55 protein-coding genes and 1 pseudogene (1 of these 56 cut by a window edge) are annotated in these 57671 nt (G+C 44.0%); 34 read left to right on the top strand and 22 right to left on the bottom strand.

The genetic code is table 11. The features are described 5' to 3' along the window. The first annotated feature begins 59 nt into the window (after nt 1-59). From abc-f to R50345_RS05315, 5 genes are all read left to right on the top strand, one after another. On the top strand, nt 60-1910 hold the full coding sequence (gene abc-f / locus R50345_RS05295; RefSeq protein ID WP_042124694.1) for a ribosomal protection-like ABC-F family protein: 1851 nt from the start codon (nt 60-62) through the stop codon (nt 1908-1910). Nucleotides 1911-2064: 154 nt separating this feature from the next. After that, the gene (locus R50345_RS05300; RefSeq protein ID WP_052414473.1) at nt 2065-2373 is read left to right on the top strand and encodes a hypothetical protein; all 309 of its coding nucleotides are present in this window, start codon (nt 2065-2067) and stop codon (nt 2371-2373) included. Nucleotides 2374-2433: 60 nt separating this feature from the next. Further along, nucleotides 2434-3009, top strand: coding sequence for an RDD family protein (locus R50345_RS05305; RefSeq protein WP_042124696.1), 576 nt, complete (start codon nt 2434-2436; stop codon nt 3007-3009). 129 nt (nt 3010-3138) lie between these two features. Continuing rightward, the gene (locus R50345_RS05310) at nt 3139-3573 is read left to right on the top strand and encodes a MarR family winged helix-turn-helix transcriptional regulator (RefSeq protein WP_042124698.1); all 435 of its coding nucleotides are present in this window, start codon (nt 3139-3141) and stop codon (nt 3571-3573) included. Between the two features lie 46 nt (nt 3574-3619). Beyond that, on the top strand, nt 3620-4441 hold the full coding sequence (locus R50345_RS05315; RefSeq protein WP_042124700.1) for an SDR family NAD(P)-dependent oxidoreductase: 822 nt from the start codon (nt 3620-3622) through the stop codon (nt 4439-4441). A 63-nt stretch (nt 4442-4504) separates the two neighbouring features. Here R50345_RS05315 and R50345_RS05320 read toward each other — a convergent pair whose 3' ends face one another. From R50345_RS05320 to R50345_RS05330, 3 genes are read right to left on the bottom strand one after another with little or no spacing between them, the layout of a single operon-like run. After that, on the bottom strand, nt 4505-6763 hold the full coding sequence (locus tag R50345_RS05320) for a carboxypeptidase-like regulatory domain-containing protein (RefSeq protein WP_042124701.1): 2259 nt from the start codon (nt 6761-6763) through the stop codon (nt 4505-4507). Beyond that, nucleotides 6753-7100, bottom strand: a complete 348-nt coding sequence (locus R50345_RS05325; RefSeq protein WP_042124703.1) for a hypothetical protein — start codon at nt 7098-7100, stop codon at nt 6753-6755. Before R50345_RS05325 ends, R50345_RS05320 begins: the two co-directional genes overlap by 11 nt. Continuing rightward, the gene (locus R50345_RS05330; RefSeq protein ID WP_231574055.1) at nt 7100-7786 is read right to left on the bottom strand and encodes an RNA polymerase sigma factor; all 687 of its coding nucleotides are present in this window, start codon (nt 7784-7786) and stop codon (nt 7100-7102) included. Before R50345_RS05330 ends, R50345_RS05325 begins: the two co-directional genes overlap by 1 nt. Before the next feature lie 307 nt (nt 7787-8093). On the opposite strand from R50345_RS05330, the gene R50345_RS05335 reads away from it, so the two are divergent. The 4 genes from R50345_RS05335 to R50345_RS05350 all read left to right on the top strand — a co-directional run bounded on the left by R50345_RS05335 (nt 8094) and on the right by R50345_RS05350 (nt 12358). After that, complete coding sequence (locus tag R50345_RS05335; protein WP_081954000.1) at nt 8094-8870, top strand: YjgB family protein; 777 nt, start codon at nt 8094-8096, stop codon at nt 8868-8870. A gap of 46 nt (nt 8871-8916) precedes the next feature. Beyond that, complete coding sequence (locus R50345_RS05340; RefSeq protein ID WP_052414474.1) at nt 8917-10068, top strand: winged helix-turn-helix domain-containing protein; 1152 nt, start codon at nt 8917-8919, stop codon at nt 10066-10068. Nucleotides 10069-10143: 75 nt separating this feature from the next. Then, nucleotides 10144-11439 carry an MFS transporter gene (locus R50345_RS05345; protein WP_042124708.1) on the top strand — a complete coding sequence of 432 codons (1296 nt, stop codon included), beginning with the start codon at nt 10144-10146 and terminating at the stop codon, nt 11437-11439. Between the two features lie 352 nt (nt 11440-11791). Continuing rightward, complete coding sequence (locus tag R50345_RS05350; RefSeq protein ID WP_042124710.1) at nt 11792-12358, top strand: histidine phosphatase family protein; 567 nt, start codon at nt 11792-11794, stop codon at nt 12356-12358. A gap of 83 nt (nt 12359-12441) precedes the next feature. Here R50345_RS05350 and R50345_RS05355 read toward each other — a convergent pair whose 3' ends face one another. The 4 genes from R50345_RS05355 to R50345_RS05370 form a co-directional block, all read right to left on the bottom strand. After that, nucleotides 12442-13224, bottom strand: a complete 783-nt coding sequence (locus R50345_RS05355) for a TatD family hydrolase (RefSeq protein ID WP_042124713.1) — start codon at nt 13222-13224, stop codon at nt 12442-12444. Then, entirely contained in the window at nt 13221-14354 is a 1134-nt protein-coding gene (locus R50345_RS05360) for a copper amine oxidase N-terminal domain-containing protein (protein WP_042124715.1), read from the bottom strand. The genes R50345_RS05355 and R50345_RS05360 overlap by 4 nt, the downstream gene beginning before the upstream one ends. 103 nt (nt 14355-14457) lie before the next feature. Next, nucleotides 14458-15105, bottom strand: coding sequence for a hypothetical protein (locus R50345_RS30130; RefSeq protein WP_052414475.1), 648 nt, complete (start codon nt 15103-15105; stop codon nt 14458-14460). A gap of 138 nt (nt 15106-15243) precedes the next feature. Beyond that, nucleotides 15244-15663: a MarR family winged helix-turn-helix transcriptional regulator gene (locus R50345_RS05370; RefSeq protein ID WP_042124717.1), complete on the bottom strand. Its 420-nt coding sequence runs from the start codon at nt 15661-15663 to the stop codon at nt 15244-15246. Between the two features lie 154 nt (nt 15664-15817). Between R50345_RS05370 and R50345_RS05375 the strand changes: the two genes are divergently transcribed. The 11 genes from R50345_RS05375 (at nt 15818) to R50345_RS05425 (ending at nt 27127) form a co-directional block, all read left to right on the top strand. After that, entirely contained in the window at nt 15818-16405 is a 588-nt protein-coding gene (locus R50345_RS05375; protein ID WP_042124719.1) for a sigma-70 family RNA polymerase sigma factor, read from the top strand. Then, complete coding sequence (locus R50345_RS05380; RefSeq protein ID WP_042124721.1) at nt 16392-17150, top strand: DUF3600 domain-containing protein; 759 nt, start codon at nt 16392-16394, stop codon at nt 17148-17150. The genes R50345_RS05375 and R50345_RS05380 overlap by 14 nt, the downstream gene beginning before the upstream one ends. A 257-nt stretch (nt 17151-17407) precedes the next feature. Then, the gene (locus R50345_RS05385; protein WP_419885900.1) at nt 17408-18805 is read left to right on the top strand and encodes a transcriptional regulator; all 1398 of its coding nucleotides are present in this window, start codon (nt 17408-17410) and stop codon (nt 18803-18805) included. 87 nt (nt 18806-18892) lie between these two features. Next, complete coding sequence (locus R50345_RS05390) at nt 18893-19066, top strand: aspartyl-phosphate phosphatase Spo0E family protein (RefSeq protein ID WP_197069747.1); 174 nt, start codon at nt 18893-18895, stop codon at nt 19064-19066. Nucleotides 19067-19300: 234 nt separating this feature from the next. After that, nucleotides 19301-20386 (top strand): LolA family protein, encoded by a 1086-nt coding sequence (locus R50345_RS05395; RefSeq protein WP_042124723.1) that lies wholly within the window; start codon nt 19301-19303, stop codon nt 20384-20386. 221 nt (nt 20387-20607) lie between these two features. Next, a complete protein-coding gene (alr, locus tag R50345_RS05400; RefSeq protein WP_042124725.1) occupies nt 20608-21789 on the top strand; it encodes an alanine racemase in 1182 nt (393 codons plus the stop codon). Nucleotides 21790-22003: 214 nt separating this feature from the next. Further along, nucleotides 22004-22285 (top strand): CopG family ribbon-helix-helix protein, encoded by a 282-nt coding sequence (locus R50345_RS05405; RefSeq protein WP_025698676.1) that lies wholly within the window; start codon nt 22004-22006, stop codon nt 22283-22285. Between the two features lie 3 nt (nt 22286-22288). Continuing rightward, entirely contained in the window at nt 22289-22639 is a 351-nt protein-coding gene (locus tag R50345_RS05410; protein WP_042124727.1) for a type II toxin-antitoxin system PemK/MazF family toxin, read from the top strand. 156 nt (nt 22640-22795) lie between these two features. Next, the gene (locus R50345_RS05415) at nt 22796-23404 is read left to right on the top strand and encodes a TetR/AcrR family transcriptional regulator (protein ID WP_052414476.1); all 609 of its coding nucleotides are present in this window, start codon (nt 22796-22798) and stop codon (nt 23402-23404) included. 176 nt (nt 23405-23580) lie between these two features. Then, the gene (locus R50345_RS05420; RefSeq protein WP_042124729.1) at nt 23581-24780 is read left to right on the top strand and encodes an MFS transporter; all 1200 of its coding nucleotides are present in this window, start codon (nt 23581-23583) and stop codon (nt 24778-24780) included. Nucleotides 24781-24898: 118 nt separating this feature from the next. Further along, the gene (locus R50345_RS05425) at nt 24899-27127 is read left to right on the top strand and encodes a Tex family protein (protein ID WP_042124732.1); all 2229 of its coding nucleotides are present in this window, start codon (nt 24899-24901) and stop codon (nt 27125-27127) included. Between the two features lie 171 nt (nt 27128-27298). Here R50345_RS05425 and R50345_RS05430 read toward each other — a convergent pair whose 3' ends face one another. Both R50345_RS05430 and R50345_RS05435 read right to left on the bottom strand, forming a co-directional pair. Then, nucleotides 27299-28642 carry a methyl-accepting chemotaxis protein gene (locus tag R50345_RS05430; RefSeq protein WP_197069748.1) on the bottom strand — a complete coding sequence of 448 codons (1344 nt, stop codon included), beginning with the start codon at nt 28640-28642 and terminating at the stop codon, nt 27299-27301. Nucleotides 28643-29183: 541 nt separating this feature from the next. Further along, a complete protein-coding gene (locus tag R50345_RS05435) occupies nt 29184-29957 on the bottom strand; it encodes a DeoR/GlpR family DNA-binding transcription regulator (RefSeq protein ID WP_331281353.1) in 774 nt (257 codons plus the stop codon). 197 nt (nt 29958-30154) lie between these two features. Here R50345_RS05435 and R50345_RS05440 point away from each other — a divergent pair, with 197 nt between their 5' ends. Genes R50345_RS05440 through pbfA form a run of 6 tightly spaced genes read left to right on the top strand, consistent with a single transcriptional unit; the run spans nt 30155 to nt 36841 of the window. After that, nucleotides 30155-30907 (top strand): ABC transporter ATP-binding protein, encoded by a 753-nt coding sequence (locus tag R50345_RS05440; RefSeq protein WP_042124736.1) that lies wholly within the window; start codon nt 30155-30157, stop codon nt 30905-30907. Beyond that, entirely contained in the window at nt 30900-32519 is a 1620-nt protein-coding gene (locus R50345_RS05445) for an ABC transporter permease subunit (protein ID WP_042124738.1), read from the top strand. The genes R50345_RS05440 and R50345_RS05445 overlap by 8 nt, the downstream gene beginning before the upstream one ends. Nucleotides 32520-32566: 47 nt before the next feature. Beyond that, nucleotides 32567-33568, top strand: coding sequence for an extracellular solute-binding protein (locus tag R50345_RS05450; protein WP_042124740.1), 1002 nt, complete (start codon nt 32567-32569; stop codon nt 33566-33568). A 21-nt stretch (nt 33569-33589) separates the two neighbouring features. After that, nucleotides 33590-34684 (top strand): 2-aminoethylphosphonate--pyruvate transaminase, encoded by a 1095-nt coding sequence (phnW, locus tag R50345_RS05455; RefSeq protein WP_042124742.1) that lies wholly within the window; start codon nt 33590-33592, stop codon nt 34682-34684. Then, nucleotides 34681-35496 carry a phosphonoacetaldehyde hydrolase gene (phnX, locus tag R50345_RS05460; protein WP_042124744.1) on the top strand — a complete coding sequence of 272 codons (816 nt, stop codon included), beginning with the start codon at nt 34681-34683 and terminating at the stop codon, nt 35494-35496. Before phnW ends, phnX begins: the two co-directional genes overlap by 4 nt. Further along, a complete protein-coding gene (gene pbfA / locus R50345_RS05465) occupies nt 35486-36841 on the top strand; it encodes a (R)-1-hydroxy-2-aminoethylphosphonate ammonia-lyase (RefSeq protein WP_042124746.1) in 1356 nt (451 codons plus the stop codon). The genes phnX and pbfA overlap by 11 nt, the downstream gene beginning before the upstream one ends. A 319-nt stretch (nt 36842-37160) precedes the next feature. Here pbfA and R50345_RS05470 read toward each other — a convergent pair whose 3' ends face one another. Both R50345_RS05470 and R50345_RS31815 read right to left on the bottom strand, forming a co-directional pair. Then, nucleotides 37161-37997: a UvrB/UvrC motif-containing protein gene (locus R50345_RS05470; RefSeq protein ID WP_231574238.1), complete on the bottom strand. Its 837-nt coding sequence runs from the start codon at nt 37995-37997 to the stop codon at nt 37161-37163. Nucleotides 37998-38015: 18 nt separating this feature from the next. Next, nucleotides 38016-38219, bottom strand: a pseudogene (locus R50345_RS31815) (GIY-YIG nuclease family protein); the annotation flags it as partial. 166 nt (nt 38220-38385) lie between these two features. Between R50345_RS31815 and R50345_RS05475 the strand changes: the two are divergent. Further along, complete coding sequence (locus tag R50345_RS05475; RefSeq protein WP_042124748.1) at nt 38386-39114, top strand: hypothetical protein; 729 nt, start codon at nt 38386-38388, stop codon at nt 39112-39114. A 133-nt stretch (nt 39115-39247) separates the two neighbouring features. Here the strand turns inward: R50345_RS05475 and R50345_RS05480 are convergent, their stop codons facing one another. Continuing rightward, nucleotides 39248-40213, bottom strand: coding sequence for an S-layer homology domain-containing protein (locus R50345_RS05480; protein WP_052414477.1), 966 nt, complete (start codon nt 40211-40213; stop codon nt 39248-39250). An 88-nt stretch (nt 40214-40301) separates the two neighbouring features. Beyond that, entirely contained in the window at nt 40302-41093 is a 792-nt protein-coding gene (locus tag R50345_RS05485) for an SDR family oxidoreductase (protein ID WP_042124752.1), read from the bottom strand. Nucleotides 41094-41269: 176 nt separating this feature from the next. On the opposite strand from R50345_RS05485, the gene R50345_RS05490 reads away from it, so the two are divergent. Both R50345_RS05490 and R50345_RS05495 read left to right on the top strand, forming a co-directional pair. Next, a complete protein-coding gene (locus R50345_RS05490) occupies nt 41270-43249 on the top strand; it encodes a GTP-binding protein (protein ID WP_042124754.1) in 1980 nt (659 codons plus the stop codon). 6 nt (nt 43250-43255) lie between these two features. Then, nucleotides 43256-43777 carry a GNAT family N-acetyltransferase gene (locus R50345_RS05495; protein WP_042124756.1) on the top strand — a complete coding sequence of 174 codons (522 nt, stop codon included), beginning with the start codon at nt 43256-43258 and terminating at the stop codon, nt 43775-43777. 69 nt (nt 43778-43846) lie between these two features. On the opposite strand, the gene R50345_RS05500 is transcribed toward R50345_RS05495, so the two are convergent. The 5 genes from R50345_RS05500 to R50345_RS05520 all read right to left on the bottom strand — a co-directional run bounded on the left by R50345_RS05500 (nt 43847) and on the right by R50345_RS05520 (nt 49142). Beyond that, on the bottom strand, nt 43847-44725 hold the full coding sequence (locus R50345_RS05500) for an anti-sigma-V factor RsiV (RefSeq protein WP_042124758.1): 879 nt from the start codon (nt 44723-44725) through the stop codon (nt 43847-43849). A gap of 1 nt (nt 44726) precedes the next feature. Next, a complete protein-coding gene (locus tag R50345_RS05505) occupies nt 44727-45233 on the bottom strand; it encodes an RNA polymerase sigma factor SigV (RefSeq protein WP_042124760.1) in 507 nt (168 codons plus the stop codon). Nucleotides 45234-45291: 58 nt separating this feature from the next. Next, the gene (locus R50345_RS05510; protein WP_156114725.1) at nt 45292-47166 is read right to left on the bottom strand and encodes an acyltransferase family protein; all 1875 of its coding nucleotides are present in this window, start codon (nt 47164-47166) and stop codon (nt 45292-45294) included. A gap of 188 nt (nt 47167-47354) precedes the next feature. Beyond that, the gene (locus R50345_RS05515; RefSeq protein WP_052414478.1) at nt 47355-48440 is read right to left on the bottom strand and encodes a stalk domain-containing protein; all 1086 of its coding nucleotides are present in this window, start codon (nt 48438-48440) and stop codon (nt 47355-47357) included. 138 nt (nt 48441-48578) lie between these two features. Beyond that, the gene (locus R50345_RS05520) at nt 48579-49142 is read right to left on the bottom strand and encodes a CGNR zinc finger domain-containing protein (protein WP_042124762.1); all 564 of its coding nucleotides are present in this window, start codon (nt 49140-49142) and stop codon (nt 48579-48581) included. Nucleotides 49143-49310: 168 nt separating this feature from the next. Here R50345_RS05520 and R50345_RS05525 point away from each other — a divergent pair, with 168 nt between their 5' ends. Beyond that, nucleotides 49311-49805: a DinB family protein gene (locus R50345_RS05525; protein ID WP_042124764.1), complete on the top strand. Its 495-nt coding sequence runs from the start codon at nt 49311-49313 to the stop codon at nt 49803-49805. Between the two features lie 76 nt (nt 49806-49881). Here R50345_RS05525 and R50345_RS05530 read toward each other — a convergent pair whose 3' ends face one another. Further along, nucleotides 49882-50775 carry an AraC family transcriptional regulator gene (locus R50345_RS05530; RefSeq protein ID WP_052414479.1) on the bottom strand — a complete coding sequence of 298 codons (894 nt, stop codon included), beginning with the start codon at nt 50773-50775 and terminating at the stop codon, nt 49882-49884. Nucleotides 50776-50950: 175 nt separating this feature from the next. On the opposite strand from R50345_RS05530, the gene R50345_RS05535 reads away from it, so the two are divergent. Together R50345_RS05535 and R50345_RS31580 are read left to right on the top strand one after the other, a co-directional pair. Next, complete coding sequence (locus tag R50345_RS05535; protein WP_042131896.1) at nt 50951-54313, top strand: tetratricopeptide repeat protein; 3363 nt, start codon at nt 50951-50953, stop codon at nt 54311-54313. 123 nt (nt 54314-54436) lie between these two features. Further along, nucleotides 54437-54604, top strand: a complete 168-nt coding sequence (locus R50345_RS31580; RefSeq protein WP_197069826.1) for a hypothetical protein — start codon at nt 54437-54439, stop codon at nt 54602-54604. A gap of 75 nt (nt 54605-54679) precedes the next feature. On the opposite strand, the gene cmpA is transcribed toward R50345_RS31580, so the two are convergent. Beyond that, nucleotides 54680-54817: a cortex morphogenetic protein CmpA gene (cmpA, locus tag R50345_RS31135; protein ID WP_094874036.1), complete on the bottom strand. Its 138-nt coding sequence runs from the start codon at nt 54815-54817 to the stop codon at nt 54680-54682. Nucleotides 54818-54882: 65 nt separating this feature from the next. Continuing rightward, nucleotides 54883-55245, bottom strand: coding sequence for a hypothetical protein (locus R50345_RS05540; RefSeq protein ID WP_042124766.1), 363 nt, complete (start codon nt 55243-55245; stop codon nt 54883-54885). A 120-nt stretch (nt 55246-55365) separates the two neighbouring features. On the opposite strand from R50345_RS05540, the gene R50345_RS05545 reads away from it, so the two are divergent. Next, the gene (locus tag R50345_RS05545) at nt 55366-55836 is read left to right on the top strand and encodes a SprT family protein (protein ID WP_081382729.1); all 471 of its coding nucleotides are present in this window, start codon (nt 55366-55368) and stop codon (nt 55834-55836) included. Between the two features lie 18 nt (nt 55837-55854). On the opposite strand, the gene R50345_RS05550 is transcribed toward R50345_RS05545, so the two are convergent. Further along, nucleotides 55855-56493, bottom strand: coding sequence for a pentapeptide repeat-containing protein (locus R50345_RS05550; RefSeq protein WP_042124771.1), 639 nt, complete (start codon nt 56491-56493; stop codon nt 55855-55857). Nucleotides 56494-56697: 204 nt separating this feature from the next. On the opposite strand from R50345_RS05550, the gene R50345_RS30135 reads away from it, so the two are divergent. After that, nucleotides 56698-57671: the 5' end (the start) of an S-layer homology domain-containing protein gene (locus tag R50345_RS30135; protein WP_052414480.1), read on the top strand. 5902 nt of this gene lie beyond the right edge of the window; 974 of the gene's 6876 nt are visible here — the first part of the coding sequence; the start codon lies at nt 56698-56700; the stop codon falls past the right edge of the window.

The raw sequence follows: 57671 nt of genomic DNA on the forward strand, positions 1-57671 counted from the left end.
TTTGACCGCAGACCGCTGGCTGCGGTTTTTTATTTGCAATATAATCGGAGGAATGGAATATGACCCTAATAAAAGCAAAAAATTTACGTAAAGAATGGAACGGGAACCTGTTATTTGAGAAGGTGTCCTTTGAGATTGCAGAAGGAGAGCGTGTGCTCTTGTTCGGACGTAATGGAATCGGCAAAACCACACTGCTTAAGGGATTGATCGGTCGCCTCACTTTCGAGGAGGGAAGTATCTATCATGGCTTGCCACGCGAGGAATGGGGAGTGCTGGACCAGCAGCTAGAGATATCAGAAGAAGTAACCGCATTGGATTATGTTCTCTCCGGGTCGGCTGAGCTCCCCCAATTGAAATGCCGGCTTGAATCCCTCAGTCAGAGGTTACAGGAGCAGAACGACGAGAGCGAAGCAGGATTGGCAGAATACGCCGAAGTATACGATCAATACTTGCAGCTTGATGGGTATGACTGGGAGGCTAAAGCGGAAAAATGTCTGAAGCAGCTCAAGCTTGATCGTTCGGTTTGGAATTTGCCATACCCATCGCTAAGCGGAGGGCAAAAGACACGTGTCCAACTGGCAGCATTACTAGCCCAGCAGCCGAAGCTGTTGATTCTGGATGAGCCGACGAATCACTTAGATGGAGAAACGATGGAATGGTTGGAACATTGGGTGTACACCTACCCCGGAACCGTGCTTTATGTTTCGCATGATCGTACGTTCATCGATAGAACCGCGACGGCATTGCTGGAGCTTAGTCCAGAGGGATGTCGCCGGTATTCGGGCGGATATACGCAGTATCGGGAGCAGAAGGCGGTAGAGGCGCGAACGCTAGAGGGACAATATAAGAAGCAAGAACAGGAAAAGGAGAAGCTGCTTGAGAGTATCCGGAGATATGCCGAATGGTTCCAGCAGGCACACCGTGCTGCCGGCCAGCATGATTTCCTGCGTGCGAAATCTAAGAAAAATGTGTCTCGTCTTCATGCGAAGGAAGCGGCACTCGAACGCTTAAATAAGAACCGTGTGGAATTGCCGCGGGAGACAAGCAAGCTGAAGATGAAGCTGGAAAGTGAAGCGTTTATGGCTGACACTTTGCTGGCACTCCGTGAGATCGATTTTGCATATAAAGGTAGTGCGCCTGTATTAACAGATTGTAGTTTGTCATTGCATCGAGGAGACCGTCTCGCTATTCTGGGTCCTAATGGTGTTGGTAAGTCTTCTTTGTTGAAGCTGATTGCTGGGATTCATAAACCAACCAAAGGCGAAGTGCAGCTGCATCCGCGTACGAAGGTTGGCTACTTTGCGCAAGAGCTGGACAATTTAGCGGTGTCATCCACCATCCTGGATAGTTTGCTTGAACTACCCGGTATGACACAGACGGAGGCACGTACGATTCTGGGTTGTTTTTTATTTTCACGGGAGGATGTCTTTAAACGAATCGGTGATTTAAGTCTGGGGGAGAAATGTCGTGTAGCTTTCCTTAAATTGTACTTTGGAAAAGCGAATCTATTGGTTCTGGATGAACCCACTAATTATCTGGACATTGACACTAGAGAGCGTGTAGAAGAAGCGCTAAGGGGATATCCGGGGGGACTTGTGATGGTCTCGCATGACCGATATCTTCACGCTAAAGTAGCTAATCGTTTGGTAATCTTAGCACCTACTCAGGCACCGAAGTTTTTTCAAGGCTCCTATGAGGAATACATCTCCAAAGATAGAAGCCGTGTGCTTACCCGTAAAGAACAAGCTCGGGAGGATGATCTTGCTCTTCTGGAGCTGCGTCTGAATCAATTGATTCTGAGCGGAAGTAGGGATACGGAGGCGGAGAATGAGGCGTTAATGGCGGAAATTGTTAATCTGAGGACGCAGATTCAGGAAATAGGGGTTAAGGGAGAAGTTACATCATCATAGGGAAGAAGCGACTGAACCTAGCTCAGGATAGAATGTATCTTGGGCTGGGTTGTTTTTCTAATATTTCGATAGGAGTCATCGCAGGTAAGGTGTATAATTGGATGAATATGGATGTTTTATTGTGGCGAGGAGATCTGGAAAGGACGGTTATGTAATGATAAAACTGGGTTCTTTTATTGTGGAATTGTTTCGATTGTGCGTATTGCTTGTGTTGACCTTATTTATTTTAGGCGGAGTAGAAAGATTGGTTTATCAATCTATTTTTGGTCAGCCCTTGTATAACTGGAGTATGGGGCTTGGAAATCTATTGATATTTTTTATGCTGTATCGGAATCATTTTCAGTTTAAAGGATGGTATAAATCAGAAAAAAATGTAAAACTACCGATCCTCACCACGAGAATCATTACTGTTATTTCTCTAGGACTTATCATCCTGCCGATTGGGCTCAGCCTGAACCTATGAGGATTAGATATTTGAATGGAATCGGGGATATGATCAGGAAGAGATACATAGAATAATTGAATGAATAAAGTAAAGCATAGAGAGTGGGGCCCTGATATGGATAACAATGCAGTTGAGCGTTTGGAACAGGAGGATTTCATAGGCTTTTGGAAAAGAGTTCTCGCTACTGTTCTTGATCTCCTTATCATTCTGATACCTGCGGTTATTGTATACTGGATATTCAATTCATTAGCTGTATCCTTGCATTCGGAAATTCCCATCATCCTTGAATATATTTTCTTCGTCGTGTTTGATATTTTTATGATCGTTAGATTTGGCGGATCGCCTGGAAAGCTGGTTTTAAAGATAAAAATTGTCAATCAGCAAGGGAATATTCCCACGTTGAAGGAAGCTTTAATTCGAAATATTTTCCGAATCATTAGTACGATTTTTTCAATGATTGTTGGCGTAAGCCTCTACGATCTTACTGTGATTTCCACCACTCTTAATTTATGGGCACCTTTGGCTACTGACCTTAGTAAAATACTTGGCCCCATCATGCTTGTGGATTATCTATTCGTCGCATTTACTCCCCGTAAACGGGCGCTTCACGATATGATGGCTGGTACTTATGTAGTTGATAAATCTGCAATTTAAAGGATGCTTTCAAAAGCATTCTTTTTTAAATATTAAGTATTTTACCGTTAAATAATTTACTATTAAATATTTTAGTGTTAAAATATATATAGAAGTAGCCAATGATTATGAATATCTAAGGAGGATGTCTTGGAAAACCCAGATATTTTTAGACTTATACATGCCGTTGAATTATTCACGAATGAAATTATTGTTCGATGGATGAATGCTTTTGACCACAATATTGGGATATCTCCTGTTCTCGTCTTGGGAGAATTGAATAAAAAAGGTCCGCAGAAGCAAACTACTTTGGCTAAGAAGCTAGGTTATACGCCGGGAGCGATGACGAACATTGCCAATCGCTTAATTAAGCAGGAAATGGCCGAGCGCAAATATAACGAGGATGATCGCCGAAATGTACTGCTCTCTATCACGGACAAAGGTAAAGATGTACTGAAGGAAGCACAGCTAAAAGGGCAGGAGCTCCGAGTTGAAATGTTTCAGAAGCTCGATGAGGATGAACTGCATCAATTCTTGAAAATCTATGAGAAGTTGTTAACGAGCTTTGATAGCTCTGAAACATAAATGAAATCATCTAAGAATCTTAATCACATTATAAAGGGGTATGAATATGGGAAGAGTTCAAGGTAAGGTTGCACTAGTAACTGGAGGCGCTTCGGGTATTGGCTTATCAGCCGCTACTTTAATGGCTAGAGAAGGAGCCAAAGTTGTCATCGCCGATTTTAATGTAGAGGCTGCTAAAGAAGCAGCGGCTAAGATTAAAAGTGAGGGTGGAGAGGCGGAAGGTCTTTTCTTGGATGCATCCCAAGCGGATTCGATCAAGGAAGCCGTTGATTTCACAGTCGCTCAGTATGGCACAATTACAGTTTTGTTCAACAATGTAGGTCTAACTAATCTGCAAAAAGACCTAGATGTCGTCAACATAGATTTGGAAGAATGGGATCGCCTGATGAACGTGAACACCAAAAGTGTTCTGTTAGGCAGCCGGTTTGCCATTCCACATATGATTAAAGCGGGTGGAGGTTCGATCATTAACACAGCTTCGATGTCAGCATTTGCAGGAGATTCATTGCGTACCGCTTATGGCTCCTCCAAGGCAGCTGTGGTAAACCTTACTCGTTACATCGCTACACAATATGGCAAGGATAAGATTCGTTGTAACGGAGTGGCTCCAGGCCTGATCCTAACACCGGCGGCTGCAAGAAATATGCCTCCAGCCGTTCTGGATATTTTCCAGAAGTTCAACGCTCTGCCTTATCACGGCGAAGCAGATGATATCGGGAACACTGTTTTGTTCCTGGCATCAGATGAATCTAAATTCATCACAGGCCAAACCATTGAAGTTGAGGGTGGGCACTATATGTCCAACCCAAGTATCACAGACTTCCAGAATTACATGATGGAAGCTAAATCTAAACAAAATCATGCGTAAATAAAAATCCGGTCCATGCTCGTATTTATCGAGAGGGACCGGATTTTTGTATGCATAAATGAGTTAGCTTACTTCTAGTACGGCTTGCATAAAGGTTTTTAGGGCGGAGGACTTTGCCCCTTCGATCCATTGCTTTAAAACATCTGTCTGACCATTCATGTACCATCCGAGTTTTTCCTTCAACTCTTGTTCATAGTTACTAGGCTGTTTTGTTCGTTCGGTCATTAGCTGTTTAACCATTTGTGGCCAACGATACCCATTAAGACCAAAGCTGTGTTCGGGGTAACGTTCAGCAAGTGTTAAGACGGAAGAGAGTGACTCGCCTGCGTATAATTCTGCCGCCAAATAGCTGCCAATAAAACGATGGCTGTTATCATGCTCTAAGGCGATAGCAAATTGCTCCCGAGCTTCTTTAAGCTTGCCTTGATGCAAGAGTGCTGTCGCGTTAATAGAGCGTACATAGCTGTTTAATTCGATGGAGTTTAACTCGTTGTAGCGGGAATGAAATTCGTTATATGATTTCCAGTCCTTATGATCAAAATAATACTGCGTCAATGTGAAGGCATAATTAGAATAAGGATGTAACTGTATGAGCTTTTGGAGTGAAGGGATCGCCCGATCTTCTAATGAGTCATCCTTCGTGATGGACGATTTGGCGAGCAACAGCTTTACAAGCATATGCAGGGCATGAGCATCCTGTGGATCATCCAAGACATTTTGTTGGTACATTTCAAGGGCTTGCTCTGGGTTCTTATTCAGCAATAATCTATCAGCCGTGGTCAGTTCTCGTTCCTTGAGATAGAAGAAAGGAAGATTCAAGGCGGTGTCTTCGTTTAACCTGTAGCCATTACTGCGGGTAATCAGGCGTCCATCCGCATCAAATGCCTCGATATTCCAAGAAAAGCGTGCTTCCGGATTCATGAACACGAGAAAAGAAAGAGGATCAATCGATTCAAAGCCCTCTCCGCCGCTGCCGTAGGAGAAACCACTGTTGTAATAGAGTTCATCTACTGGAATGGAGACTTGATTATCTGTAATATAGTCCCGAATCTGAGAACTGAAGGAGCTCCCCACCGTCGAGACCCCTCCGCTTAAGCGATAGTAAGCCGCACCTTTAACAGCCTTCCAGCGAAAATCTACAGACTGACCTGTTATCGTCTCTTGATTAATAGGAGACTGAAGCTCTATCAGAGGTTGTAGAACAATGCTCTCAATCAACCTATCATCCGGTTTAACTTCAATCCAATCGTCATACTGTACAGGCCAAGTCCAGCCGTCGATCTGATCATAGCTAAGTCCAAGCTGCAATTGATAGAAGCCCGGAATCACACCGTGGAATTCGAAACGCCCTTTATCGTCGGTAACGATTCGGTACGGTTCAGCCTCAGTAATGCTATGATGAACCTCGCTTTCAGCACGGAGAAAAACACCTGCACGTGAGACCGGCGAACCATCGCTATGAGTCAGTGTTCCGGATACGACAGCTGTAGAGGTACTTCCCATATCTACAGCTGACTGAATGGCGGATTTTAGCGCTTCAAGCTGCATTTCGGTTTCTGAAGTACCTATCTCTGGCGCTGAACTTGATGATTGACCTGCTGTATGAATATCCTGCCAGAATTTTTTGTAGCTTGCTAAGCCATTGTCTACTTCGGCAAGAGCTTCCTGCGCTTCTCCTTTCGTGAAGAGCAGGCGTCCGGTAAGCCATGCTTTTTGTGCATTTAAATCTTCCTGATTCTCGGATGGAAATGTGGTTTGTTCAAGAATAGCTTCCGCGGTTATTATATCCCCACGATTCAGGGCACGTTCTGCACGAAGGAGAGCTAGCTTTTTTGCCACGCTAGAATTGCTGTCTAACTGTTTTGCGGCGGTGTATAGCGCTTGATCTCCGTCGTCCCTACGACCAAGAGCATCATATTCATAGACAAGCCGCTTAGCCGCAAATATCCGTGTATTATTCGTTGGTCCATCTAGGATGTATTCCTCTAACAATGCGATTTTATCCTCCGGTAGCAAATCGGAAATACTCGGTTCATCCTGATTCCACTGACTCATAGAGGGACCAATATTTACGTCGTATCTATAGGGATCGTAGCCGTGCTCCTTATCGATGATATTGGTTTGAATAAGCTCCATACGTTTACTGCCAGTTGTAGACTCTAGCTTTTGCAGAAGTTCTGTACGGGCCAGGTTAGATTGAATAGCTGGGCTTTCCTCCATTTGTGCCTTTAAGGAGGGCAGAAAGTTAAATAGAAGAATGAGCAGGGAGGCGGGGAGCAACACGAATGACACCAGATGTTTGACCTTGATCTTAATTCGCATGTTTCTTCACCGCCTGCTCATAGATGTCTTTCCAGTACGTATTGCCTCCGGCCTCAATGAGTTCCCGGTTCTTTTGCTGCTGGACGCCTTGTTGTGGATGGTGTTTAACCTCTGGTTGATGCAGGGTCAGTGTAACGACTAGAATAATGGCGCCGATCGCGCCTATAGGTTTGACAGGGATCTCAATTTCCTTATTCCAGAGTGCTAAGAGGCGGGCTCCAAAGGTTGGAGGGTGGGTCATTTTGAGGACGCGTTCGTGTCCTTCAAAGTGAATGGATTGTAGTTCTTCGTCTAGTAATTGCTTGATAGCTTCGCGTTCCGTATTCTCCGTGTTCATTAGAAATGTCCCTCCTTCTCCAAAATCTTTTTTAAGAGCGTCCGTCCTCTAGCGAGCCGGGATTTAATCGTATTCTCAGGGGTATTTAATTGCTCGGAAATTTCTCGGATGCTCATCTCATGAAAGTAATATAATGTCAGACATTCTCGGTATACATAATCGAGAGTCCTCATGGACTCGGCGAGTCTGATATTGTGCCATTCCACCATAAAAAGCTCTTCCGCTCCAGCAGTGAAGCCTGCAACATCACTTCCTTGAAGCTCTGACCCGCCCGAAGGGAAAATATTACGCCAGCTCCAAGTCCGTTGCTTCATACGGCAGCGGTTAACAACGATGCGAATGAGCCAAGCCTTTAACCGTTCCGGGTCCTGCAGCTGACTCATTTTGGCATAGGCTTGAATAAAAGTATCTTGCACCGCCTCTTCGGCACTGTGCCGATCTTTGAGTAGCAAGCAAGCGGTTCGGAGCAGCATATCGCCGTAATCGTCCATTAACAGGCGGAGAGCTGACTCATCCTTTGCTTTGATTCTCTCTATAATATTCAGATGAAGCTCCCCTCCCTTTACTAATAAGATGCGGCTTGGAGGATTAAGGTTGCGTTTGTGTGGAATATTTTTACTTAGGGGGAGTATTCCCGAGATGATGATCCGAGACGGCGTTCCCTGAGCTTCCCAAGATGTTCCCACATTGCAGTTTGTGCAATAGAATCTATCCTGAAGTGAGCGGAAATCAATTCTGTTGTACTTTGTACATTCAAAATAGTTAAAAAACGCCTAGTTAGGGGGTTTTTATGAATTCTATTGCACGAAGTGCAATGCATTGCTTTTTTCGAAGCAAACAGCCCCAATCTATTGCACGTTCTGTAATGAAATGCCCTGATAGTGCGCATTAATCCTTAATTTATTGATGTTCGGCAGATTTGGGTAAATGATAGATATGTCCGGTTCCATTTTTACAATCGGCTTTAAGCGAATTTACTAAGGAGATGTCATCATGTCAGCACAGATTAAATTTTTAGCAGCCTCTATTCTGCTTACAGGGATGATTGGACTAGCCGGATGCAGCTCGAACAATGAACAAGCAAATTCAGCTACCCCAACCTCAGCACCTACGGAAACTGCCGTAACAGAAACCTCTGAACCGGAAGCCAGTCCATCAACCACACCTACGGAAACAGCACCCGCTATGACCACATCCCCTACAGAGACTAATAAAGATGCAGCCAACGCTAATCCGCAAGATAGCGCTGAACAGCTTAAAGAACTACTTGTGCTTGCCAAAAAAGGAAAGGTGCCCGGTGTTGAATATGCTGCACATACCGGTCTTATAGATGAGGTAGAAGCGGACTGGGGTAAGCCTGATCAACAAGAGTCAGCTGGAAAAGGTATTTATGCTACTTACACTGACAAACATGTCGTATTTGGATTTAACAAAGGGAGCCTGATCTTCGATGTTCGTTCCAGTGATACTGCACTGCAAAAGCTGACACTGAAACAAATCGAGGGAACACTTGGCAAACCGGATGACACCAAAACAAATGGTGACGATAAGATTTACACCTATCAAGCCAATGACCAATACCAGCTGAAATTTATTATTCCAAGCTCAACCGGCACAGTAGATCATATTTCTGTGTTTAGTGAGCAGGATTCCTTAACAATATGGCTGGGTAAAACCAGCAATGGGTGCATAGAGCAATCATACAGAGAAATCTGTAGGTTGCTCTTTTTGTATGTTTATCTTTGCTGGAGTACGCCTTGGACGGACTGATATAATGTAATCAATGAGCGGATTCGAGGGAAAGTGAGGTTCTATCATGCAGCTGGAATTAAACGAAAGCGAATATAAAGTGACCACAGATGGGATAACGATAGAATTATTTCCAAAGGAATTTACGCTTTTTCAGTTCTTGTACAAAAATAGAGGACGTACGTTCAGTCGGGAACAGTTGCTGGATAAAGTATGGCCATTGGAGTATCCGGTAGAACGAACGGTAGATGATCATATTTATCGGCTTCGTAAAAAGCTTGGCAAGCTACAAGGCCTAGATATTAAGACTATTCGGGGATTCGGCTATAGTCTGACTATGCAGGATTCCTCTGCCGCCATGGCTAATCCGACTACATACGACTTAGAAATGCAAAAGACGATGCGGGAAGTATTCGTAAAATATCATCAATACGGCCAAGGGCGATCCATGCTAACCTTAGCCCGGCAACAGGATGTTTTGGGTTATGAAATGGATCCGTTCTATTCGATCTATATTCATTTTGTGCAGGGAGATTTGGAATGGCTTCTGAACACGGAGGAAGTTGAGATAGAAGAGCGATTCTATTCGCTGTTAATATGTTATATGTTTTTGGGTGATCCAAAGCAGAAACTGGAGTTCTGCGAGCTAGTCCTTGAGAAAAAGATTCTTTTGCCGCCCCAGCATGTTGAAATGGAGATCCTTAATATTCTGGATTTATACACGCTGGCCGGGCAGCCGGAAAAAGCATTAGAACGATTAAAGCTGACGCATGAAGTGATTAAAGAGCCAGGGTATGAGAACTTCATTCCTGTAACGGCAATTTCTGAAATGCTCGTACACTTGTGGATGGGAACAGAAGATCAGGAATTAGAACGGATGGCGAAAGACATTGAAGCGCTTTTGCAGGAGAAGCCTTTTTTGCGGGAGATCGGCAGTTATAAAGTTGCAAGAGGCCTGTGTTTTCTACGGCGCAAGTCTTGGCGTGAAGCAGAGCAGTTATTGGATGAGGCGCTTCAGGTGCTTGAAATGTCAGGATTCGTGCCGATGCAGATATATGCATTATACAGAATTGTTCACTATTGTAACGAGTTTTCTCCACAGTCAGCTTTACATCGGAAATATGCAGATTTATTTGAACGAGAGAAGGAAGAACGGGGATTCCATCGTTTGGAGCAATCCTTGGAAACCGTGCTTATGAATATCGTGACAGCTCTCTGATAATTCTCTGACAATTCTCCAGTACATTAAGGTCATGCTTCATATGTTCTTAATCGTAACTTGGAGGAATGTCCGATGAATGCTTCATCACAAGCAGGAACGAGTCTGCTAAAAAACAAAGTGTATATGCGTGTATACAGCGCATTCGCGACAGCTACTTTTGGGGATTGGTTCGATGCGCTGGCGATTCAGGTACTCGTAGGATACCGTTGGCAAGCTAGTCCGCTAATGCTGGCTTTGATTCCAGTCTCTATAGCTTTACCTGGGATTCTGCTTGGCTCCGTGGCAGGAGTAGCGGCTGACCGACTGAATAAGCTAAAGCTAATGCGGATGTGTGATCTACTTACGGCATTGTTAACAGTACTAGTACTTTTCGCTCCCAGTATGGTGTGGTTGCTCCCATTACTGATGCTGCGAGCTGCTATCTCTACCTTAAACGTACCTGCCCAGCAGTCAATGACTCGCAGTTTGGTTAGAGAGGATCAGCTTCTGCAAGCGACTTCACTGAATGGAATTGTAAATCAAGGCTCCAAAATCGCTGGACCGTTACTTGGAGGTTTCGCATTGTCAGTGCTAACACCACAATGGTGTATATTGATCAATGCTTGTCTCAGAGGTTGCTCGTACCTGCTTCTACTGACCGTTAAGAATAATGAGGTAGGACAAGTCGGCTCAGATCAGGGCGATAAAGAGGAACAGGTTCCCCTTCGTACGATGTGGAAGGAAGGCTGGGGCTTTATGCTGCGCAGCAGATTGCTGCTAAACAGTATGCTGTTTGGTTTAATCGGTGCGTTAGCTATTCAAATGATCGACTTCCAGTTTACAAGTCTATTCAGAATTATTGCACCTGCTGAGGAATCTATGCTGGGCTGGCTTGTCGCGGCAACTGGCGTGGGTGCTATATTCATGATCATGGTCATGAACAAAATGAATCGGGGAACAGGCTACGGCTGGAAGCTAGGAACGGGTTATGCACTCATTGGTGTATCGGTCGGAGGGCTTGGTCTGCTTCAGCCAGGCGTCACAAGCCTTCCTGTATTGCTGTTAGGATTCGTACTGGGTCTCGGAAACGGAATGTTTATGATTACCTTCAATTATTGTTTGCAAAAAGAAACTCCCCCGCATATGACAGGGCGTGTGTTCGGTATTCAGAGTACGATTCTTAGCGGTGTGATGATTGGCGCTCCACTCCTTGGTGGTATGCTGGTTCAGGCCGCTGGGCCTAGCCGGATCTTTTTTAACTTTGGTATCGTAATTGCTCTGATTGGTGTGCTGGGCATCGCATTCGGACGCGTGCTGTGGCCTAAGGAGAAGGAGATGACGGATAGCATAGTGGAGCAATCGGCGAAGGTTAAAGTGATGGAAACTTAAGGCTGCTGATTTATTCAGAAAAAAGCTTGCAGAAGTCTGAGTGGAGGTCAGGCTAACTAGCCAGACTAGAAAGCTTGAGTAGCACAGACTACCTAGCGAGCTTACCTAGCATTTAGTTGCAGAATCTGCAATTAAATGCTGTTCCATCTTTCAAAGCGAACTTTAGTTGTATGAACTACACTTATTTGCTCAGCAGAGCTCTTTTTACGATTAATAGTTGTATAGAGTGCAATTAAGAGACTTTTCTAGCTCGCTAGGATTGATTCTTGCCCGTGAGGGCTTTTTTTATTTTATTGTATGGAGGAGTTTAGATAGAACACGAGAAATTATAAAGATAGAAGGAGGGAAACGAATGGCTACTTATATTTATATGGTTAGGCATGGAGAATCACCCAAGCTGCCCGGAGGAACTGAGAGAACACGTGGATTAACAGCGAAGGGGGAGGAGGATGCCCGCAAGATAACGGAGAAGTTACGTCCCGAAGGAATTCAAGTTTTCTATTCAAGTCCATATCTTCGGGCGATACATACGATTTCTGGATTGGCGCAGGAGGTAGGTGCAGAGATTCAGGATGTTGAAGACCTCCGAGAAATCCATTTTTCAGACGGAAATAAGATCATGCCTGACCAGGAGTTATACCCATTACTGACAACAATGTTTGCTGATCCGGATTTTGTTCCGGTTGGTGGGGAATCCATTCATACGTGTCAGAAGCGATCCGTTAGCGTGTTGCAAGGAATACTGAATAAACACCGTGGTCAAAAGGTTGCGATTGGCACTCACGGTGCAGTCATGACACTAATGATGAATTATTTTGACGCCAAATATGATCTGAATTTTCTGCTTCAAACCACTAAGCCGGATATTTATAAAATGGAGTTCGCTGGCGGAACGTTAATGGGTGTGGAGAGGTTATGAACTCCCAAATTGGGATAAAACTGTGATTATTCAAAAGGATGGCCTGGCATTAGCAGTTAGCTAGGGGCCATCCTTTTTTCTATCTACAAGCTATAAAATCGCCTAGTATTCGCAATCAGTATTTCTTCCGCTTGGCCAGGGGTGTAGCCATGGAGCGCTCCCCAAGCGGCGGCGACGTCTTGAATCATAGATGGATGAGTGATTTTTCCCGCAAAGGGTCCTTCAAACGGCCAAGGGCCATCGGTTTCCGCCATGACAAGCTGAGGAGGGTAGCGGCGGGCAAGCTCCTGAATCTCCGGCTCGTATAGGATATCAGGGGTGAAAGAGATATAGCAGCCGTTGTTGATCATGCGGACAATGGCTTCTTCGGGTCCCTTAAACCAGTGGAAGTGGACACGCTTTATACCATGCTTCTCTAGTAGATCGCAGGCAATCAGCGCATCCTCATAAACAGCGTGCAAGACCACTGGTTTATCTATACGGGCTGCAAGCCCGAGTAACTGATCAAGAAGCTGAATATAAGGCTCCATATCAAAGGCTTCGCCGCGCTCCAGTGCCTCAGCACGCGAATAATAAGGCAGTCCGATTTCACCCACAGCGATGAAATCCTCCCGATCTTGACGCTCAATCCATTCCAGTAGATTGCATAACTCAGTTTCCTGCGGTAGTGGTTGCTCCGGATGAAAGCCATAAGCGGGGTGTACCATTCCGGGATAGGTAGCGGCAAGCTTTTGGGTACGGAAGCAAGAGTCTAAATTCATAGAGACAGCAATCAAGGCTTCGATCCCTAAGGTAGGCAACTCACTTAACATTTGTTCTGAAACCTCAGGCTCATATTGCTCTAAATGGATATGGGCATCAATCATAGCTGCTTACCCACTACATAAGAGGCGTACTCCTCATGAGGCTCAAAGCGAATGGATTCAGGTTCCATTCCAGTCTTTCCCGTTTTGTAGTCAAAGGTTAGTGTGCCAATGCTCTCCAGAAATCCAATATAAACATTGGTTTCAGCCTTCAGCCTGCCTTCTTCCACCATGTAGTAAGTAACAGCACCAATACCTGCTTTTTCGCCAAGATTGTCATCCTCTCCACGATCTGGATACCGCATAGTAACCATAGATGGATTTGAACCTTTAACCTGAATTTGTATGAGGGCATCGCCTTTTTCATTGGAAATTTTTGAAGTAACCAATGTGGAGACCGCTTCATCTGCGGAAGGTATATTCATTTCTTTCCACTGGTTTGGCTTAATCACGTGAAGCTCTTGCATAGACATGCCCGTTCCTGTACCGAGCCACAGTATGACAACAACCTCTTCCTGCCCATCCTGATCTATATCGGCATAATGAATCTCAGGAGTGTAACCTAGCAATCTTGGTGCTTCCCAATTAAACGTATGTTTATTACCGTTCACCTCTACAACAAATCCCTCGTAGATATCGCCATTTTTAAGGGCAGTATACAGCTTAACTTGGTCATTTTCTGTAGCAATAGCGAGAGGTTCGCTGGGGGTTCTTACGGTAGTACTAACATCTCCAGATGTAATTGATATTTCAGTTTGCGAGGCATTCAGTTGCACTTCTGCTCCGGAGAGGCTGCTTAATGCGTCAGCAGGAATATATAAATTGCCGTTTCGTAGAATCGCAGGTCCCCCCAGCGTATTTTGATATCCGTCACCTTGCATATATTCATTGCCCGGCTTCAGTACATAACTACTGCTTCCGTCAGAGATGGTTAAGGTTTTCGTAACACTATCCCATCGTTGTTCAGAAGAATAGTACTCCATGAGTACTTTTGCAGGTACATAGGCCTTATCACCTGAGAAAAAAGGTGGGAGAGATGGAAGAACGGTTTCTCCATCAACGATTAGCTTCAGTGGTGCTTCAGTTGTTTGTGTTTGGTTAATTGCTATTGATGTATCCATATCTATAGATGCCGATGTTCCACATCCGGCTAAAAAGAGCGTGCTAGCTCCGATTACGATGATTTTATTCATAATTACCTCCGAGGATTAAGTCCAGTCCTCTTAAGTATAGATTAAATCAGCGCGTAGTAGGTCACTTTCTGTAAACAAAGCAGAGACAAGCTTGTTACGTTTGCTAATTATTTAAAAACTCGGTCCGATCAACTTGTGATTTCGGGTCTACTGTTAGACTTTTGCTATAGCGGATCTCCCCGATAGAACAACCCGGACCGATGATGATATCTTCCCCGCAGACGAGATCGGCTGTTGTTCGGTATAACGTGATGCTAGTTCCTTCAATCGTTTCGCAAGTAAGCTTCCGGAAGTAGGGGATTAGCGCATTCATTAGTTTCAAAGAAGGCTTAATAGTAATTGTTCCGCTTGATTTCATGACCTCAATTGTGCTTCTGTTTCCTAAACGTAGCTCAATCGATGAGCCAGCAGTTAATCTATGGATCTTCACAGCACCTTCGGCATAAAAGGTTTCGACTGCAACATTTTGTGCTGCGGAGAAGTATCCTGACGATTGCAGTCTATTGGCTTGGAGTTGTTGTACACGGAGTCCTCCCAGATTTATAACCTGCTCGGCCCTGCAATGACCTCCAATCGAACAATCACCAGATACTTTTAGCTTCACGGTAGTTACATTCTTCTGAGCACTTAAATGTCCAACAACATCGACAGTATCCGCACGAATATCCTCTTGGAGGATTAATGAACCTCTCACCTTCAGCGGTGGACCGATCATTTCATTACGTTCAAAAGTATCACTAGCATGGGGCATTTTATAGGGAGCCGCCTTTCAAATTATATTTTAATGATTAAAATATATATCCATTATAATATATAGTCAATATAACATTTCGGAGTTATAAGCATAAAAAAACTGCCGTCAGTTTCCTGACAGGCAGTTATATAAACATTAGTTCATCATTTTATCCATTAACTCATTGATTTGTTCTAAGGTTCCTGAGATTTTATCCAACTCCGAGGTAGGAAAGGCTTCGAAGATATGGAGAATCCGCTGATGTCCTTGTTCTGTAAGGACTATGTTGACGACTCTGCGATCTTCCTTCGTCCGCACACGTTCGATAAGACCGGCATCTTCCAGCTTATCACACATCGAGGAAGCGGCTCCCGGTGTAATAATAAATCGTTCGGAGATGTCAGTAATGTTCAAGCTTCCAATAAGTCTGAGCTGGAACAGCAGTAGGATCTGATTGTGAGTCAGTGTCTCCTGCTTGGTGATCATATCAATGAAGAACTGGGATTTCTGCTGCACATTTGCCATAGATTCCATAACCTTATGGATAGCGTATTGTTTATCTTGCTCTGTGCTCATAGCCACGCTCCAATTTACTTTAGTTTCTAAAATATATAGAAGCTATAATAAGCTTGTCAAGTTGAGGAGTCGAGTTGACGCTCAAAATAAATCGAACGATATCTCTTTTTTTTACCAATATATATTGTAAGACCGAAGGAGGGGGTTGAAAGGGATGAAACATCCAAATGAAAATTCTAAGCTCATTACGCTTGCGCAAGCCGGCAGTCGTGAAGCGTTCAGTGAGTTATATGATGCAACGATCCGGGATGTATATCAGACCGTTCATTTCCTCGTTCGTGAATCATCTGATGTGGATGATATTGTTCAAGAAATTTATTTGCAGATGCACCGGTCTCTTGAACGCTTCGACATGGAACGCCCCTTTAGACCCTGGCTTATGGGATTGGTCATGAGACAAATTTATGCCTATCGGAGGAAGAGATGGACGCATCTTCGAATCCTGAAAAAGGCAGAGCATGCTGATTTGATCATGGAACACGAATTTACGAATGATGTTGTGGACAGATTATCCAACCAAGCCCTGCTAGCAAGTGTAGAGTGTCTTCCATTTAAGCTGAAACAGGTGATCATTCTGCATTATTTAAACGAATTTTCCCAAGAAGAAAGTGCCTTGATACTAGGTATTCCTCTCGGAACCGTGAAATCTCGTATTCATGCTGCACTGCACAAGCTTCGCCAGAAGCCAGCGAACCATATTCTTTTTAAGGGAAAGGTGGTGGACCTGGATGAATTTCAATGAAGAGCTACGGACAGCTCTGCAGGAAGAGGCTAGAAATTGTACAGCCCCACCGGAACTGAAGGAGCAAATACTAAATAGGACTGCACCCAAACAAGGGGGAAGACGAATGAAAAAATGGCTTGTAGCAAGTATTTTGGCGGCAGCATTATTAATTCCTACTGGAGCTTATGCCGGATATAATTATTTGGCGGACACCCTATATGGCTCACAGATAACCGCTGCTACGATTGGAGTAACCCAGCAACAATACGATAGGCTTGAAGCGAAGCTGCAGAACGCGAAGCAAACCTTTAACGAAGAGGAATTCACAAAGCTGATGTCCTTACTGAAAGAATTGGGAGCTTATAATCTGCAAATGGCTGATGCTGAAGGCGTCTTTCACCTAGAACAATTAAGTGCGCAGGAGAAGAAGGCTTACAAGAAATTACAGATGGAGCTTGAACCTTATTTTGAACAAATGAATGAAGCCAAAACATCAAAGAAATCAGTGAAATCCGTTGATCGTGATACTTTCTGGAATAGCTTGCTTGAAAAAGCTGAACAGAGGCTTACAAATAAGGAGTTTGAGGAAACTAAACGATTAATAATTGAGTTACAAAGCTATGATACCAAGGTATTTGATTCAGATGGTAGTGTTCATATGGAACGGCTTTCAAATGAGGAGATACAAAACCAAGAGAAGTTAATGGAAGCGCTAGACCCTTACATTAAAAAGCTAGATTTGATGATTAAACCCAGCTCATAGTTGAATTTATATGCATGTATTGAATAACAATAGATAGAATTATCATAGGAAAAACCATCGGAAAAGGTCTATTACACCTTGCATTCTGATGGTTTTTGCTTTTTACTAATCTATAGTCTATACATTACTCACCGAATAATTGTATATTGAAGAGCGATAGGAAAAAAGTATTTGACCACTGGAATAATTAGACATATATTTATTAAAATACTATTAATTTATATCTGTATTATGTTGGGCGAAAGGTGGCTTTGATCATGAAGCGGATGACCATTCGTGCAGAACTGGCGGACTATCTCAAGAAGCATGGGACTACGATCAATCAGTTCTCAGAGGTGTCTAAGGTAAATTCAGGCACGATCAGTAATATCATTAATGGGAATCGTCCAATAGCCATGCAACAATTAGATCGAATTACAGAAGGTATGGGATTAGAAGAAGGCAGCTACTATGATTTATATGTGGATGAGTGTTTTGTACATTCCAATCCGAATTGGAGACGCCTTCGGCCATTTCTATATCGCTGTGCAGAGCTGGATAAGCTGGATTGTATTGCACGGGTAGTTGGGATCATGATGGACAGCTTATCTTATACGCCTTCGTTATTTGATACTGCGGAAGATTTTTTTGCGCAAGGGAAATATGAAGCAGCAGCGATGTTATATCAGAGTGTGGCTGAGAGTGAGAAGTATCAGCATTCAGAGCGTTTGGCTCTTTGCCAATACAGACTGTTCACAATCGCTTTGGGTGAGGATCAGGATGCTAATTTGCGAGCAGCGGTGCAATTTGAAGGATTTGTTAACCGGCTTGATGAGGTGGACCAGCTCGATGCGCTGAAAGATTTGGCGAATACATATAGCGCTTTGCGACATTGGGACAAGGTAAAGGCAATAGCTAAGGAAATGGGGAATAAAGCAACGATTCAATATCATTCCAAATACGAACGTGCCAGAAAAAGCAAGCTTCAAAAGGAACCCGAAATACCACTATTCTCGTATATTCAATACTCTTACATGTTACGTTCAGTAGTTTATAGAGAGCTTGGCAATTATGATAGAGCATTACATTATGTTAACTTATATATGGATATGAGCTGGATTCGTGAAGACACGGAAGAAGCTTTGCAGCATATCAATCAATGCATGGAGTGGGCGCGGGCTAATATTTACTTGCTGCGAATTTTAAAAGGGGATGTAACGGTGCTGCCGGAATATGTGGCATACATTGAACAAAGAGAGGAAGAAATTCTTTCAGGTCTGTTCAAAATCCTTCAAGCAGCTAATTACTATCAATTTAATGTGGATGATATTCTTCTGCGGTTTAAACAAAAAAAATCAGAATGTAGAGATCATCGCCTAGAAAATAGATCCTATAATCAACAAATCCTCGAAGATAGATATACCAACTTGATGGCTGAGATCGCTTCTTACTACATAAAAAGAAATGAATATGAGATTAGTATAAAGTATATAATGATAAGTTTGGAATGTTCAGTAAAGATAAATAGCGAATCATGTATTATAAAATGTGTTGGGATGTTCGAACAGCTAAGACACATAGCATCCATCGAAACGCAAAAAGAATATCAAAACCTAATTAGTAAGGTGCAGCGAATCAACGAAAAGAAAAATGGCTTTGTATCTAATATTTCTTGATCCTAAATCTTTATAGTACTGCACTCTATTGTAAAATTTGGAATTTGACATATGCCTCTAATATATTACTTTGAGGAGGTTGTGTTAATGAATAAGCCAGAAATTATCCAAAAAAGAATAGAGGGTGCTAGAGCCAAACTTTATTTAATGGAAAGGCAACACGGAGGATTGTTACATCCCAATGTGATCAGACAGTCCATGAGGTTGGATGAATTAATTAATGAGTACAATAAAGCCGTACATAACGATAACGAGAGTTGAAACAAGAAATTGATCCTATAATTTTCGCTCTATTCAATAGATAAGACTTACATAATGTTATTGCATTTCTGTATAAAACATAAAGCCAGCGCTTTGCGTGGGCTTTTTTTGTTTGTATGTTCCTAAAAAATAAATCTAACTCCCAGCTTGTCATGCCCGTCTGCATATTGCGGCCAAGTCCCTCATAGACATGTACTAATCAATGCATTCAAAACAGGTTAAGGGGATGATGTCATGCGCCGGACAATATGGGTACTCGCGATCATTATGAGCGTGGCCCTGGTGATGACGGGGTGCGGGAAGAAGGATGCCGCTTCCGTGGTCAAGGATTTGAACAATGTGGCCGACAAGTTGGAGAGTAAGCAGGGAACGTACCAAGCTTCAGGCATTATGACCCTATTCACCGGCGAGCAGCCGCAGGAGTATAAGGTAGAGGTATGGTACAAGAACCCTTCTTATTACCGGATCAGCTTGGCGAATGTACAGAAGGATATTACGCAGATCGTGCTTCGTAATGATGAGGGAGTGTTCGTACTTACACCAAGTATGAATAAGAGCTTCCGCTTCCAGAGTGATTGGCCGGACAATCAAGGTCAGGTTTATTTGTATCAGACACTAGTTCGGGGCATCGTCTCTGATAACAATCGTCAATTTGTGGAAGATGGAGATAACTATGTGTTTGAGGTAGCTGCGAATTATCAAAGCAATGCTCTTGTGCGGCAGAAGATTTGGTTGGATAAAAAGACTTATGAGCCTAAACAGGTTCAAGTCTCTGATTCTGAAGCTAAGGTAGTTGTGGATGTGAAGTTTGACACCTTTAAATTCGATACAGATTTCACAAAGGATTCCTTTGATATGCAAAAGAATATGACCACAGGTGCTGCTTCAGAAAGCACAGTAGCTGAGGTTGACGAAAATGGAAATCCAGTAGTAGTTCCGGAAGGTCAGGAGCAAGAGGGGCAACCAGTCGCTGCTGAGCTTGGTGACTTTGGGATCATCGAACCGGGATATGTTCCGGCAGGCGTTGAGTTGAAGGACTCCCATAAAATGGAGGGGAACAAAGATCATGCCGTTCTCATCCGGTATGATGGGGTTTATCAATACACCATCATGGAAGCCCGTCCATTGGACCGTGCAGTAGCGTTGGCTCCTGGAACACTGATAGATCTTGGTTTTACCGCAGGACTTCTTAGTGGTGATGAGCAGCAGACGTTGACATGGATGTCTGAGGGTATAGAGTACAGAATTACAAGTGCTAATCTTCCTGTTAACGAAATGATGCAAATTGCCGCTTCTATGGAGGCACAATCGGGTAAATAATATAAAGTAGGCGGATACTGCGTTTTGTGGGATTCTTTCCTCTACAACGTAGTATCCGCCTTTCTATATTTGCCAGCACTCCAGCCTCTTTGATCTGAAGGCAAAAGATAACTGAGGTCACATTGACAGCCACCTTCCATAGCATTACCATGAGTACTAAGACAATGATTGATGTTATGCAGCTATGACGTTTTACTACAACGTAAGAAGGTGACTTTGAAGTGCAAGCAAGCTATCGACCGACAGTAGCCGAAATTAATCTGGATGAATTGCGTGCCAATTACGAAGCCTTTCGCCGCTACTTGCCGGCAGAGACAAAGTTTATGGGATGCGTCAAAGGAAATGCGTACGGCCATGGAGCAGTGGAAGTAACACGGGAACTGGAAAGACTCGGAGCAGATTATGTTAGTGTGGCTTTTTTGGATGAAGCATTGGAGCTGCGTCAGGCGGGAATACTGATTCCTATACTGGTGCTTGGCTACACTTCTCCAGAAGGGATAGCCGTTGCCTGGGAGAACCATGTAACTGTAACACTGTTCACTCCGGAAGTATTAGAGGCTATCAGACAGCTTCCTATAGATCCGGATCATCGGCTGAAGGTGCATATCAAGATTGATAGCGGGATGGGGAGACTGGGGCTTTTACCAGCTGACGCACCTGCATTTATCTCTGAAGTGCAGTCTGTTGCGCAGGCGGAGCTGGAGGGTATGTTTACCCATTTTGCCAAGGCAGACGAACTAGACAAAAGCTATACACTGGAACAGCATCGACGGTTCATGAGCGTGGCGGAAACGCTGCGGGAGCAGAACATTCAGATCCCGATCATACATACGGGCAATAGCGCTACGGCCATTGATTCACCTTATTTATCCAGCAACATGGTGCGGGTAGGCATCAGCCTGTACGGATTTTATCCCTCAACTGAGGTAAACCGTCAACGGGTAGATCTACATCCGGTAATGACGCTGAAGACGCAGGTTGTATATGTGAAGAGCCTGCCTCCTCATTGGGGCGTCAGCTACGGCACTCGGTACTTCACAGACAGCGAGGAGATTATCGCAACGCTACCTGTGGGGTACGCAGATGGATATTCCCGCATGCTAACTGGCAAAGCGGAGGTGTTAATACGTGGACGCCGCGTTCCTGTCGTCGGAACAATCTGCATGGATCAGTGTATGGTATCACTCAAATCTTTCGCTGAAGAAGCGGAACAAATTAAAGCAGGCGAAGAAGTTGTACTCATCGGGCGTCAAGCTGACGTGATGGTCACGGCAGACGAGTTGGCTCTCCATCTTGGAACAATTCACTACGAGGTAATTTGCATGCTGGCTCATCGGGTGCCCCGCGTTTATATCCGTGAAGGCACACTTCCTAAGTTAGTAAATGCTCTGCTACAATCTTAAAGTTCTTGACAGTGATGTTATTCAAGGGAGAAAATAGAAGGAATTGTATCGTATTAGGAGATATGACTAAAAGCCTATACGAACCGCCATTTCTAGTTTATAATGGGATGCAGCATACTTGATATACTGGCGGCATATATTCCTTGTATAAAATTCCTTGTATATTGCAACACTGGAACACAAGGGCAGAAGGTTTGTGGGGGTGGAAGAGAAGGTGGCCAATTTGCAGAACACCAAAAGAATCATGATCAGCTTGCCCGATCATCTCTTACAGGAAGTGGACGGAATTGTTCAATTGGAGAATTCCAACCGGAGTGAATTGATTAGGCAGGCCATGAAGCTGTATTTGAGCGAACGGAGGAAACGTTCTATCCGGGAGTCCATGCAGCGCGGCTACATGGAAATGGCTAAGATCAACTTGACCATGGCATGCGAGGCGTTCCTCGCGGAGGAAGATGCAGACAGCACTCTTGGCCGCTTAGTAAGCGGGGTGTAGACATTGATCGTTAAACGTGGCGATGTTTTTTTTGCTGATCTTTCGCCGGTTGTAGGTTCTGAGCAAGGCGGAGTAAGGCCAGTACTGGTTATCCAGAATGATATTGGCAATCGCTTTAGCCCGACGGTAATTGTGGCTGCAATCACAGCCCAAATCCAGAAGGCTAAATTACCTACGCATGTGGAAATTGACGCAGCGGCTCATGGCTTTGACAGGGATTCTGTTATACTGCTGGAGCAGGTTAGGACGATTGACAAACAACGCTTAACTGACAAGATCACCCACCTTGATGATGAAACGATGAAGAAGGTGGATGATTCGCTGCAAATCAGCCTTGGACTGATTGATTTTTAATCACCTAGGGTTATAGATAATCCATGAGATAGGCGCTCGGGTACGAATCCGGGCGTCTTTTGATGTGCATTTTTGCGTACTGATGGTAAAGAAGGATTAGGGGTTCACTTTTTTGAAGTGTTCTGATAACATTAGACCGTACGGTCGGTTTAGGAGGTGCTTAGAATCAAAGGACGTTCAGATGGAGAAGAAACAAAAAAACGAATTGTACTTAAAGCCACACAGCTGTTTGTTCAGAAGGGGTATGCAGCTGTAACCATGAATGAAGTTTGCGCAGCCTCGAATGTCAGCAAGGGCAGCTTATATCATCATTTTCCGAGCAAGGATGAACTTTTCCTATATGTAGTAGAAGAGGATACGGTGCAGTGGCTACAGGCGTGGGAAGATAAGAAGAAGGAAATTGTAGGTGTTCAGGAGCGTTTATATGCGTTAGCCGAGCACTATGCAAATGATTTCCAGAATCCGTTGATTCGGGCACTTGAGGAATTCTCAAGAGGCAGAGCTCATCCGGAGGATATCACTAAGCGGCTTGCTCTTTTATATGAGGCTGCCTCGCATGCGTGTCGCGATCTTCTGAAGGAAGGCATGGACACGGGGGATTTTATTAAGGGTGACTTAGAGGATTATGTGATTATTGTAAATGGTATGCTCGAAGGGATCGGGCGAGCTGCTGAATGTTCTATTCCTGAAAAGACTCCGGAAGATATCAAAAAATATTACCGGGAATCAGTACGATTGTTATTACAAGGGATATATACGGGGTAAGATATATGGGGGCATGAAAGAAGCTTTACATTCAGGAATTATGAAGGCTGAAGCTTCTCGAGGGCACCGGAAATGGAAGGACTATTTTTTTGGCTATAATTTAGACCGGATGGTCGGTCTCTACAGTAAAACTACTACTCGAAGAATTGGCTTTAGAAACCACGGAGGTTAACACAATGTCGTTACTACTTAGAAACAGAGGCGCAATGCTTCTTGTTATGCTTAATATTTTTCTTGCTTTTACAGGAATCGGGCTTGTAGTTCCAATAATGCCTACTTACATGAATGAACTTGGGATCACCGGAAGTACCGTGGGGTTGTTAGTGGCTTCATTCTCACTTGCCCAATTATTAGTATCACCATTCGCGGGCAGGTTATCCGACAGAATTGGCAGAAAAAAAGTGATTGTTGCGGGTCTGATCGTGTTTGCTTTTTCAGAGCTGCTCTTTGGTCTGGCAAATGTATCCTGGCTTTTGTTCGTTTCCAGATTGCTTGGTGGTGTAGGTGCTGCATTAATTATGCCGGCAGTTATGGCCTATGTAGCGGACACGACTTCTTTTGAAGAAAGAGCTAAAGGCATGGGGCTAATTAATGCAGCCATTACTACCGGATTTATTATCGGTCCAGGAATTGGCGGCTATCTTGCTGAGCTTGGAATGCGGGTGCCTTTTTTCTGTGCAGCGGGTGCGGCTGGGGTTGCAGCTCTAATTACAGTTTTGATCTTGCCTGAGTCTCTGTCTGCAGAGAAACGGATGGAAGCGAAGGTATCGAAAAATAATCAAGAGAGCTTCTTCACGCAATTGATGCGCTCTTATCGTGAACCGTACTTTTTCGGATTAATTATTGTATTTGTCATGGCTTTTGGATTGGCTAATTATGAAACGGTGTTCGGATTGTTCGTGGACCATAAATTTGGCTTTACCCCTAAAGATATTGCATTTGTGATTACCTTTGGCTCGATCGCCGGTGCTGTAGTGCAGGTATCTGCGTTTGGCTGGATTCTGAATAAATTCGGAGAGAATAAGGTAATCTCCACTTGTCTTATAACTGCTGCAATGTTCATTCTACTGACGCTGTTTGTAAGTGGATTTTTGGCGATTTGTGTGATTACCTTTATTGTATTCTTGGCTATGGATATTCTTCGACCAGCGGTAGGCACTCAGCTATCCAAAATGGCGGGGGAATCGCAGCAAGGCTTCGTAGCAGGGATGAACTCTGCTTATACGAGTCTTGGTAATATCGCAGGGCCTATCGTTGCAGGATATCTTTTTGATCTAAGCATTAACTTCCCATATGTGGCAGCGGCGTTTGTTCTAGCATTATGCTTTATGTTGTCACTTAGTTCCGGCAAAAGAGGAATGGGACAACGCGCTTAAACCACCCAATCTGCCCCCTCGCTAGGCTGGACTTTGGTACAGAGCCGATCTGTGATACTATTTTAAGTATGAGAACAAGAATTGTATAAGCAGATTGTGTACGGGAAGAGGGATACTAATGACGGTAGATAACAGCAATACGGGAGTCATTACGGATGAGGCGGCCGCACAGCGGGAGCAGGAACTGATTACTGTAGCGATTGCCAAGGAATTAAACATTAGCCTGAAGCAGGTGCGTACAACGGTTGGACTGCTGGATGAGGGGAATACGATTCCGTTCATCGCCAGATATCGGAAGGAAATGACGGGTGAGCTGGACGAAAATGCGCTGCGTGATATTGAAGAACGGCTGGCTTATCTTCGCAATTTGGGCGAACGTAAGAAAGACGTGATCCGCAATATTGAAGAGCAGGGCAAGCTGACCAAGGAGCTTCATGAACAAATCACTAACGCAGTCAAGCTTCAGGAAGTGGAGGACTTGTATCGTCCTTTCCGGCAGAAGCGTAAGACTCGTGCTAGTGTTGCGAAGGAAAAAGGCTTAGAGCCGCTTGCCAACTGGATTATGGAGCAGCAGAGACAAGGGGACCCACAAACCGAGGCTGCGAAATATATAGATGTTGAAAAAGGAGTAGAGACCCCAGATCAAGCACTTCAAGGCGCGCTAGATATCATCGCCGAGAATATTGCTGACGATCCTGCGGTCCGCTCTTGGGTACGGCAATATACGGCAAGTCAGGGCATCCTTGTGTCTGAAGCTAAGGATGCAGAGCAGGAATCCGTATACGAGAACTACTATAGCTACCGTGAACCTGTACACAAAATGCCACCTCACCGTATACTCGCTATTAACCGCGGTGAACGGGAGAATATTCTGAAGGTAGGCATTGAGGTTGTCACTGACAAAATTCATGCTTACATTGCGCGGAAAATCATTAAAGGGCCATCCCCGGTGAAGGAGCTTCTGGAAGCAGTGACCGAGGATGCTTACAAACGTCTGATAGCTCCTTCCGTAGAGCGTGAAGTTCGTGGAGAGATGACCGAACGGGGTGAGAACCAAGCGATTTCGATCTTCTCTGGGAATCTACGCAGCTTGCTGCTGCAGCCGCCCGTTAAGGGACGTTGTGTGCTGGGTGTTGACCCTGCATACCGTACCGGCTGTAAGCTGGCCGTCGTAGACGATACGGGTAAGCTGCTTGAAGTAGCCGTGACCTATCCTACGCCGCCGAACAACAAGAAAATTGAAGCTGCAGCTAAGTTTAAAGAACTAATCGCTAAATATGGCATTCAGCTTATCGTGATCGGGAATGGGACAGGCTCTCGTGAAACAGAACAATTTACGGCAGAAGTGATCGCCGATATTGGCGATCCAGAGCTGGCCTACCTGATCGTAAATGAAGCGGGAGCGAGTGTCTATTCGGCTTCCAAGCTGGCGCAGGAAGAGTTTCCGGATCTGGATGTGGCAGAGCGCAGTGCGGCTTCAATCGCCCGTCGTGTGCAGGACCCGCTGGCAGAGCTGGTGAAGATCGATCCGAAAGCTATCGGTGTGGGACAGTATCAGCATGACGTCTCCCAGAAGCATCTGGAAGAGAGTTTAAAGGCTGTCGTAGAATCGGCGGTTAACCATGTGGGCGTAGATGTTAATACGGCATCTCCAGCCTTGCTCTCTTACGTAGCAGGCGTTAATGGAACGATTGCTAAAAATATCGTTAAGTACCGTGAAGAGAACGGTAAGTTCACGACACGGAAGCAATTGCAAAAGGTACCTCGTCTAGGTGCCAAGTCCTATGAGCAATGTATCGGCTTCCTGCGGATTCCTGGTGGAGACAACACCTTGGATCGCACACCTATTCACCCCGAGTCTTATCCGGTGGTGGATCGGTTGTTCCGTGAGCTAAGCCTAGATGTTAACAAGCTTGGCAGCAAAGAAGTGGCATCGCAGCTGGAGGCACAAAATGCCGAGGAGCTGGCTGTGAAGCTGGATGTCGGCGTGCCAACGCTTCGAGACATCCTGGAGAGCTTGCAGCGTCCGGGCCGCGATCCGCGCGAGGAGCTGCCGTTACCGATCTTCCGCACCGACGTGCTGAAGATCGAGGATCTGGTTCCCGGCATGGAAATGCAGGGAACCGTCCGCAACGTGATCGATTTCGGCGCATTCGTCGATATCGGCATCAAGAACGATGGGCTGGTGCATATTTCCCAGCTCAGCGGCAGCTTTGTGAAGCACCCGATGGACGTTGTCTCCGTAGGAGACAATGTCACCGTCTGGGTGATGGGTGTTGACCTGAAGAAGGGCAGGGTCAGCCTGACCATGCGTCCACCGCGTGTTGAGGCGGGAAGCCTTAATTAAATAAACAAAGAAAGCCATCTATTCCTGGAGTAGATGGCTTTTTTCAATATAAGAAAGTATAAGTTTCACGCTATCCTTATCTTTATAGTTCTCGCATAACTGCTAACTGTTCTTATAGGGATGCAAAGGCGTTTATGCTTGTTTGAATGAATGGTATTAACACAGCATGACCTATGAGGGTCTCGTTAAATTATTTAGCTTAGTAGCTAATTCATTTAGATTGCGGATGCTGACTACTGTTTCAGAAACATGTTGTTGCTGAACCTCAGCGCTCGCAAGAACCTGCTCAATTGCTGCTGTATTCTCTTCGGTAATCGCAGTCACGGAATGGACTTCACCTAGTACAAGGGAGGAAGCGTGTTTGATGTGATCATTCCTATTCTTCAAATCTTCTGCTTGTTCAAGCACCTGTTGTGTATTATTCCGAATACCCTCGAACAATCGAGCAATATCATCTGCGGAATTTCTTCCGGATTCTACAACTAGCAACCCGTTAGATACCATATCGCCAACCTGAGCAATATGACTTTGAATGCTTCTAAGAATTTGAGTAATGTCTGCGGAGGCATTGTGGGAGCTCTGTGCTAATTTACGGATTTCATTGGACACCACTGCGAATCCTTTGCCATGTTCTCCTGCGTGTGCGGCTTCAATAGAAGCATTTAGCGACAAAAGATTCGTCTGCTCAGCGATCCCCACGATACTGGAAACAATCGATTCAATCTTCTGATTCTCTTCATTCATTTGTGTCAGCAAGTCAGCAGTACTCTTTACGATATCCATGACCTCTGACATATTTCCAGTTAAGCGAACGATTTGCGCTTGCCCCTCTTGCGTGATTTGATCGGTATTACGGCTTCTTGTGCTCATTGAGATGGATGCCGTATTTGCCTGCGTAGCCGATTCGTTTAATTGCTGCATGGCATTTGAGATATCGCTGACACTCTGTGCTTGTGATTCCACTCCGCTGGCAATCTCTTGAAAGGCAGTCACGACTTCTTTGGAAATTCGATCTGTAGTCAATACGTTGTTATTCATTAGGTTACTAGATTGACTCAGAACTCCTACGGATTCAGTAACACCTTTTAGAATGGTCTCCATTTCTGCTCTAGCATGTTCAGCTTCGTTGCTGCTCTTAGACATATTTTTGAACATTTTCGTACCAATCTGACTCTGATAGATCAGAACCAATATCATGACGATGAGAAGTGTATTAATTCTTAATACATCTACTGAAGCGTAAATTGGTTTCGTCATCAGGAAATAGTTGAGTAAGATCCAAGAAATTACTCCATTAAGGAGTAGCGGACGATAGTTGTGATAGAGGGATACGATGCCTAGTCCCCAATATAGAATAAATGTGCTTATAATGCTAGTTCCTGCATCGATATAGAAGTATGTAATGATATTAAAGCCAATAGCTGTTATGTACATAATATAGGGTGTAGCCACACGTTTCCAAATTAGTATCGTACACAATAAGCCAAGGGGTACCGCTGCTGACATAATCGCCATGATTGTTTGTGGAAATCTGTAAAGCGAAATTGAACCGAACAACAAACAGCCCCAAAACAAGTAAATAATTAATTTGTTTCTCTGGTGTAATTCGGACATCTGATTCAAGGGCATATTCACACTCCATAATGTAATAGTACTTCTGATTTTTTAGTTTAAGAGATTCCTGAAATGATGTCTATGATGTTAAGCTCGGGGATGTTCAGAACAATGATGTTTGGGAGAGTAATTAGGGAAAAACTCCCTGAAAAAAGCTGATATTTGCATAAAATCAATGGAATTAGGGAATTCCTCCCTGATAATTAGGCGAATATCTACATTTACCAACGAATCACCTGAATTATAGGGAGATTTTCCCTAATTAGTAGTCTGAAGCGCAGAATTTTTTTGATTTTAGGGAGATATTCCCTAATTATCGATCATGGCATCAGGTAAGTGTCTATGAATCTAAAAAACACAAAAATCCCCTAGGTAAAATGGAGTTACCACCATTTCAAATCCAAGGAGAGGCTTTTTGTTTTTTAGATGGATGATAAAGTCTTTATTCCGCAACAATCAAGCTCGTACGTTTGGTTTTAAACTTCTGTAGGAAGCTTCGATCTATATTACGGTCGGTAATAATGTACCCGATTTTATCGAGCGAGGCGATGCCGATGGTCACATCTTTCCCGAATTTAGTATGGTCTGCGGCAACATAAACCTCTTTGGAGAGATCGATAATTTTTTTACGAGTTTGGGCTTCCTCCAGGTTATAGTCGGAGATGCCTTTTTCAAGGGTAATGCCGCTTGCGCAAATAAAAGCTTTAAGGATATTTAACTCACTGAAATTAAATAGATAATCATATGCAATGACAGACTGCTCATTTAGCCGGACCTTTCCGCCGATGATAATAAGCTCAACCGCACTGTTCATCAGCTCGTTAACCACAGGAATGGAGTTCGTAATGACCGTGAGATTCTTTTTATTCTTGATATATTTGGCGATCTGATAGGTGGTAGAGCCGCTGTCCAGATAGATGCAATCCCCATCGTTGATATATTCGCTGCACTTTTGCGCGATCATTTTCTTTTCCTCTAAGTGACCGACCATCCGCGCATCCATTGGAGATTCGGCAAACTCCGATTCCACCAGTTTAATTCCACCATAAATCTTCTTGATCTTCCCTTGCTTGTCCAGCAGGTTGATATCTCTGCGAAGGGTATCGATAGAAATATTAAGCTCTTCTGCTAGCTCCGGCAGCTTCTGAACCTTTTTTAACATTAAGATTTCTATGATTTTCTTTTGCCTTTCCAGTGGAAACATGTAATCACCCATTCAAAGTTTATATCGCTTTCGATAGTTGAAGTATAAATGGATTAGGATAGGGTAGCAACAACTCCTTTGAAACTTAGTCAAGATATACTTATAATATAGTCACAAATTATTTAAAGTTTACATATATTTTACGTAACTGTTTATCCTCAAAAACAAAACCTTTTTATACTGAGGTTGTACTTGAGGAGGTGGAACCTTTGCTTAAATTACAAAACATAAGCAAGCATTACGATAACAAGGTTGTTCTAGAGGATATTAGTCTAGACATCCAAGCAGGGGAAATTGTCTCCTTACTCGGCCCCAGCGGGAGTGGAAAAACCACCTTGCTAAACATCATCTTGGGATTGGCTAAGATGGAGCAGGGGCAAATCATTTTTAATGATCAAGATTTAAGTAATGTACCCATGAAGAAACGCGGATTTAATATAGTGTTCCAGGATTATGCGTTGTTCCCTAACTTAAATGCTTACGAGAATATCGTTTATGGTCTGAAAAATAAAAAGGGATTAACGTCGGAGCATGAGGTTCAGGAGTATATCGAGTTTCTGGAATTAAAGCCGCATTTAACAAAGAAGATCGGCGCTCTATCGGGTGGGCAGAAGCAAAGGGTGGCTTTGGCAAGAACGCTCGTAATGAAGCCCAAATTATTACTGCTCGATGAACCTCTAAGCGCACTGGATGGAATTATCAAGGAATCTATTAAAGCCCGGATTAAATCCATCGCCAGAGAATATAAGCTTACGACGATTATCGTCACCCATGACCCTGAAGAGGCGTTAACCCTGTCGGATAAAATTCTCATCATTAATCAAGGTCATATTGCCCAGTTCGGAACGCCTCAAGAGATCATTCAACAACCTAGCAATGATTTTGTAAAAGAATTTATTCTGGGGCAGCTGCAAGTGAAACGGGAAAATATCTATAACCTGTTCGGTGAACATTATGCCTAAAGCTAAACCGGAAATGCGGATCATTTTTATCCCAATCGTACTGTTATTTATCGTTTTTCTGATCTTGCCACTGGCAGTTTTATTCATCCGCTCGTTTGAAACGGACCAAGGTTATTCGGTATCCAATTATCTCACCATTCTGGCAGATCAAGAGATTCGAGAGTCCATCGGAAACAGTATGAAGGTCTCCGGTGCGACGGCACTCATCACTACTGTTCTAGCTTTTATCCTTGCCTATACTATCCACTGTACAAGAATCTATCGCCCTTTAAAAAGCATCATTAGAACTGGAATCCTGATCCCCATGCTGCTGCCTACGATTACATATGGGTTTGCGATAATGTACTCTTTTGGCAACCAGGGACTGATTACTAAAATCTTGGGGCGGAATTTATTTGAGATTTATGGATTTAATGGTCTGTTGATAGGCTACGTAATTTATACCTTACCTTCGGCTTTCCTGCTGATTCATAATTCGTTCAAGTACATTGATAAAAAGTTCATCGTCGTATCCAAGCTTATGGGTGACGGGACGGTGCGCAGCTTCATGAACACCATTGTTAGGCCTTTGTGGGGCACCTTGGGAGGGGCGTTTGTTCTTTCTTTTATCCTGAGCTTCACAGATTTCGGGATCCCTGCATCGGTGGGCGGGACTTATAACGTAGTTGCTACACAGCTATATCAAGTCATGCTTGGGGCAATACCGGATTTCAACAATGGTGCTGTGATTGCTGTACTGATGTTAATACCGGCGGCGTTTGGGGTGGTGCTGTTAACTTATCTTGAAAAGTTCAATTTCCATTATGACAAGGTGACTGAAATCGAGATGATCCGGAATAAAGGCAGAGATTCGGTTCTTGGACTGATTTCATCCGTGATTCTAATCGGACTGCTGGCGGTGTTTGCTGTCATGTTCGTTGCTCCGCTGGTGAATGGCTATCCTTATGATCTAACGTTTACGTTCAAGCATTTTGTGGATGTTTTTCAATCAAGCGATTTAATCAATGTATATAAAAACTCCTTGCTGGTAGCAGGATTGACGGCAATCGTAGGTACGATCGTAGCGTATGCTGCGGCTATCATTAATGTACGAACGCCTATAAAAGGAAAAGCGACCTTCGACATCCTGTCGATGGTGACGAACACGGTACCGGGTATGGTCCTTGGTCTGTCGTATTTACTTCTGTTCAATAACAGCAGTCTCAAAGGAACCTTTACAATTCTTGTGCTCTGCACCCTTGTTCATTACTTTACAACTCCTTATTTGATGGCAAAGAACTCTCTGGCGAAAATGAATCCATCGTGGGAAACCACTGCTGAATTATTAGGTGACAGCTGGCTGCAGACGATTCGCCGGGTCATTCTGCCGAACTCTGCATCCACGGTGATAGAGATGGTCAGCTACTATTTTATCAATGCGATGGTGACCATTAGTGGAATTATCTTTCTAGTGACTGCCCAAACCTCGGTAGTGGCTAGCAAAATAAAGGAGTTGCAGCATTTCGCCAAATTTAATGAGGTGTTTGTCCTATCCATCCTGATCTTTTGCACCAACCTTATTATCAAGCTCCTAGGTGACTATTTTCAGAAAAGGCAATCAAACTCTCGTTAGTTAACGATTTTAAATATAAAAAAACCAGTTAAAGTGAGGGAGAAATTATGTCTAAGAGAATTAAGGGAATCAAGGGGATTATGTTGTCTATCGTGGCTTTGAGTTTGGTGTTTACATTAGCAGGTTGTGGAAATAAAGCATCGGGTGATGCGAGTAAAGTAGTGATTTTGACCAATGCGGATGAAGAAGCTGTGGCTTCTATGGAGACTGCGCTAAAAGGTGCGGGGTACGAAGGGCAATATCTCTTTCAATCCTTGGGTACTTCTGAGCTGGGTGGAAAGCTGATGGCTGAGGGAGACAAAATTGAGGCTAACCTGATCACGATGAGCTCTTATTTTGTAGAAAGTGCGCAAGAGAAACACAGCATGTTCAAAGACCTATCGTTTACGACGAACGCGCTAGATTCCTATCCAGCGTACTATACGCCGATCTTGGCGAATACCGGTGCTATTTTTGTTAACACAGCGGTTCTTAAAGATAAAGGACTGGCAATGCCAACGTCCATTAAAGATTTAACGAAACCAGAATTTAAAGGCTTGGTATCTGTTCCGAACATTATGGATTCTTCGACAGGCTGGTTGTTAGTTCAGGCGATTATTTCGCAATACGGTGAGGAAGAAGGCAAAACGGTTCTGCATGATTTAGTTGCTAATGTAGGCCCACATCTGGAAAGCTCCGGTTCCGGTCCGATTAAAAAGGTAAAAGCAGGAGAAGTAGCTGCAGGGTTTGGACTTCGTCATCAGGCAGTACTAGCTAAAGAAGAAGGCGCACCGATTGACTATGTAGATCCAACGGAAGGTAACTTCTCGCTTACAGAATCCGTAGCCGTGGTGAAAAAAGACGATGCAACGACAGAACTGGCTATGAAAATGGCAGAAACGATTGTTAAAGATGCTAGAAAAGACTTAATTACAAATTACCCAGTAGCTCTTTATAAAGATGAAACGGTTAGTGATATCCATAAACCTGCACACAGTATGAAATTTGTTAAGCCGTTGACTGTGGAATTGCTGGAGCAACATCAACAATTCTTTAAAGAAAATAAATAAGATTAGAAGGAGTGAAGGGCCATGAACAACTATAAATTACTGACACCCGGTCCATTGACAACTACTAACACGGTCAAAGAGCAAATGCTCTTTGACCGTTGTACTTGGGACCAGGACTATAAGAACATTACACAACAAATCAGATCCAGACTTCTGGATTTGGCAAGGGCAACGAACGATGAATATACGACAGTTCTCATGCAGGGTAGTGGTACGTTTGCAGTGGAATCTGTGCTGACTACGGCGATTTCAGCGGATGATAAGCTTTTGATTATTACAAACGGTGCCTACGGAGAACGTATTGTGCAAATGGCGCAATATATCGGACTCCATTATCGTGTGTATAGTGCCCTATATAATGAATTCCCCCAAGAGGCAGAGCTTAGAGGGATTCTTAAAGAGGATCCAGCCATTACGCACATTGCGATGGTGCATTGCGAGACGACGACAGGGATTCTTAACCCGCTTGAGATGATCTCACAACTGGCAAAAGCCTGCGATAAAACATTAATTATCGATGCGATGAGCAGTTTTGGCGGAATAGAGATTGATGTTCCTGGGCTTGGAATTGACTATTTAATCAGCAGCGCTAATAAATGTATTCAGGGTGTTCCGGGGTTTGGTTTTGTCATTGCAAAACTGAATAAACTGCTCACCTGTAAAGGAAATGCACGTAGTTTATCACTTGATCTATATGATCAATGGAAGGCGATGGACGCGGATGGGAAATGGCGCTATACGTCTCCGACCCATGTAGTGGCTGCTTTTTCGAAAGCGATTGAAGAACTGATCGAAGAAGGCGGCATTCCTGCAAGGGCAGCAAGATACCAGAATAATAACCGCGTACTGAGAGAAAGACTTGCGAGAATAGGAATAGAGGCGTATATCACAGACGAGAAGCAATCTCCTATTATAACCACCTTTCTTTTTCCGAACGAGACATTCAGCTTTGAAGATTTCTATGAATATGTGAAAGAAAAGGGGTACGTCCTTTACCCAGGCAAATTAACGGAGCATGATACCTTCCGGATTGGGAATATTGGTGAGATTTACGAAGAAGATATCCAGAACTTATGTAATATTATCGAAGCATACATGGGAGGAATGACACAATGAATCAAATCGAAGGCGTAATTCTGGATTGGGCAGGAACAACGGTTGATTTTGGCTGCTTTGCACCGGTGAATGTGTTTCTTGATATTTTTCGGGAAGCTGGGATTGAAGTTACGATGCAGGAAGCTAGAGCCCCTATGGGGATGCTGAAAATAGATCATATCCGCGCGATGTTATCCATGCCAAGAGTAGGTGGCTTGTGGGAAGAAAAGTATGGCAGAGCTTTTACTGAACAGGATGTAGAGAACCTGTATGCTGAATTCGAACCGGCCCTGATGGCATCCTTATCCGAATATACTGATCCGATTCCGCAGGTTATTGAGACCGTCCAAGTGCTCAGAAGCCAAGGACTAAAGATTGGTTCAACCACTGGATATACAGAGTCCATGATGGAAGTTGTCATTCCGAATGCCGCTGGGAAGGGCTATCAACCGGATTATGTAATCACGCCAGATGGAACGCATTCACTGGGAAGACCTTACCCGTATATGATTTATCATAATATGGAAGCTTTAAAGCTATCGGCAGCATGGAAGGTTGTTAAGGTAGGCGATACGATTTCAGACATTCAAGAGGGTGTTAATGCAGGCGTCTGGTCCGTAGGTGTAATCATTGGAAGCTCTGAAATGGGCTTAAGCCAGGAGGAATTTAATGCACTTTCAGACGTGGAGAAGGAAACGGTGATCTCAGCGACACAGACCTCTTTTATTCAAAACGGGGCAGACTTTACGATTCAATCGATGAGTGAGCTGCCTCAGCTGATTGTGAGAATCAATGTACTGATTTCTCAAGGAATCAGACCTTATGCGAGATAATCATGAGCTGAAAAGAGAAGGCGACATCAACTTTAGCCCCTTGCGGACAGAGTGGATGACCCAGTTAAGCGCTGTGAGTATAGATAGGATCGAAGCGGACGAGCGTGCATATATGCGACAATCCATGTCAACGCCGTGCTTGAACAGTATCGTAGATGCTGAGGGATGTTATATCACAGATGTGAATGGACGCAAATATCTTGATTTTCATGGAAATAGCATTCATCAGATTGGCTATAAGAATCCTTACGTAACTGAAGCTGTGAAAAAACAGCTCGACGAGCTACCGTTCATTCCAAGAAGATTTACGGCAGATATTGCGGTGAAAGCTGCAGAAGCTTTAATCAACAAAACGACCTCAAAGGACTATAAAGTATTATTTACGCCTTCCGGAAGTGCAGCTGTAGGTCTGGCCCTTAAGATTGCTCGCAAATGGACGGGAAAACATAAGGTCATCTCCATGTGGGAGTCCTTTCATGGTGCGGGGCTGGATACGATCGCTGTGGGCGGAGAATATGTGTTTAAAAAGGATGTGGGCCCGCAAATGCCAGGGATGCTAAAAGCCATTCCTTTTAACGGATACCGCAACCTGCTGAGAAGTTATTCGCATGAAGCAGTTGCTACCTTCTGCCTCGACTATTTGGAGTATATGATTCAACATGAAGGAGAGATCGGGGCGATCTTACTTGAGCCTATTCGGGCGACGGATACGCATATCCCGCCAACATCCTATTTCACAAGATTAAGAAAAATATGTGATGAATATGGGATTTTGCTCATTTTTGATGAGATTCCAACAGCGTTGATGCGGAGTGGAAGATTCTATGTTCATCAGCATTTTGATATCGAACCGGATATTCTCGTCCTCGGAAAAGGGTTAGGTGGAGGAGTGATCCCGCAGGCGGCGGTGCTTACCAGAACGCAATATGATTGTGCGGCGGATATTTCTTTGGGTCACTATACCCATGAGAAGCCGGCGTTAGGAAGTGCGGCGATCTGTGCCACTATCCACTACATTGATGACTTGAAGCTGCAGGAACAATGCATCAGTCGGTCTGAATTTGTAAGAGAAAAACTTGAGGCTCTATGGGCTAAACATGATTACATCGGAGATGTCCGTATTGCTGGACTACTGATCTCTATTGAACTTGTGAAGTCCAGAGAGACTAAAGAGAAGAATGAGGAATTAGCAGAGCGAGTTCTGTATTATTGCCTGGAGAAGGGTCTTTCTTTTAAATTGGCAGGAGGGAACTGTATCACTTGGCATCCCCCGCTTATTGTAACTGAAGAGCAATTAACCTTTGCAGTTAATCTTTTGAATGAAGGCTTGAGTAGATATAGTTGAGGGATATGCAAGCTTCAAAAGAGGTTTCTTCCGCTCCGTACTGGGGTTGAAGGAGCCTTCTTTGTTGTTTAAGGAGTGAAGGACCTGCTCTCTTTGGGTAAGTTTAGAGTAACAGTTGAAATACAGGCTTATTAATAGAGGAGATAGACGTGGGAAATCCATTGAAGGAATTAAAGAATAGTGTGAATGGCCTATAAAAGATTGTTGAACCGAAACCGAAAAACGAAGCCTGCAAAGGCAGGCAGTCGTTAACTAGTATAAAAGGAACTGTAGGAGCGATAGCGCCCGTCTTTGTCGTAGTCACGACCCATACCTAGAATTAAAAATTATACGAATGGGTTGGAGCAGCATTTAAAAAGATCCGGAGCAGCTCGTCCACCGCAGTGTCTAGACGGGAAGGACTTTCGGCTGCAAGCCAATCCTCTTGCACGATGATATAGCTGCAGGAGCTGCTTTTTAAATAGCTGTATATAATTTGTGCTTCGTCAATTTCATGGTGGCTGATTGCTGCCGGGGCCTGGTTAAGTTCACCGCGGAAAGCGTCCATAATCGCTGATGTTATAACGGCTTGCAGGTGGGTGATATCGGGTTGATCATATTCGAGTTTAGTATGCATCAGGATGCGGTTACCCTTGAGCAATAGGAGTTTAAGCGTCTGTTCATCCATGGCTTCAAGGATCGCGATATTCTGATTCTCTGCAGCGAATTCGATAACCTTCTCTTTGTGATTCAGGAAGCTGATGGCTCCGATGTAATCCCTGTATTTGGCGGCGGTTTCGAAGTCATATTGCTCTGCGGCCTCAGTCATCTGTTGTTCCATCTGTTCAAGAAGGCTGGCATCCGTTCCGTTTAGTAGGGCTATGACGCTATCAATGATTGTATTATATTGATCTGCGGCTTCTCCGCCTGCACACATCCCTATGCATAAGCCAAGCGAATGGTTTAGGCATAAGGAATTTTTGAAGCTAGGATTGCTGCAAAGGATTCTTGAGCTTTCCTTGATACCTTGTACGGCGCGTTCCACAGTACTTCTGCTCGTGTAGGGACCCCAAATCTGATTTCCTTCCTGAACAGCAGGGTCATAGGTAATCTCTAACGAACGCATTTTATCATCCGTTCCTATTACGATATACGTATAAGCCTGTGGATTTTTCATTTTTCGATTGTACATGGGCTTTATTTCTTTAATTAATTTGCACTCCAGCATAAAAGCTTCAAATTCGGTATCGGTAAGGATAATATCCAAATCTTTAATATGTCGAACGAGCTGTTTTACCTTTGGGGAATGAGACTTCGAGTTTTGAAAATAAGATTTTACTCTCCGTTTCAACTGTTTCGCCTTACCAACATATATAATATGACCGAGACCATCCTTCATGAGATACACGCCGGGAGTCAGGGGAAGGCTCTTTAGTTTCTCTGATAAATTGATAGTAACCCCTCCGTCATTCAAGAGTTGATTGATAGTTTTAGTATAAGCTTGCAACCTTCATTTGTTCAAATCAGTCTAAGTAAGAAATGATCAAAAGGTGAGGAGGAATCTTATGTACTTTGCAAAAAATCTCGGTGGGCTGGCGCTGATAGCAGCTATGTTATGGCTTACTGCATGTAGCGGAACTCCAGAAGCGGGTACGGAGCCGAAGCAGACACCAGAGCAGTCACAGACGGCACAACCCTTGGTTACGACGGAACCACCACAGGAGACGGAACTACCACAGCAGACGGAGCCATCAAGCACGGAGCAGCCGCAGGATCTAGAGGGATTGCCGCCATTAGTTGAGGAAGCTGCGTCTACGGTTATGAACGCCATTAGGAATAAGGATATGAAGCAACTGGCCGCATGGGTACATCGGGAGAAAGGGCTGCGCTTCTCTCCATATGCATACGTGGATACAAAACATGATCTTGTATTCACCCAGGATGAAGTAGAGGACTTAATGAATGATTCCACCAAAAGAGTGTGGAGAACATTTGCTGGCTCTGGTGATTTCATCGAGCTGACCTTCGCAGATTACTACAAGCGGTTTGTTTATGATGCGGATTTCATTCAGACGGCCGAGATTGCTGTGAACAAAGGGCTGGGTCAGGGCACAATGATTAATAACTTAAACGAAGTGTATCCAAAGGATCAATACGATTTCGTTGAATATCATATTGAGGGGATCGATCCTTCAGTGGAAGGGATGGACTGGCGCAGCCTTCGTCTAGTTTTTGAGAAGATTGGAGAGGATCATGCACTGGTAGGTATAATTCATGATCAATGGACGCCCTAGCTTAGGGGTCTAGATGACGAAGGGTTTAGAACATGGGAAAGACCTCAAAAAAACGAAGGTGCTTCAGTAGCCATTTCACGGCTTTTGGGGCACCTTCATTTGATTCGTAGCATTAGAATCGAGTCCGGAGCTTTTATTGCGTAGCACTAGAAGAATAAGATGTAGATCCGGATACCGATTTAGCGATCGCTTTATAGCCCTCTGGCAGATAAGTGACAACAGATGCTTTTGAAATCACTTGTGCGTACATTTTTCCTGGATCAGGAGCAGTCACATTAAAGTAAATCACAGCGGTTTTGTCTTTGCCAAATTCAATTCGCTCAATCACAAGTCCATACCCTGGATGAGGTAGATTATTAACGGTCAGCGTAGCCTTATTTACCCCTTCACCGGCTTTGGTTAGTGTAACCTCAGTCTCGTAGGCAGGAGTAGCAGGGCTTCCATTAGACACAATTACGCGTTTGGCAAAAGCGGCAGCATCATAGGTCAGAGCGGCTGCTTCTGAGCGGGTGATGGCATCATTTGGCCGGAAATTACCGTTCTTATCGAGTGTGGCAATATGTGTATTCAACAGGATCTGGAGGCTGTTTATCACCTCAGTAGAGAGTTTATCGCCATCCTTAATGTCTATATACATCAGCGTAACAGGGAAATTACCTTTACTTTGCAGCGCTTGCGTCAATAAGTGAGCGAACTGAGCGCGGGTGATGGTTCCGCTAGGGTCCACTGTCCGGTCGAGTGAAAGGCCATTTTGCTTGGCAATCACAAATGCTGAAGCATACCAGGCTTTGTCACTTACCTTATCAAAATAGTCGCTGGCTTTAGAAGAGCTGCTACCTGACACAGGCTTCAGATTCAAGCCGCCTACGATGAACTGTATCCCTTGTGCAAAGCTCACTTTAGATTTAGGCGCAAACTTATCTTTATCAACTCCGTTTATAATCCCCTCTTTGTGCAAAGAGTTGATTTTTGCTTCCGCAGGATCACCCTTCAAATCTGAAAAAGCAAAAGCGGATGCCCCAAAAGACATACTCGCTGCCAAAATGCCGCAGGCTATAGTCATTTTTTTAGCATTATTTATGAATAATGATTTCTTCATTATGCGTCACCTCCATACTCTTAGATGGTAGAATAGACCAAAATGTTGCAGTGAATGTATTAAATATTATCACGATTCAAATAAAACGTTATCCTCGCAGGAGCGACTCGGCACCATCTACATAAATCTCAGTTCCTGTCACATGAAAAGATTCATCCGATGCGAGAAACAATACCAGATTGGCAACCTGCTCAGGTTTACCCGGTGCATTTTCCAGCGGATGATTGCCTTCCGGAAATTCCACAGGAATCTTCACTTCTTGAAGATCATCGCTTTTATACGTATTATCTCCAATTTGTGTATCGATTGATCCTGGGCAGATTGCATTCACGCGAATGCCGTATTGCGCCAGCTCTAGTGCCGCCATTTTCATAAAAGCAACTTGTCCTGCCTTGGAAGATGAGTAAGCGGAAGCGCCGATGTTCGAGAATACTCGATTGCCGTTAATGGAGCTGGTGATAATGATGCTACCGCCATGTTCTTTCATATGGGGAATGGCATATTTGACTGTGGCAAAGGTGCTGCGTAGGTTCGTATCCAGTGTCTTGTCCCAATCATCGATTTCCAGTGTTTCGATAGGAGACCATGTACCATTAATGCCGGCATTGGCAAAAATAATATCAATCTTCTCGGCCGCCTCCCCAACCTTGCGAATACTTTCTTCGACTAGACCTGGATTGGAGACATCGCATTCAATTACTGTTGCTGTTCCTCCAACAGATTCAATTTCACGTTTAGTTTCATAGGAGTCCTCAGGTGTCCGGTCAAGCATGTATACCTTAGCGCCGTGCTGGGCAAACCGTATGGCTGTAGCTTTTCCAATACCAGAACCAGCGCCTGTAACCACTGCAACTTTATCCTGTAAACGTTGATCTGTCATGATGAATTTCCTCCTTGGCGTTAGATTTCTTAGTTAGTAATTACATACCCGACATAGCTGAATCTAACCAATTGAACTGCAGGGTGGAACAACAGGGGTGGATATATTACTATGGAATGTAAGGATGTAAAAAATATGAATTTAGATCAATCTAGCTCATGATAGGGGAACTATAGATGATTCAGCAGCAAGGGGCAGAACGGATTAATGTGGGGATATTTGCCCATGTGGATGCCGGGAAGACAACAACTACGGAGCATATTTTATATGAAAGTGGTCGCATTCGTGCACTTGGCAGTGTTGATAGTGGGACAGCATTAACAGATTCTATGGATGTGGAGCGGCAACGCGGAATATCGGTACGGGCGGCATTGGCTTCTTTTACTTGGGAAGGTGTGCAGATCAATCTTGTCGATACACCGGGGCACGTAGATTTTCTGTCAGAGGTTGAACGGTCTTTGCGGGTGATGGATTGTGCGGTGCTTATTTTGTCTGCGGTAGAGGGTGTTCAGGCTCAAAGTGAGATGATCTGGAACGCGCTGCGGAAGCTGGGGATTCCGACGCTTATTTTTGTGAACAAAATGGACCGGGTAGGTGCTGACCCTGAAGCAGTGCTGGCAGAGGCGAGAAACTATTTATCTAGTGATATCATTCCAGTGCAGCAACCGGTGGGCAAAGAGCAGGAGTACATAGGGGCAATAGATTTGTGGGGGAGCGAGGCTGATCTTGCGGCACAGACTGAACTGTTGGAGGCATTGGCTGAGCGGGATGAAGATCTGTTAGAGGCGTATATGTCAGGTAGTTCGATTGATCTTTCAGCTTGGAAAAAAGCAATGAAGACGGCTTCCGCATCTGGACGCTATTACCCAATGGTTTATGGTGTTGCCGCCAAGGGGCTTGGTATTACGGCATTGCTGGACGCGATGATTGAGTATTTTCCTCGTGCGGGTGGAAATGCTGAGGGCTCGGTATCAGGGATCGTATACAATATTCAACGTGATAAAAGTATGGGACGAATGGCGTTTGTCCGCCTTTACGAAGGAACGATCCGTAACCGCGATACGGTGATGAACAACACACAGGATATTCAGGGGAAAGTGACCCAGATCCGTAAGGTCGAAGGCGGCCGTACTGAGGATGTAGGAGCGCTTGAAGCGGGGGATATCGCTGTAATCTATGGTCTTTCAGGGGTGCGTATTGGAGACGTACTCGGCCATCCGGAGGCGATTCCGGAGGAAGCGAAGCTGGCAGTGCCGCTGTTAACAGTGCGCGTATTCTGGGAAACCGATATGGATGATCATAAGGTTATCGGAGCGTTGCAGGAGCTGGCGGATGAAGATCCGCTTTTGGATGCACAGTGGCTGCAGGACGAACGGGAGCTGCATATCAAAGTAATGGGACCTATTCAGCTGGAGATTCTGAACAGTGTTCTGAAGGAGCGCTATGGCCTTCAGGTTACCTTTGGTCAGCCTTCTGTCATTTATAAAGAAACACCAGCCTCTGCTGGGGAAGGCTTTATCGCCTATACAATGCCGAAGCCATGCTGGGCAATTTTGCGGTTTCAGATTGAGCCAGGTCCCCCAGGTAGTGGATTAGTCTACGATTCGGTAGTTCGGAGTTCTGATTTGCTGCCGCAATATCAGAGCGAGACCGCACGCCGTGTGCCGGAAGCGTTACAGCAGGGCTTGTACGGCTGGGAGGTTACCGATCTGAAAGTGACCTTGATTGAGGGACAGCATCATGTGTGGCATACACATCCGCTGGATTTTGCCGTAGCGACTCCTATGGGGATTATGGATGGACTCGCGCAGGTAGGTACTAAGCTGCTGGAGCCGATTCTTCAGGTTCGCATCGTAGTTCCTGAGGAGAATGGCGGCCGTGTGATGAACGACCTGGTTCAGATGCGCGGCACGTTCGATCCACCTGTGCTGCAAGGCGACCGGATGATCATCGAAGGGCGTTTGCCGCTGGCAACGTCGCTCGATTATCCCGTCAGCTTAAGCTCCTACACAAAGGGGCGCAGCACGTTCACTTCTTTTTTTGCCGGCTATGAAGAATGTCCTTCAGATGTATCCGCAGAGCGCACCCGCCGGGGTGTGAACCCGCTGGATCAGGCGAAATATATATTAAGCGTGCGAAAGGCGCTGCAGGGGTGAGATAAAATGAAGATCAGAAAAGCAACAGCTAGTGATATAGACGGGATTGCTTTCGTTCACGCTATGAGTTGGAAAACCACGTATAAAGGACTAATATCAGATGAGTTTCTTGATGCAATCACAGTGGAAGCTAGAAGTAAGCGCTGGATTCGGAATTTTGAAAATCCCATTAAAGACGAGGTTATGTATGTGGCTGAAGATGAGGCTGGGATGATCATTGGCTTTGCAAATGGAGGGGCGCGAAGGGAACCGGATCTCTACGATGCGGAGCTTTACGCACTTTATTTGCTTAAGGAACACCAAGGAAAAGGTCTTGGTAAGCGGCTCATAAGAAGCGTAGCACAGAACTTATTGGAGAAAAATTATAGTTCATTCATGACTTGGGTGCTGGCAGGCAATCCTGCGATTCATTTCTACCACAGCGTTGGGGGAGAGTCTATCTCAAGTATAGAAGTTAAGATAGGGGATGAATTATTAGAAGAAATAAAAATAGGATGGCAAGACATTAGAGGCATAGGGATTGATTAATGACTTTTCACGCAAAAAAAGACTCATAAGGGATACAAAACGCATACCCCTTATGAGTCTCATAATGATTTATTTAATGTACGTACGGCTGACCAGAACATCTGCAATAACATCTGTTGGAATGATGAATTCTCTAACGCCCATGTAGCCAGGAGCCACATCATATTTGTTAAAGGAAATAACCAGCTGGTACTTATCGTTGATATAGAAATCTTGATCTTTAGCTATATTTTCAAATTGATAAAAAAGGTCTTCATTGGGTTCATCTGTTGAAATCCAGTAGAACATATCTTTATCTGCTTTCATTTGGGAGCGCATCTGTTCCTTAATATTTTCACTTATGATACTGATATATCGATCATCTTTAAATAACATAGGCAGACTTAGCAGGATTTGATTCTTCTTGTCTATCGTATCGTGCTGCATTGTTGTTGACGATGAACCTACGGTATTTACCACGTATCTGCTAATAGCAAATAGCTCAGCATTGTCCGTTTTAACCTCAAAGCCTGTATCGACCCCTAAATGACCCTCTCCGGATTGCTTTAAAGACTCCATCTCTGCTTGAAACTCATCATATAGTTTTTTGTTTTCTTCGAGATATTTTTCATTCAGAGTCGATTCCAGCTCTTTATTCTCTAGGTTAGTAATGATGGGAACCTTTATGTCTGCATTATAGGTCTGCTCATCCACTTTGTATTCTCTAAAAGTTAGCACTTTAACAATACTGTCTACACCAGGTATAGCGGAGAAGGCGTTGGCAATGTTAACATTGACATTAATCCCAATCACGAAAAATAGGGCTGCCGCACAAACTCCAGATATCCACTGGTAACGTATTCTTCTTATCTTCCTTTTCTTTAATGCTTTACTTACAACGAAATCTAATTCCTCAGGAATAGGGAGTTTGTTATAATCTTCTATAATTTTTTTGATTTGGTTATCCATTCTAATTGATCTCCTTTGAGGATTCTTCCTGCATGTTGACTCTTAATAACTGGAGTGCTTGATATAGTCTAGTCTTTACTGTATTGACGTTTTCATTTAATACTTCCGCAACTTCCTCGATCTTTAAATCTTCGATATATCTAAGGACGATGACATTTCGATACTTAAGGGGTAGATCATCCAGCGATCTTTCTAAATCAATATCTGGATACACGTCTACCGCACCAGGGATAAAGAAGTCGAGTGCTTCATCATCTACTGGTTGAACTCTTTTATGTTTCCTCAGAAAATCCAGAGAGGTAGTTACTACGATTCTAAACAACCAACTCTTTACGGATTCTGGGTTCTTTAGCAACCCTATAGAGGAGAGAGCTTTATAAATCGAATCCTGAACAACATCTAATGCATCCTCTTTGTTCTTCACATAGCTGTAAGCTAGACGGTATATGTTCTCCTTGTTATCTGTAATACAAAGAGTGAGTAATTTCTCTTTATTCCTCTTAAGCATATTCGTAAAACCCTTCTCTTTTTATATTGCGTAGCTTTAGTTTGTTAGATTACTATTCTCATTGATTCTCCTTTTGTATGGCTTTAGCTACAAGTGCTGCATAGGATTTGGCACCTTCTCGTTTTAGATGAACGCCATCCTCATAGAAGTAAGAGTCCTTTCCTTCGCTTGAGGAATGCCAGTCTACAACCATAGCGTTGGGGAATTCTAAAGCCACTTTCTTAAGCAAAGTATTCACAGTATTTTGCCATTTTTTCGGTACACGTGTGTTTACTAGTACGACTTGCTGAACATCTTCAAGTGAAATAAGTAATTTCCGCAATTGATTGGAGTTAAAAGCTCCGTTCGTACCTAGATTAATGATCACTCGAGTGCCAAGTTTCCCCTTCGTCCTAAGTTTATCGACCACTTCTTGTGCCTGTGACATCTGCCTGCCTACCTTACCATCGATAACAATGCCTGGCAGAAGTTCTTGTAGATAAGGAGCAGCATCGAGGATTACGGAATCACCTATCGCAGTAACACCTTTACCTGCTTCTTCTACCTGAGGCTGAGATTCTGGCTTCTTCGGTGGATCTACTGGTACTGGTACAGGCACAGGTGTTGGTACATTTTGAGGGGGCACTAGTGTGACATTATGTTTATTCTTATCGTGATTAATATTAGTGCCTGTATTCGGATCTGCGGATATCTTAGTATCCAAGTTGCTACTACAGGATATGGACAATATGATTAACGGGACTGCAATAAAGATGAATAAGGGTCGAATCTTGAATTGCAGACGAATGCTTAATTTCGTACACCATCTTCCTAATAAACCTTGACGAATAGGTTCTTCGATATATTTCCACGATAGTGAGGCTAATAGGAGGCTAACTCCCAGCTGAAAAAGAACACGGAAACCATCGAACCCACCTGTATCTACTGTAGGATTAGTTAGAATGATGACTGGATAATGCCATATGTAAATACTATAGGAACGTACGCCAATCCAACGCAAGGGCTTGCAACCCATGATTTTAGCTAGTCGGCTCGCAGGATGTGCGAGTACAGCTATTACAATTGCGGAAAGGATCGACACTAGAACCAAGCCGCCATAATAAAGAAATTGTCCGTACTCATTCGTCCGCCAAATCATAAGAATGAGGGTGATTAATCCGATTGCACCACTGAAGTCAAGGATATAGCGAGATCTGCGTGAAATCTTATCGGTCAAATTTTGACTCGGCCATGCTAGAGCGAGAGCGGCTCCAATCAGTAGAGCAAAAGCTCGGGTATCAGTACCATAATAGACTCGGCTTGGATCAACTCCAGGTTGATAGATTAGCGCCATAGCAAGTGCCGAGAGGAATGCCCCTGTTAGACACATCACAATGAGTTTACCTCGCTGAGGTGCAAGGCGTAACCCTACAATAATAACCAATGGCCAAATGAAGTAGAACTGTTCCTCAATAGCGAGCGACCACAAATGACCTATAGGAGAAGGAGGTCCAAAGCTCTCGAAATAAGATACATCGTGAAAAATAAGCCACCAGTTATTGAAGTATAACGTTGAAGATATAAAGTCCCCTTGTAATGCTGCTAATCGTGAACGATCGAACAACAGAAGCCACATAGCAGTGACAAAAAGCATGACAAACATAGCAGGCAATAGCCGTCGCGCTCGTCTAATCCAGAAATCTTTAAGATCGAACCGTCGGTCTTGCTTCCACCTTTGGATGATTTGATCCGTGATCAGATATCCAGACAGAACGAAGAATATTCCGACCCCTATAAGTCCTCCTGGAGCCCAATTGAGGTCGAGATGATACGCGATAACTGCGATCACAGAGAGTGCTCGAAGTCCATCTATTCCCGGCATATAACGCCTTCTAGTCGTGGAATTGTCAGGTTCTAAAGAGTTAGTCGGTGGTGTAACCTTGATTTCTTTCATGGTAGTTCATTCCTTCGTCATCAGTTGTCTTATGTCAGCAAGACGTATGACTAACTTAAAAAAGTTCTTAACTTCTCTTGGTAAATAAAGGAGTGACCATGAATGGATCAGAAATCGGTACACAAGTGCCTATGAATTTAAAAAGGCATTCTAGAACAAAAAATCATTCTGGAATGCCATTAGCCCAATTAGCCGTTCTTAATTTCCACACGTAAAATATCCGTAACCATTTTAACCGGAACGTATATCGTATCGTTCTTTAGGATAGGAGCAGTACCTAAAGTGACAGGTGCCATTTTGGCAAAAAAGTAAGAATCTTTACCTAAGGTAACATTGGTCCACTGTGCACCTTTCTTCAACTCAGCTGAGCGCGACGTTTGATTCCACTTGATTTCATATCCTAAACGATTCGCCACATCTCGTAATGACACCATTGAAACCCCATTAGCATTCTTAAATGTAGCTATTGTACTTAAATCGAGCTTCGGGTTGTTCGTAATATGGGTACTGAAACGAAATTCAGGAGTTCCCATGGCGCCTGGAGCAATACTATATTTAGGGAAGAGGATGACAACCTCACCATTTTCAATATAAAAACCTTGTTCTTCATTGATTCCTTTGAAATCCTCAATAAAGTAGTTCTCAGGTTCCTCATTGATCTTCGCAAGGATACCGGCATTCAACTTTTCCTTAAAGTCGTTTCCAAAGAAATCTGACAAGGCAATCCGCTGAGCTTGTTTCGTATTAAATACATTATATGTATCTACACGAGGCATACCCGTTCCACCAGTTTCACCTTGAGAAGTAACCACAAGTGATATCATTCCAGAAGGGTTATCCGTTTTATTTTCCTTTAAGTCATAAATAATATTTAGCTCATATGGGCGATACTCAAAACCAGCCTTTTTAGCGTCTGCTGCTGCTTCAGTTGCATCCTTTTCCCAAAGAGCAAGGTCTTTCTGCGCATTAGACAGAATGATACTGTTGATTTCTTCCTGAGCCTTAGTGTCCAACATACCTACGATCTGTGGCACTTTAATATTTGTATTCAGAAGCTCCGTTGAAGATGTGAGAATTACTTCTTTGATTTGGATCCCAGTGTTATTGATGGTGGAAATCGGTACAGCTGAAATCGGTACATTGATGGCAGGCTTAGTCGTGTTCACTGCATCAGCAAAAGCAGTGCCATTCATTGGTAACATGCCAGCGCTTATTCCCACAACCGTTAATCCGACTACACCAAGCTTCAATACTTTAAAAGGGCTCTTTTTCATTGTGTGTTCACGCTCCATTTAGTTGTAATAAGTGTGTTATTAGCGCACTTACTAGCAAGACGTATTAGGAGTGTTGAAAAGTTTGGGGGGGATAAATGTTGATCGAAATTCGTCATCCCGCAAGAGTTCCTTTAATAGTCACTCCGAACCTTTTTCAGCCTTCTTCCGCGCCCGGAACCGCCGCACCTTCATGAGGTTGCCACAAGCCTTGTCATCGCAGTAACGCTTAGAACGGTTACGTGTATCATCATAGTACACCCAGAGACAATCAGGATTCTCGCAGATACGGAATCTTGAGGGTTCTTTTTCAAGCAAAGCCTCCGCAAAAGACGCCGCTATCTCCGCCATCACCTGCTCCCAACCGCTATGTAGTGGCAACAGCTTTATCGCCGCTTGCCCGTCACTTTCCCATATCATTCGCCGCGTAACAGGGCCCTTGTCCATATAGGGATTGAGCTGCTCCAGCATTTCTCCATACACTGATTCCCCTTGTACAATGGTCTGTACCCACTTCCATAGCAGTGAGCGAAGCTCTTTAAGCTGTGCCAGTTCTATGTCATTCGGCATCTGTGTTGCTAATAGAGCATGCTTCTTCAGCCATTTAGAAACCCACTCCTCTTCATCGAGCTTGTCCCTATCCTTATTCTTATCCCCTGTACGCCAATCCCGCCAGTAACTGTTAATGAAATCCTCCCACAACACGGTCTGTTCATCCTTTCCGATTCAACGCTGATTACAAATCATTGTAACAGTTAAAAATAAGATTAGCTAGTTACTTGATTGAGCGATGGAAATATGCTACATTTCTTACGTAACCACTATATGATGGTTTAAGTAGTTACATAATTCAGTTAGTATTAGGAGGTTAACATGCAAAATAAAATCAGTGAGGTTCTGCTGCAAAATTGGGATTATTGCATGGATATCGAGGATTGGGCTCCGCCGTTAAGCGATGCACTGGAAGGTGTGGATAGTAAACAGGCACTTTGGAAGCCAGAGGGGAGTGCAATCAATTCCATCTGGGAGACGGTTAACCATTTAACATATTATAAGGTTCGTTTGTTGCGTAAGTTAAAAGGGTTGCCCAAACAACCTGATGCTGAAAGCAACGATGATACCTTCACTGTAACAACGGAAGGGGAAGAAGCATGGGCGAAGGCCGTCGCAGACCTGAAGGACGTGCATGCTGCGCTTAGAGAAATCATTGAGGCGTTGGAAGAAGGTGCATATGATTGGGGCGGTTCGGGTCATGCCCCAGGGGAAGAGGTAATGAGTCTCATTTTGCATGATTCATACCACACCGGACAAATTATTATGCTTCGTAAACTGCAAGGCTCCTGGGTTTCCAACCGTAGTTTTAATTAGAACCTCTATAATAAAAATATAAGCCACACTCCACTATACTGGTTTACCAGGTGCAGCGGTCGTGTGGCTTTTCTTGTTACCCTTTTGGGATGCTTCGATATTGAGTCGGCGAGCATCCCATTATTTTTTTGAACAATCTAGAAAAGTAGTAGGGGTCCTGCATCCCGATAGCAGTAGCGATTTCTTTAATATGTAGATCGGTTAATGCTAGCAGTTGACCGGCTCGCTGCATTTTGAGGCGCAGATAGAATTCAATCGGGGGGACTCCGGTTTCTTGATTAAATAGATAAATTAGATGCTGTTTCGATAATCCTATATGCTTCGCTACATCCGGGAGTGAAATAGGGCTGTTGATTCGATCCGTCATATAGCGAATGGCTTGCTCAAGATAACGTTCGTTCTTTTTATCTTGCTCAGAGTTCATGGTACTCAATCCCACGTGGCTGATCAGATGACGAATGCACTGAGACACATAGATATGATTACGCATGGCATAAGGCTTATCCGATAACAGGGCATAACATTGCTCGAAATCTTCGATCCATTGGCTATGAAGGTTCAGTGTAAAGGTTAGCGGCTCTATATCCATGGCATAAGTTTGAATCAACGCAGCGGCATGCGGTCCTTTTAGATGCATCCAGTAGATTGTCCAGGGATTCACATCTGAAGCACCATATCGATGGGGTGTTCCGGCAGGAATGACAGCTAATTGCCGTTCTTTTATTTGAATCAGCTTATTGTGATGACTCTCCATCCACCCTTCACCCTCTACGCAATACATCAGAATATGCGAGTCACATCCTTGTGGACGCTCTCGATAATGAAACTTCGCTCTTGGGAAGCAGCCAATGTCACTCACATAGAAGGAATTTGTTAACGGATTCTCATGTAATTCATTCATCATGAAATCGGGCAGCACAAAAAGCTTCTGCTCATCGAAGCCATCCGGCTTTAATGAGATATCTGTCATGATAACTCTCCTTTTTAAGAACATAATTTATTTATTTGAAATAACAGCCTATTTATAAGGGGGATATTATTTATAGGATAAGAATATTGTCCATCATTTACAGATTATCGTCAATTGTTTAAAAGCGCATGCAACGATAAATTAGAGCTATATCACGAAGGAGGAGAGTATGGAAATGAGTATGAGAGGGCCTTCTACAGTTCTAACAAACAGCGTCCGCGTATGGGAAGAAGCAGTTAAAATTCCTACCTATGAAACAGGTGAACCCGATAAAAATCCAATGTTCCTCGAGAAGCGAGTTTATCAAGGCAGCTCGGGGCGAGTATATCCACATCCTGTGGTTGATAAAATTATGGATGAGAAAGAAATGAAATCGTATCAGATGGTCATGCTCGAAAATGAATATGTGCGTATTGAGATCATGCCTGAAATTGGCGGCCGTATCTATCGCGCTCTGGATAAGACGAACAATTATGATTTTGTTTATTATAATCGCGTGATTAAACCTGCGCTTGTTGGTCTGGCAGGACCATGGATTTCAGGCGGTATTGAATTTAACTGGCCGCAGCATCATCGTCCGAACACGTTTGGCCCTGTGGAGCATGTGATTACGGAGAATGAAGATGGCAGTGCAACTGTATGGGTGAGTGAAATTGACCGAATGTACGGAACGAAGGTCACAACCGGCTTCACACTGCATCCTGGAAAAGCCTATCTCGAAGTTACAGCACAGCTATATAACCGAACCCCGGAGCCACAAACCTTCTTATGGTGGGCAAACCCTGCAGTTGCAGTCAATGATGATACTCAATCGGTGTTTCCGCCGGATGTGACGGCCGTATTCGACCATGGTAAACGTGATGTGTCCAGATTCCCAATTGCAACAGGAACGTATTACAAGAAGGATTATTCCGAAGGTGTAGATATTTCACGCTATAAAAATATTCCGGTTCCTACGTCATACATGGCGTACAAATCCGATTACAATTTCGTGGGCGGTTATGATCATGGGGTTGAAGCAGGTCTGCTTCACGTAGCGAATCACCATGTATCTCCGGGTAAAAAGCAGTGGACTTGGGGGAACGGCGAATTTGGTCAAGCGTGGGATCGTAATTTAACTGATGAGGACGGACCCTATATTGAGTTAATGACAGGGGTATTTACGGATAATCAACCCGATTTCACTTGGCTCCAGCCGTATGAAGAGAAGTCATTTACACAATATTTCATGCCATATAAGAACATCGGAATTGTGAAAAATGCTTCTGTTGATGCTGCCGTCAATCTTGAGGTAGATGAGACTTTACAGACTGCAACTGTGATGGCCTACGGAACTTCGGTATTTGAGGATGCGGTTATTGAACTGAGGGGTCAGCATAGAACGTATGTGAAGGATACGATCACGCTCTCTCCAGAATTAACCTACAAATCGGTCATTACGTTAGATGAAGCCGATCGACCGCATCACTTAATCGTAACGGTATTTGATACGAACGGAAACAGCCTTATATCATATCGTCCAGCGAAGCCTAGTATTGAGAAGGTTCCAGATGCAGCAAAGCCACTTCCGCTACCGGAAGAATTAAAAAGCACAGAGCAATTGTATTTGGCTGGAGTTCATCTGGAGCAATACCGTCATGCCACGTTCGAGCCAGAGCAGTATTATGAAGAAGGCTTAAAAAGAGATGCTTCCGATATTCGAATTAATGTGGCTTATGGAACGCTGTTGCTTCGCCGAGGGTTGTTCAAGCAAGCGGAAGAACATTTCCGTACAGCGATTGAATCGCTGACTTGGCGTAATCCGAACCCCTATGATAGTGAAGCTTACTATCAGCTTGGTGTAGCACTCCGATTGCAGGATCGTAATGAAGAAGCATTTGCTGCCTTTTATAAGGTGGTATGGTCTGCAGCATTCCAAGATAGTGGATATTATGCACTGAGTCAAATTGCTTGTGAACGTGGGGCGTATGGAGAGGCGTTGGAGCTCGCAACAAGTGCTTTGGTACGTAACACTAGAAACTATAAATCAAGACATGTGAAAACAGCACTTTTACGTAAGCTTGGACGTTACTTTGAGGCAATTACATTCGCAGAGGAGACATTGAGGCTAGATATCGCGGACTTCGGTGCTGCATATGAGAGAGTGCTAACGCTTAAATTGCTCGGGCGACAAGAGGAAGCTGCTGAGGCTCAAATGAAGCTTGCACAGTTCATGCGAAACGATGTGCATAACTATCTAAATCTGGCCTCTGATTATGCAGGTAGTGGATTATACGTGGAAGCTGCACAGGTGTTAGAGCAGATTCGTATGGCATCGAATGAACCCACATACCCGATGGTGCATTACACATTGGCTTATGTATACGAGAAAATAGGCCGTAAAGAAGAAGCAACAGCGCAGCGTCAGCTTGCTCAATCCGCACCCTCTGATTACTGCTTCCCGAACAGCTTGTTTGAGCTGCAGGTATTAGCAAGCGCGATTACATGCAATCCACTGGATAGTAAGGCTCATTATTATCTTGGGAATCTATTCTATGATAAAAAACGTGCCGACGATGCCATTCGTCATTGGGAACAATCCGTCGCGCTTGATGATCGTTTCCCGACGGTTCATCGTAACCTTGCGCTTGCTTATTACAATAAGCGGAATGACGCTGCGGCTGCTTTGCAGTCACTTGAACAAGCTTTCCAGTACAATATGAATGATGCGAGAGTATTCTATGAGCTGGATCAGTTGCATAAGAAGATGGGTGTCCCTGCCCAAGAGCGCATGGCAAGATTACAGCAGCATATGGAGCTTGTGGAGAAGCGGGATGATTTGTACCTTGAATATGTGACTCTACTGAATTTGCTTAGCGAGTATGAGGATGCTTTGTCTGTTCTATTAAGACGTCAATTCCATCCATGGGAAGGTGGAGAAGGGAAAGCCACAGGACAATATGTTTTGGCGCTTGTTGAGCTGAGCAAGCAGACGAATCAGGAAGGTCAATATGAGGAGGCTATCTCATTATTAACACGTGCGCTGCATTATCCAGAGAATTTGGGTGAAGGTAAGCTCGATGGTGCGCAAGAGAATAATGTGTATTACGAGCTTGGTGTGGCTTATAACGGATTAGGCAAGCCAGAGGAAGCAGCACGTCACTGGGCGATTGCGTCACAAGGCTTGGAGGAACCAGCCAGCGCAATGTACTACAACGATCAGCCGCCAGAAATGATCTTTTATCAAGGCTTAGCATGGATACAGCTGAATCATCCGAAGGAAGCGAAACGGCGTTTCAATCAGCTGATCGATTTTGCAGAAAGACATCTCTTTGATGAGGTAAAGCTTGATTATTTTGCTGTATCCTTACCTGATTTTCTCGTATTCGAGGATGATCTGAACAGACGCAATCAAATTCATTGCTTGTTCATGATGGGTCTAGGCTTATTAGGCTTAGGGAAAATGACGGAAGCGAAAGAGCGCTTTGAAGAAGCATTGGACTTGGAGCCGAACCATCAGGGAGCTCGAATTCATAAGGCGATGTGCTTGGAATCGTAAACGAAATAAGCAGCTTTATGATGCTAAACAATAACTGGTTCGATTTGGAATTTTGTTTCAACTCTGAAAGCCCCGGGTTAATGGAGACTATCTACAGCCTATATTCGAAAGGAGAGATTGATGATGGAACCGGGCTATAAAGATAGAAGCGTTGAAGTGGAGCATACAGAGGTGCAACGGAAGTCGGATTCCAGTGTTGTCGCATCTACCTTTATTAAATATGCTGCTTATATTATTATTTTTTTCGGAGCACTTTTCTTCTTAGTCAAATATGTCTTCCCGATGTTCTAATTGAGATTTCAACGAACCGTATACAAAAATCCATCCCCTGCACAATGCGGGATGGATTTTTGAATTTAACGAACCCTATAAATTTCTCTGGATGGAATCCGGTGATTCCGCAGAATTACGATAAAAGAACCAGCACTCGTTCAGCAGCTTGATCTGACGGCGGTCTTTTTTGTAATAGGCTTTCATCAGTTGATGGCAGAGCCACTGTGGCAAGGGTATCACTCCTCTAACTGCTTACGTAAGTTAGCATATGGAGAAATGAGCCTAAAGGTGACGATTTACAGAATGCTTTCTGCTTCCTCTTCGTACCACTGCTCTAATTGAGCTTGCAATGCCCGAATCTCGGTCAGCAGGGAGATCAGTGGATAGTTCTTCTGCTCTTGAACAGAGGCGAAGGCCTGCTCCAATCTATTGATATAATCCAGACCGGACTCCAGGGAGTAATCCTCACGTAACAGATCCAGTGAATCACACTCAGCAATCGCTAAGGGCAGATCCGGTACATTATCGGCTGTCAGCTTGTCGATTTCTTTGTTTAGACGTAAATTGAGCGCACTTAGCTGGTACGCATATTCCTCGGGCATTTCCACGAATTGCAATTCTTGATGTTGCTGCAAAATTACATACCGCATTTTCGGCATTGGTCATTCTCCCTCCGTACTTGTCTTCCTTCTTGACAGTTTAGCCTATGCACAAGTTACAATTCAAGTAGAGATGTTAATTCCCGTGGAAAGGACTTGTGATAGAACGCTATGGAAACGATGAGCAACGAAGAGCTGCAGCTGTGGATTGAGCAGGTGTCGCGGGACAGCTTTGGTGTACCCTTTAGACACAAGGCAAGCTTTAACAGCCGATTATCTTCAACAGGCGGACGATATTTTACCAAAAGCCATAATATAGAGATTAATCCCCATCAGCTTGCTATGTTCGGTAGAGAAGAGACGGAGAAGATTATCAAACACGAGCTCTGTCATTATCATCTGCATTTGGCGAAGCGAGGGTATATGCATCGTGACACTGATTTCAAGAGACTGCTTGCACAAGTTGGCGGTAGTCGCTACTGTCAGACATTGCCGGGTGCGAAAGCTCGGAAGTCACTGCCTTATCGGTACAAGCTGATCTGTACAGCGTGCGCCATGGAGTATCCGCGTAAGCGAAAAGTAGATCCCAAGCGCTACCGCTGCGGTAAATGTTCGGGGAAGCTGAAGCTGCTGGCGCTGGAAGTCCAGTAATCAGACACGAGCATGGCGTTATTTTATAACCAGACCCATCAATCCCACAAAGGAAACAGCTTGCTGAGGCGAAATGATGCATCCTTCTAAATCCTGAATATCCACGATCAAGCCACTGAACTCGCAGTCACTTAGATCAATCCCGTTAAGCTTTGATCCTGATAAGGTGGCTTGATCAATATTACACTCACTGAAGCTGACCTTCTGGAAATTGGATTGGTAGTAATCAGAGCTCATCAATGAACTATTCTCAAAAGCAACCTGCTTCAGATTAGCCATTCGAAACGTTGCAAAATCCCCGATACAATCTACCACGCGAACATTTTGGAATCGCCCCCTTGTAAAGTCCGTACCGATGAGCTTGCAGTTTCTAAATTCGGTTCGATGAATAATCGCATTCGTAAAATCCACATTGGATAGATCGCATCGCTCAAAAATCACATCCATCAGCTCAATCCCAGTTAAGGACGACTCGATAATCGTAACATTTTTAAAAACCACTTGATCAAAGCTGACTTTATTCGCCTCTTGATTATCAATAACTGTATCGCTTATGCTGCAACGACTAAATTCATCTTTGGTTTGCAGCGAGTATATTTGCTCAGGGAGTAGAGCGTCTGGATCTGATATTTTTGGTGAATCCATTTTGAATTTCATATGTACCTCCATTTAATGAATGCTCGTTTCTTATTAAATTAACTATCTTAGGGTTCAGCAGATTTGTCAATTTTCAGTAGCGTTCAGACCTTTCGGGAGATACGTACAAATACACCTTTTTCTGGATAAAATCACACATCGTTTTGTAAGCGTTACCAAATTAAGATGGAAGGGAAGTCCATATTAGGTAGAGGGGGTACATTTATGAAACGATTCAGGTCCGCGATGGCGGGTCTGCTCGCGATGCTGCTGATTTTCTCAAGCTTGCCTGTGATGGGAATCGGTAGCGGTTCCGTAGGTGCAGAGGGAGTTGGAGGAACAGGCGCAGGGCTAATCCCATCAGGGACAGTACTCATCAAGAATAAGTGGAAAAATAATTTCTTATATGAAACGTCTGATGGTATCGTGCGTTATGGCATGACCAATCCAGCGGACACATCATCGCATTGGACAGTGGAGACGGTAAATGGTCTGTCACGAATTAAGAATGTAAAGACGGGCCACTACATTACAATGGCTGGTAATAACGGCAAAGAGGATACACTTAAGGCGGCGGATCTCCAAGGAGCTGGAAGTGTTACGGATCAATGGCTGATCGATATTTCCAATAGAAACGGATACATGATCATCCGAAGCGCGAGCGTACCTGAGAGTAAGTTGGTTATCCATGAGGAGAATCAGCTTGGTTATGCGCAGGTAAGCTCGGATATCAATATTACGTTTGAGAGTCCGCAGTGGGCTTTTATCGATCCTAACGCAGGAACAGTACCTGTACGGTTGGAAAGCCGGATGCGTCCCGGTCAGGTGATGTATGAGGAAAAAGGAAATGTACTTTACGGTAAACAGCCTTTGAAGAATGAGGCTGCCCAGTGGCTTCTTGAGCCGGGAACGGACGACGGAACACTGATGATTCGAAACCGTGAGACGGGTCATTATATTAAGCAAAATGAAGTGACTTGGGCTGGAGTTTTTTCGCAAGAAATCGATCCGGACAAGGTGACGCTAAGCGAATGGGTGAAGGAAGATGCACCAGGCGCGGATGGAGCGGGTTTTATTACCTTAAGTAATAAAGGATTAACCGACGGAGTTAAACCTTTATGGCTGAATCCTCAGTTTGAGGAAGATAATAACGTGCGCTCTAACAGCTGGCCGGGTGAAGCAGCCAATCCTAATGCCCA

This window comes from Paenibacillus sp. FSL R5-0345, from assembly GCF_000758585.1.
GTDB lineage: Bacteria > Bacillota > Bacilli > Paenibacillales > Paenibacillaceae > Paenibacillus_AQ.

What these genes read in the sequence shown, in the direction of transcription:
- R50345_RS05530 (WP_052414479.1), bottom strand. Translation starts at nt 50,775, where the DNA reads ATGACAGATATCTCATTAAAGCCGGATGGCTTCGATGAGCAGAAGCTT.
- R50345_RS30130 (WP_052414475.1), bottom strand. Translation starts at nt 15,105, where the DNA reads ATGCCCCATGCTAGTGATACTTTTGAACGTAATGAAATGATCGGTCCA.
- R50345_RS05335 (WP_081954000.1), top strand. Translation starts at nt 8,094, where the DNA reads ATGTCAGCACAGATTAAATTTTTAGCAGCCTCTATTCTGCTTACAGGG.
- R50345_RS05350 (WP_042124710.1), top strand. Translation starts at nt 11,792, where the DNA reads ATGGCTACTTATATTTATATGGTTAGGCATGGAGAATCACCCAAGCTG.
- R50345_RS05320 (WP_042124701.1), bottom strand. Translation starts at nt 6,763, where the DNA reads ATGCGAATTAAGATCAAGGTCAAACATCTGGTGTCATTCGTGTTGCTC.
- R50345_RS05380 (WP_042124721.1), top strand. Translation starts at nt 16,392, where the DNA reads ATGAATTTCAATGAAGAGCTACGGACAGCTCTGCAGGAAGAGGCTAGA.
- R50345_RS05445 (WP_042124738.1), top strand. Translation starts at nt 30,900, where the DNA reads ATGCCTAAAGCTAAACCGGAAATGCGGATCATTTTTATCCCAATCGTA.
- phnW (WP_042124742.1), top strand. Translation starts at nt 33,590, where the DNA reads ATGAACAACTATAAATTACTGACACCCGGTCCATTGACAACTACTAAC.
- R50345_RS05490 (WP_042124754.1), top strand. Translation starts at nt 41,270, where the DNA reads ATGATTCAGCAGCAAGGGGCAGAACGGATTAATGTGGGGATATTTGCC.
- pbfA (WP_042124746.1), top strand. Translation starts at nt 35,486, where the DNA reads ATGCGAGATAATCATGAGCTGAAAAGAGAAGGCGACATCAACTTTAGC.
- R50345_RS05495 (WP_042124756.1), top strand. Translation starts at nt 43,256, where the DNA reads ATGAAGATCAGAAAAGCAACAGCTAGTGATATAGACGGGATTGCTTTC.
- R50345_RS05525 (WP_042124764.1), top strand. Translation starts at nt 49,311, where the DNA reads ATGCAAAATAAAATCAGTGAGGTTCTGCTGCAAAATTGGGATTATTGC.
- R50345_RS05500 (WP_042124758.1), bottom strand. Translation starts at nt 44,725, where the DNA reads ATGGATAACCAAATCAAAAAAATTATAGAAGATTATAACAAACTCCCT.
- R50345_RS05340 (WP_052414474.1), top strand. Translation starts at nt 8,917, where the DNA reads ATGCAGCTGGAATTAAACGAAAGCGAATATAAAGTGACCACAGATGGG.
- R50345_RS05485 (WP_042124752.1), bottom strand. Translation starts at nt 41,093, where the DNA reads ATGACAGATCAACGTTTACAGGATAAAGTTGCAGTGGTTACAGGCGCT.
- R50345_RS05375 (WP_042124719.1), top strand. Translation starts at nt 15,818, where the DNA reads ATGAAACATCCAAATGAAAATTCTAAGCTCATTACGCTTGCGCAAGCC.
- R50345_RS05540 (WP_042124766.1), bottom strand. Translation starts at nt 55,245, where the DNA reads ATGCCGAAAATGCGGTATGTAATTTTGCAGCAACATCAAGAATTGCAA.
- R50345_RS05420 (WP_042124729.1), top strand. Translation starts at nt 23,581, where the DNA reads ATGTCGTTACTACTTAGAAACAGAGGCGCAATGCTTCTTGTTATGCTT.
- R50345_RS05305 (WP_042124696.1), top strand. Translation starts at nt 2,434, where the DNA reads ATGAATAAAGTAAAGCATAGAGAGTGGGGCCCTGATATGGATAACAAT.
- R50345_RS05535 (WP_042131896.1), top strand. Translation starts at nt 50,951, where the DNA reads ATGAGTATGAGAGGGCCTTCTACAGTTCTAACAAACAGCGTCCGCGTA.
- R50345_RS05345 (WP_042124708.1), top strand. Translation starts at nt 10,144, where the DNA reads ATGAATGCTTCATCACAAGCAGGAACGAGTCTGCTAAAAAACAAAGTG.
- R50345_RS05470 (WP_231574238.1), bottom strand. Translation starts at nt 37,997, where the DNA reads ATGAAAAATCCACAGGCTTATACGTATATCGTAATAGGAACGGATGAT.
- R50345_RS05515 (WP_052414478.1), bottom strand. Translation starts at nt 48,440, where the DNA reads ATGAAAAAGAGCCCTTTTAAAGTATTGAAGCTTGGTGTAGTCGGATTA.
- R50345_RS05545 (WP_081382729.1), top strand. Translation starts at nt 55,366, where the DNA reads ATGAGCAACGAAGAGCTGCAGCTGTGGATTGAGCAGGTGTCGCGGGAC.
- R50345_RS05325 (WP_042124703.1), bottom strand. Translation starts at nt 7,100, where the DNA reads ATGAACACGGAGAATACGGAACGCGAAGCTATCAAGCAATTACTAGAC.
- R50345_RS05450 (WP_042124740.1), top strand. Translation starts at nt 32,567, where the DNA reads ATGTCTAAGAGAATTAAGGGAATCAAGGGGATTATGTTGTCTATCGTG.
- R50345_RS05395 (WP_042124723.1), top strand. Translation starts at nt 19,301, where the DNA reads ATGCGCCGGACAATATGGGTACTCGCGATCATTATGAGCGTGGCCCTG.
- R50345_RS05300 (WP_052414473.1), top strand. Translation starts at nt 2,065, where the DNA reads ATGATAAAACTGGGTTCTTTTATTGTGGAATTGTTTCGATTGTGCGTA.
- phnX (WP_042124744.1), top strand. Translation starts at nt 34,681, where the DNA reads ATGAATCAAATCGAAGGCGTAATTCTGGATTGGGCAGGAACAACGGTT.
- R50345_RS05435 (WP_331281353.1), bottom strand. Translation starts at nt 29,957, where the DNA reads ATGGGTGATTACATGTTTCCACTGGAAAGGCAAAAGAAAATCATAGAA.
- R50345_RS05505 (WP_042124760.1), bottom strand. Translation starts at nt 45,233, where the DNA reads ATGCTTAAGAGGAATAAAGAGAAATTACTCACTCTTTGTATTACAGAT.
- abc-f (WP_042124694.1), top strand. Translation starts at nt 60, where the DNA reads ATGACCCTAATAAAAGCAAAAAATTTACGTAAAGAATGGAACGGGAAC.
- R50345_RS05390 (WP_197069747.1), top strand. Translation starts at nt 18,893, where the DNA reads ATGAATAAGCCAGAAATTATCCAAAAAAGAATAGAGGGTGCTAGAGCC.
- R50345_RS05430 (WP_197069748.1), bottom strand. Translation starts at nt 28,642, where the DNA reads ATGGCGATTATGTCAGCAGCGGTACCCCTTGGCTTATTGTGTACGATA.
- R50345_RS05475 (WP_042124748.1), top strand. Translation starts at nt 38,386, where the DNA reads ATGTACTTTGCAAAAAATCTCGGTGGGCTGGCGCTGATAGCAGCTATG.
- R50345_RS05315 (WP_042124700.1), top strand. Translation starts at nt 3,620, where the DNA reads ATGGGAAGAGTTCAAGGTAAGGTTGCACTAGTAACTGGAGGCGCTTCG.
- R50345_RS05425 (WP_042124732.1), top strand. Translation starts at nt 24,899, where the DNA reads ATGACGGTAGATAACAGCAATACGGGAGTCATTACGGATGAGGCGGCC.
- R50345_RS05550 (WP_042124771.1), bottom strand. Translation starts at nt 56,493, where the DNA reads ATGAAATTCAAAATGGATTCACCAAAAATATCAGATCCAGACGCTCTA.
- R50345_RS05355 (WP_042124713.1), bottom strand. Translation starts at nt 13,224, where the DNA reads ATGATTGATGCCCATATCCATTTAGAGCAATATGAGCCTGAGGTTTCA.
- R50345_RS05510 (WP_156114725.1), bottom strand. Translation starts at nt 47,166, where the DNA reads ATGAAAGAAATCAAGGTTACACCACCGACTAACTCTTTAGAACCTGAC.
- R50345_RS31580 (WP_197069826.1), top strand. Translation starts at nt 54,437, where the DNA reads ATGGAACCGGGCTATAAAGATAGAAGCGTTGAAGTGGAGCATACAGAG.
- R50345_RS05360 (WP_042124715.1), bottom strand. Translation starts at nt 14,354, where the DNA reads ATGAATAAAATCATCGTAATCGGAGCTAGCACGCTCTTTTTAGCCGGA.
- R50345_RS05385 (WP_419885900.1), top strand. Translation starts at nt 17,408, where the DNA reads ATGAAGCGGATGACCATTCGTGCAGAACTGGCGGACTATCTCAAGAAG.
- R50345_RS05370 (WP_042124717.1), bottom strand. Translation starts at nt 15,663, where the DNA reads ATGAGCACAGAGCAAGATAAACAATACGCTATCCATAAGGTTATGGAA.
- R50345_RS05480 (WP_052414477.1), bottom strand. Translation starts at nt 40,213, where the DNA reads ATGAAGAAATCATTATTCATAAATAATGCTAAAAAAATGACTATAGCC.